Below are 57,671 nucleotides of genomic sequence, written 5' to 3'. Positions count from 1 at the left end.
ATGACGCTGCGCATGGTACCCATGCCGAGGGCCTCGCGCGGAGGTGTGTCGTCGACGCCGAGTGCCCTGCCAGGCATGTCCACGCCTCACGACGAACGCCGACATGCCCGCGCACGTGGGAGGTGCCCGATTCTCTCGGACGGTCCGGTACGCGGAGATGTCACCCGCGCAGCACTTCCCCGGAACGTATGGCTCAGCGGGTGCCTTCGCCCAGCCATTCGCAGGACGTGTCACGGCGGCACGGGTCACGGCGGCCGGTCCGGCCTCGCGCGCCGTGTGGGGACAGGTGTGTGTCAGGGGTATGCCGAGGCGCCGGAAAGGGAGGGTCGGCCTCACCGGATTGTTCCGGTGTGCCACGGAGTGCCCCGCAGTCGCCGTGCTTCACGCAGGGCTCCGGGACGGCTCAGTGCGCTGCGGGTGCGGTCTTCTTGCGTGCCCGGTAGGCGGCGGCCTTGATCTTGTTGCCGCAGGACTCCATGCCGCACCACTGGCGGCGCATGCCCCGGGAGCGGTCGATGTAGACCCGGGTGCACTCGGGATTGCCGCACTCCTTCATCAGCGGGACGTCCGGACCGCTCAGCAGCTCGACGGCCTGCCGGGCGAGGGTCGCCAGGGCCTGCGGAGCGGTCGCTTCGACGCGTCGGCCGGCCATGGTGAGCTGGGGCGTCACCGGAGTCCTCAGCGCGGCGGCGTTGACCACGTCGAGCGCCTCGCGTTCGAATTCCTCACCGAGACGCCGGTTGGTGACAAGCTGGTAGATGGCCTCGCGCAGGGTGACCGCCGCCCGGACGTCGTCCTCCCCGGCGGGAGTGACCGTGTCCACGAGCCCGGACTCCACGAACCAGGCGTCGAGCCGCTCCGGCGTCACGAACATCTCGAAACGGGTCGAGCGCCGGACGCGGAGGGTGGCCGCGAAGTCGAGGGCGGGGTGCTCGCATACGAAGACATGGTCAAGATTCACATCACCATTTTGACAGGTGACGACTGGGAGGTGCAAGGATCGGTGCTTCCGGCTGCCGTCCGGTGGCCGGTCGCGGCCGGGGCTCTCCCCAAGGGCGTCGTGGTCACGCGCCACGTCTGGGCATCGGGAGGAGCACGGCTACGCGATCGACGGCTGCCTCGACGACGCGGCAGCCCGGCCGCGGCGGAGAGGCCCGTCGGCCGTTCGTCGAACCGGATCGCGGCGACCGGATCGCGGCGACCGGATCGGCGAGCATCGACGGATGCCGTGGTCCGCGGCGCCTCTCAGGGCCTACTCCGGCCCCGCGAGGGGCACTTGGTCGCCCGCGCGGGGACAAGAAGCTCTCCGGTCCGGCGTCCCTGTCGGGGCCGACCTCTCCTGTCCGGCGGGCACCACCGAGCCCGACGCCGACGGCAACGTCGCGGGAGCGCCGTTCCCGGTGCCCGAGGCATGGGTCAAGGTCCGGCCGAAGAAGCAGCCGTCCTTCGACGTCCCGACCCTCACCCACCGCCGGTCCACCCAGCTCTTCCGGCAGTCCCAGGCTGCGTACGACAAGATCATCGGCACCGACGACCCGGACCTGTCCGCCTTCCGCGATTCCGGCGGCAAGCTCCTGACCTGGCACGGACAGGCCGAGCAGTTCATCCCCGCCGGGGGAACCGTGGACTGCCGCAAGCAGGTCGAGCAGCAGATGGGCGGCTTCCGACGGGTCGGCGGCCTCCACCGCCTCTTCCGCGCCCCCCGGCACCGCCCACTGCGGTCTCGACCAGGGCGACGGTACGACCGACGCCGTCGGTGCGCCGACGGCCCGCGTCGAGCACGGCACGTCCCCCCGGACGCTGCCCGCCACGCTGATCAACGCCTCCGGCGCGGAGGTCTGCGGCGACCGCTTCCAGCGCAGGAACGGGCGCCGGCCCTTCACCGAACGCCGGGTCCGGATCCATCCGGTCGGCGACATCAGCCGTCACCCGCGCGGTGGGACGGAGACAGGCTCCGCCGCGGGGTGGCGGGCGTACGTTCGCCGTAGGCCCGCGTCCGGAGAGTGTCGGGCGGTCGCCCCCGGCCGTCCGCTGCCGTCCCACCGGCTCGACCTCGGCGCGCCACCGCGGCGGGCATGCGGCAGTCAGCGGGCGCGACGGCGTACCGGCAGGGACAGCACGCCGCGGATGATGCCGGAGCCGATCCAGTCGAGCGATTCCACCGGGGCCGCGAGTTCCAGGCCGGGGACGCGGGAGAGCAGGACGCGCAGGGCCACGCTCGCCTCCAGCCGGGCGAGGGGGGCGCCCAGGCAGTAGTGGATGCCGTGGCCGAAGGCCAGATGGCGGGCGGCCGGCCGGGTCACGTCGAGAACGGTGGGATCGCCGCCCACCGCCTGCGGGAGGTCGTGGCCGGCAGACCCGAGCGCGACGGTGATCATGCCGCCCCGGGGGATTGAGACCCCGCCCAGCTCAAGATCCTCGGAGGCGTAGCGGCTGGTGGAGCGCTCGACGGAGGTGTCGTACCGCAGGAACTCCTCCACCGCCCCGGGGATGAGTCCAGGGCGCTCGTACAACAACCCGAGCTGTTCCGGATGCCGAAGCAGCGCCAGGACGGCGTTGCCCAGCAGGTTCACGGTGCTCTCGTGGCCCGCGACGACCAGCATCATGGCCGTGCCCACGAGTTCCTCCTCCGACAGCCGGCCGTCCTCCTCGTCGCGGACGGCGACCAGCGCGGACAGCAGGTCGTCCCCGGGGGTGCGTCGCTTCTCCGCGACCAACTCGGCCAGCAGCCCGTGCAGTCCGGCGAGCGCCGGCCGGTGCCCGGGCGAGGCCACCTGGAGGGCCAGCCCCGACCAGCGGCGGAAATCCGTGTGGTGCTCCGCCGGAATACCGAGGAGTTCGGCGATGACCGCGGCGGGCAGCGGGTTGTTGAACGCCTCCACGAGGTCGAACTCGCCCGACGGCGGCATCGCGTCGATCAGGTCGTGGGCGATCCGCTCGATGCGCGGCGCCAGTTCGGCCGTACGCCGGGGAGTGAACGCGGCCGATGCCAGCCGGCGCAGGCGGCTGTGCTCGGGCGGATCGGCCTCCATCATCTGCGCGCCGAGTCCGACCGAGGGCTGATGGAGTACGTAACCGGCGGCGGCCAGGGCATCGGCGGCCGGCGTGGCGTCCTTCAGCAGGGCCGGGTGGTTCAGCGCCTGCCGGGCCAGGTCGTGCCCGACGACGACCCAGCCCTTGAGCCCGCTGTGGAACTCGGCCGGGTGGATGGGGCCGAGGGCCCGCAGCCGGGCGTACCGGGCCGGGGCGTCCGCCTTGAACGCGGGACCGATGACCACCCGGCCGTCGTGGTACGGGCACTGCTCGCGCGAACTCATGTGTCTCTCCTGGTGATGGTGCGGAGTCGTCGTACGGGGTCCGGGCAACTCCTGGACAGTGGCGGACGGTACGGCCGGGCCGCCGTTCCGGGAACGAGCCCGCTCGCGCGCGGAGGTCCGGGCCGGCCGCACCCCGGACATGCCGGAGGGGGCATGCGTATCGTGCATGCCCCCTCCGGCGCCGGGGAACTCAGTGCCGAGGACGGAGTGGGGAGACGCGGGGGGTGCTCACAACGAACCGGCCCCCGCCGCGCGGCGAGCACGGACGTACGCCTGCCGGTGCGTCAGGGTGCCTTCCGGACCCCCCACTTCATCCACGACCGCGCCCTGCGGCCGGCACGAGTGCCTGTCGCAGCCGGAGCCGTCCGGGTTCTCCGGAGCAGAAGCGACGGTCACCCCGCGTCCGCCGGCCCGTCACCGCCGGTGCGAGCCGGTTCGGCGGCGAGCCCGGCGGCCGTCCGGTCAGATCCAGGTGTCGAGCCACATCCTGGCCCGCCAGCCGGCGTACGGGATCGTCTGCCCCGTGTAGACCGGGAAGAAGTAGACGAAGTTCCAGACGACGAGCAGGACCACCAGGCCGGCGGCCACCGTTCCCCGCAGCCGCCGCCCGTGGGCCGCTCCCGGCGGCCCCGCCAGAGCCGCCAGCATCATCGTCACGGCCAGGCACAGGTACGGCACGAAGACGACCGCGTAGAAGGAGAAGACCGTCCGGTCCTGGTACAGGAACCAGGGCAGGTACCCGGCGCCCACGGCACACAGCACGGCCCCGCAGCGCCAGTCCCGCCGCAGTGCCCACCGGTACAGCAGGTAACCGAGCGCGCAGCACGCCGACCACCACAGGAGCGGCGTCCCGAGGGCGAGGACCACCTGCGAGCAACTCCCCGCCGGGGAACAACCGGCCGTCCCGGCCTCGGGTGACACGTAGGAGAACAGCACGGGACGGCCGAGAACCAGCCAGCTCCACGGATTCGACTCGTACGCGTGGGGGGCGTGCAGCGCCACGTTGAACCGGTACACCCCGTACTCGTAGTGCCACAGGCCGCGGAGCGGGGCCGGAATCCACGACCAGGCGCCGCCGCGGCCGTCCGCCCAGTGGCGTCCGTAACCGTCGTCGGACACGAACCAGCCCGTCCAGGTCACCAGATACGTCGCGACGGCGACCGGTACGAGGGAGAGCACCGACCGGCCGAGATCCATGCGCAGCACCGCGCGCCAGGGGCGGTACGCACCTGCGACACGGCGGGCGCCGACGTCCCACAGCAGGGTGAGGGCCACGAAGAAGGCGAGGAAGTACAGGCCGTTCCACTTGGCCGACGCCGCGAGCCCCAGGAAGACGCCGGCCGCGATCCGCCAGGGCCGCACGCCCGTTCCGGCACGTTCGCCGGTCGGCCCGTCCGGGCGCGTCCGGCCCTCCGCGTCGACCGGCAGGGCTGCCGCGAGCCGCGCCCGCGCACGGTCCCGGTCGACGAGCAGGCACCCGAACGCCGCCAGCACGAAGAACATGACGACGAGGTCCAGCAGGGCGTTGCGGCTCATCACGAAGTGCAGCCCGTCCACGGCCAACAGCGCTCCGGCCAGGCAGCCCAGCCACGTCGAACGGAGCAGGCGGCGCCCGATCCGGCAGAGCATCAGCACCGACAGAGTGCCGAGGACCGCCATCATGAAGCGCCAGCCGAACGGGTTCAGCCCGAACATCCACTCGCCGAGGGCGATCACCCACTTTCCCGCCGGCGGATGCGCGACGAAGACCCCGGTGTCGGAGAGGGGGATCACCTGGGGATGGCCCAGGATCTGGAGGTCGGAGACCGTACGGTCCGGCCAGCCGCTCTCGTAGCCGTGCCGCAGCAGGGACCAGGCGTCCTTGGCGTAGTACGTCTCGTCGAACACGACCGCCCGCGGGCTGCCCAGATGCCAGAAACGTGCCAGCCCGGCGAGGAGCGCCACCAGCAGCGGCCCGCTCCAGCCGGGACGGCGCGACGCCGCCCCGGACAGTCCGAGCGCGCGCCACGGCCACGACGCCGGGTCGGGAAACGGCACGACCAGGCGGTCGCGAACGGACGGCGTCGGGCGCGCGACATACCCGAACCGCCGCAGCCGTTGCTCCCAGGAGACGGATTCCACCGCTCGCGCTCCGGCCGGGTGCCCGCCCGCGGGCCCGGCGCTCACTGCACGCCGCCGCTGCTCGGAGCCCGGAGCCCGAGGGGCGCGGCCCGGGCGGTCGAGGGAGTCGGGGGCGTCGAGGTCTCCGCGGGCGCCGTGGGAGGGAGGCGGGCCGTCGAGGGTGCCGGGACCGACTCGGCGGACACGACCGGACGGGGCGGGGGACCGGTCGGGCCACCGTCCGCGAGTGAGTTCGACAGGACCGTCAGTGCGATTCCCAGTCCGGCGACGGTCAGCGCGGACCCCGTGGCCAACCAGGCCGTACGGGTCCGCTGCCGGGCGCGCACGGCAACCCGGAGCCGGTGGCGATGACGGTCCTCGAAGGGCGCGTCCTCCCGGCCGTCACGCATCATCCGCGCCAGTTCCTGCTCGAAGTGGTCCATTGTTCCTCCTCCTTCACTCGACCGGTCCGAGTGAGCCGACCGGTCCGGATGGTCCGACCGGTCCGGATGGTCCGACCGGTCCGGATGGTCCGACCGTCTCCGCCGGTCCGCCTGCTCCGGCCGGTTCGGCCATGAGCCGCCGCAGCCGTGCGACTCCGCGTGCTGTCAGCGAACGGGCCGTTCCCACCGGACATCCCAGGGCACCGGCGACGGAACTCTCGGGCAGGTCCTGGTAGTAGCGCAGCACCACGGCGGCCCGCTGCCGCGTGGGGAGCAACGCCAACATGGCCTCCAACCGGGTCCGTTCGTCCACGGCGGCCGTCTCGTCCGCCGCCGCGGGCGGATCGGGCAGCGTGCCCACGGGCTGCTCACCCCACCAACGCCGCCGTGCCGAGCGGGCTGCGGCACGGACGAGAATCCGGCGCACGTACGCTTCGGGCGCCTCATCGGCCACCTTCGGCCACGCGAACCAGAGCTTGACCAGCGCCTCCTGGAGCAGGTCCTCCGCCCGGTGCCGGTCTCCGCCGGTGAGCAGCCGCGCCAGATGGAGCAGGGCAGGCCACCGAGCCGTGACGAACCGGTCGAACTCCTCGGCCCTCGATCGACCCATGGGTCCCGCCCCCTCACCTCCCCGCCGGCTCACCGGCTCCGCCACGACTCCCGCCGACGGCGGGCGGCACACGTCGATGACCCGTACACCACCGCACGACCGCGGACACGCCCTCCACCACTGACAAAGACACTGACGCCCGCCTCGCTATGCACCCCTGTCGTGTGGCCTGCGTCACAGGGGGCGGGTCGCTCTGCTCGCTCCTGTGCGGCGGGGTGGTCGGTGAGACCGGGCGGGCCGCGCTGGGACGAGGGGCGGGCCGGGTTTACGGACGAGTTGGGCTTCCGGATTCTCCGCGCGCACATGTTTCGCTGCGTCAGACGCTCGACCGACACACTTCAGGACACGTGTGTACGTTGTGGCCCATGCCCGCCGGAAGGTGTGAGCGCGTGCGGACCGGTCCGCCGGGCCCGACCGTATCGCGGCGGGCGGGTGGGGACCGTAGTCACGTTTTCGGGGGTTGCCGTGGTTCCGTCCGGACCAGGACGGCTGGACGGAGTGACGGGAAAGTTCATCGACACGCGGGACGGGCGGATCGGCAGATGGCTGGTGGGTGAGTACGGATCACGGGCGAGTACGCGTCACTGGCGCACTCTTCCGACTCCGTGGCGGAGATGCCGACGAAGATCGCCGAGGGAAACCAGCCGGTCCGCGAGGTCGACGACGGGCGACTCGTCCGGTCCTGACGTGGACGTGCCCCGCAGGAGTGCCCCGGTTGTTCCAGGGGTACTCCTGCGGGGCATGCGCGGCGCGGCCACCGGCGGGGTGCCGCGGGCGGGCGTGAGGCACTCGCCGCGTGCGACTTTGCCCGCGGCAGGCTGATCTTCCGCGTGTCGTCACCAGGCCCCGTCGCGTACCGCCGCTCCCTCGGTGCTCTCGCGCAGGACGAGGCGGTGGGCCACGACACGGTCCTGCGGGTGCGCCGATCCGGGGCGGCCCTCGTCGTCCGGCCCGGAACCCGGACGCGTCGCCTCGTCGATACGGCGCAGCAGCAGGTCCACGGCCACCCGGGCCACCGCCTCCTTGTCCGGGGCGACCGTGCTCAGTGACGGCACGCTGTACCGGCCGCCCTCCACGTCGTCGAAGCCGATGACGGCCACGTCCTCGGGCACCCGGGCCCCGAAGGAGTGCAGCGCCCGCAACGCGCCCAGTGCCAGCTGGTCGTTGAGGCACAGGAGCGCGTCCGGGCGGCCGCCCCCGGCCAGTACCCGGTGCACCGCGGTGGCCCCGTCGCTCATGTGGAACGCGTCCACCGGCAGCAGGGAGGCGGGGTCGTGCGCGATGCCCGCCCCGGCGAGCGCGGCGAGGAACCCCCGGGTACGTGCCTGCGCGGTGCCGACCGCCCCGTCGTCCAGGCCGCCGACCGTGAGGATGTGCCGACGCCCCTGCGCGAGCAGGTGAGCGGTGGCCTCGTGGGCCGCGCGTTCGTTGTCGATCGCCACGTGGTCGGCACCGGCGGTCAGCAACTCGCCCAGGAGGACGGTCGGCGGACTTCCGGCGCGGGCGCTCAGGTCCTCCGGAGCCAGGGCCAGCGGGCTGAGGATGACACCGTCCACGAACTCCGAACCGAAGCCGGCCAGCGCCGCCCGCTCCCGCTCCCGGTCCCCGCCGGACTGGTGGATCAGGACGGTCAGGGAGCGCGCCTCGGCCTCCCGGACCACGTGCCGGGCCAGTTCGGCGAAGTACGGGACGTCGAGCTCCGGCACGACGAGGGCGATGATCCCCGTCCGTCCGCTGCGCAGATGTCGTCCTGCGAGATTGATGCGGTACCCGAGGTGGTCGATCGCCTCCTGCACCACCCGCCGGGTCTGCTCGGACACGTGCACGTAGTCGTTGAGCACGTTGGACACCGTCTTCTCCGACACCCCCGCGTGCCGTGCGACGTCCTTGATCCTCGGCCGTGCCACCAGCCACCTCCCAGCCCTTGGTACGTCCTGAGTCTATGGGTGCCCTCCGGGCGTCCCGGGGCGGGTTCCGGAGTGCCGGGTGACGGGTGGGTCCGGAACAGAGTCGGTGACGCAACCCTTTACAGCCAATGTACATCGATGTAAAAACTAGGGCACCGCACTGGTGGACCCCGTGCGGATCACCCCGATGTGCGCGGGCGGCCGATGGCTGCCGTGCCGATGGCGCCTGCCGTCGGCCGGGCACGTCGTCCGGCCGTCGAAAGGTCAGTGATGAGCTCTGCACCCCCTGCCCGCAGGCCAGTTGGCGCCTGTGGCCCCAGCCCCGACGAGTCGTCCGGCATCGGCCGCCGCCGGCTTCTCCGATACGGGGCGGCCGGGGCGACGGCGCTCCTGGCAGCGGGCCCGCTGGCCGGCTGCGCGTCGCCGGCCGGCTCCCGAGAGTCCTCCTCGCTGAAGGTGTGGGACCTGTTCCAGGGTGGCGACGGCATGCTGATGGACGAGATGATCGCGGCGGTCTCCCGGGGCGCCGACGGGTTCCACGTGGACCGGACGATCCTGGACTGGGGCCCGTCGTACTACACGAAACTGGCCATGTCGGCGGCAGGCGGCCGGGCTTCGGACGTGGCGGTCATGCACGTGTCGCGCCTGGCCGGATACGCACCCGGCGGCCTGCTCGACCCCTTCGACCTGGACCTGCTGGCCGAGTACGGCGTGACGGAGAAGGACTTCGCTCCCGCCGTGTGGAAGCGGGTGCAGCACGCCGGCACGGTCTACGCGATCCCGCTGGACGTCCACCCGTTCATCGTCTTCTACGACAAGGACGTCGCCGGGAAGGCCGGTCTGCTCGACCCCTCCGGCAGACTGGCGCCGATGGGTTCGCCCGAGGCGCTACTGGACGCCGGGAAGCGGCTGGCGAAGGCCACGGGGCGCTCCGGCATCCTCTTCGGACACGTCACCGACACCGCCCAGAGCTGGCGGCAGTTCCTGGCGCTGTACGCCCAGACCGGCGCCTCCTTCACACTGCCCGACGGCGGGCCCCCGAAGATCGACGTCGATGCGGCGGTGAAGGTCGTGACCTTCATGAAGCAGCTCTTCGACGGCCGGACGAACCCGAACAGCCTCGACTACAACGGCGCGATGGCCGCCTTCATGGACGGCCGCGGCGGCATGATCATGGCCGGCGAGTGGGAGCTGCCCACCTTCCGGAAGTCCGGCATCAAGAACCTCGGGGCCGCCCCCTTCCCACAGATCTTCGACCGGCCGGCCGTCTACGCCGACTCGCACAGCTTCGTCCTGCCGCACCAGGACGACCCCGACCCCGCTCGCCGCCGCGAGGCCCACCGGTACGTGGCCGAGATCATCAAGCAGAGCCTGACCTGGGCGAGCGCCGGACACATCCCCGCCTACCTGCCGGTCCAGGCCCGCCCCGAGTACGCGAAGCTCGACCCCCAGTCCTCCTACGCGGCCGCGGCCGAGATCGCCGTACTCGACCCGCCGAACTGGTTCGCCGGAGCGGGCGGCAACTTCCAGAACCGCATGTGCCAGCCGCTCCAGTCGGCGCTGCTGGGCAACACCTCCGCCGAGAAGGCGGTACGGCAGATGGTCCGGGAAGCGGACACCCTGCTGCGCCGGCCCAACCCGGTCGCCTGACGACAGCCGAAGGAGCCGCATCGTGACCACCACCGCACCCGCCGGATCCACGGCGCCACCGTCCGCCCCCGAAGCCCCGCCCGCGCCCGGGCGCCGACGCTCCCTCACCGGCGGCGGAGGCCTGTTCGTCCTCCCGTTCCTGGTGTTCTTCGGGCTCTTCCTGGTCTGGCCCGTCGTCCAGGGCCTCTGGATGAGCCTCACCGACGCCTCCCTCACCCTGCACGGACCCGAGTTCGTCGGACTCGCCAACTACGCCGAGGCGCTCGGTGACCCGGACGTCTGGAGCAGCCTCGGCAACACCGTCTTCTTCACCCTCATATCCTGCGTGCCGCTCGTCCTGATGGCCCTGGTCATGGCCCTGCTCGTGCACAGCGGGCTCGTCGGCCAGTGGGTGTGGCGCCTCGCCTACTTCGCCCCGTACCTGCTGCCGGTCACGGTGGTCACGCTCATCTGGACGTGGCTCTACCAGCCCGACATCGGTCTCGGGAACCAGCTGCTGACGTCCCTCGGCCTGGATCCCGTCGGGTGGCTCTCCGACGAGTCGGTGGCGATGTGGTCCGTGGCGGCCCTCACCGTCTGGTGGACGGTGGGCTTCAACTTCCTGCTCTACCTCTCGGCCCTGCAGTCCCTGCCCGTCACCTTCGACGAGGCCGCCGCACTCGACGGGGCCGGCGCCTGGCGGCGCCTGTGGTCCGTCACCCTGCCCCAGCTGCGGCACACCACCGTCCTGGTCGCCATGCTCCAGGTGCTCGCCTCGCTCAAGGTGTTCGACCAGATCTACATCCTGACCAAGGGCGGCCCCAACGGCTCGACCCGCCCGATCCTGGAGTACGTCTACGACGTCGGGTTCACCGGATACCGGCTGGGCTACGCCTCTGCGGTCAGTTACGTCTTCTTCGCGCTCGTCGTCGTCGTCTCCGTCGTGCAGCTCCGCTTCTTCCGTCAGGAGGGCTGACCGTGTCCGCCGTCTCCACCCCCGTCCGCCGTCCGCGCCGACCGCGCCGCCAGGAGTCCGGGTCCCCCCTGCTGCTCGGCCACGGACGGCTGCCCCGCGTCCTCGCCGGGACCGCGCTGACCGTACTCGCCGTCGTCTGGCTGCTGCCGTTCCTCTGGGCGGTCGCCACCTCGCTGCAGAGCGAGCAGGACGTGATGAAGTCGGGCCTGTCGCCGTTCAAGGGAGCCTTCACGCTCTCCGCCTACCGGCGGATCATCGACCGCGGAAACGTTTTGACCTGGGCTTTCAACAGCGTGCTGATCGCGGTCCTGGTCACCGTGCTCACCGTGGCCGTCTCCACCCTCGCCGCGTACGGGTTCTCCCGCGGCACCTTCCGCGGCAAGCGCACGCTCCTCGCCGTCACCGTCGCCGCGATCATGGTCCCGCCGCAACTGCTCATCGTCCCGCTCTTCGAGCAGATGACGACGTTCCACCTGGTGGATACCTACGCGGCGGTAATCCTGCCGCAGGTCGTGGCCCCCATGATGGTCTTCATCCTCAAGCGCTTCTTCGACGGCATCCCCCGCGAACTGGAGGACGCCGCCCGCATCGACGGCGCGTCCGAACTCCGGGTGTTCCGGTCGATCGTCCTTCCGCTGTCCCGCCCGATCGTCGCCGCCGTATCGATCTTCGTCTTCATCGGCGCGTGGAACAACTTCATGTGGCCCTTCGTCGTCACCAACGACCCCGACCTCATGACGCTCCCCGTCGGTCTCGCCACCGTCAAGGACGCCTACGGCATCCAGTACGCCGGGTCCATGGCGTCCGCCCTGCTGTCGGCGGCCCCGCTGATCGTGATGTTCCTCCTCTTCCAGCGGCGCATCGTCAACTCCGTGGCCACCACCGGCCTCGGCGGCGGCTGACCCCTCGGCGGCGGCTGACCCCCGCACCATCCGTATCCGCAGGACACCTGGGCGGTGTCCGGCCCCGACCACCATCCGACTGGAGTTTCTGTGCACACCCCCTCCGTCCCCCGTCCGGAGTATCCGCGACCGCAGTTCGTCCGCCGCGACTGGCTCAACCTCAACGGGACCTGGCAGTTCGAGACCGACCAGGGGGACAGCGGCCTCGAACGAGGACTCCTCGACCGCGACCTCGCCGGCGAGATCCTCGTACCCTTCGCGCCCGAGTCCGAGCTCTCGGGCGTCGGCGACACCGACTTCCTGGAAGCCGTCTGGTACCGGCGCCGGTTCACCCCGCCCGCCGCATGGGCGGGCCGCCGTGTGCTGCTGCACTTCGGTGCCGTCGACCACGACACCACCGTCTGGGTGGACGGGACCGAAGTGGTGCGCCACCGGGGCGGCTTCACCCCCTTCACCGCGGACCTCGGCGAACTCGTCACGCCCGGACGGGAGGTGGAGATCACCGTCCGCGCCCGCGACCCGAAGTCCGGCCCGCAGGCCCGCGGCAAGCAGGCGATCCAGTACGCCAACCACGACTGCAACTACACCCGGACCACCGGCATATGGCAGACCGTCTGGGCCGAACCGGTCCCCGAGACCCACCTGCGCCGCCCCCGCATCACCCCCGACCTGGCCGGTGCCGCCTTCGCCGTCGAACTGCCCCTGTCGGCCGTCCGGCCCGGCCACCGCGTACGCGCCGTCGTCAGCGACGCGACGGGCGAGGTCTGCCGCGCCGAGGTGCGCGCCGACCTCGACCTCGCACCCCGGATCCACCTCGCGCTCCCGGAGGGCCGGCGCCGCGAGTGGAGCCCGGAAGACCCGTTCCTCTACGATCTGCGGCTCGAACTCCTGGGCCACCAGGGCGAGGTGGTCGACAAGGTCGACAGCTACGCCGGGCTGCGCGCCGTCGCCGTCCGGGGCAAGGCGGTGCTCCTCAACGGGCGCCCCCGCTTCCAGCGCCTCGTCCTCGACCAGGGCTGGTACCCGGACGGCCTGATGACCGCCCCCTCCGACGAGGCGCTCGTCCGCGACATCGAGCTCGCGATGAAGGCAGGCTTCAACGGCGCCCGGCTGCACCAGAAGGTCTTCGAGGAGCGCTTCCTCTACCACGCCGACCGGCTCGGATACCTCGTCTGGGGCGAGTTCGGCGACTGGGGCTGCGAGGTCGGCGGGTCCTCCGGCGACAACCAGCGCCCCGACGCCTCCTTCGTCGCCCAGTGGCTCGAAGCCGTCGAACGCGACTACTCCCACCCCTCGATCGTCGGCTGGTGCCCGCTGAACGAGACCTACCAGAAGCTCCACGACCGCATCACCCAGCTCGACGACGTGACCCGCGCGATGTTCCTCGCCACCAAGGCCATGGACACCTCCCGCCCCGTCGTCGACGCCTCCGGCTACTCCCACCGGGTCCTGGAGACCGACATCTACGACTCCCACACCTACGAGCAAAACCCCGCCGCCTTCCGGCAGCTCGTCTCCGGACTCGCCCAGGGGGAACCCTTCGTCAACGCGTACGAGAACGGCGCCGCCTACTCCCAGCCGTACCGGGGCCAGCCCTACTTCGTCAGCGAGTTCGGCGGGATCTGGTGGGACCCCGAGGCCGCCGCCGAGCAGTCCGGCAGCGACCGCACGCTCTCCTGGGGCTACGGCGACCGGGTGCGTACCGAGGACGAGTTCCACGAACGCTTCGCCGGCCTCACCGGAGTACTGCTGGAGGACCCGGACATGTTCGGCTACTGCTACACCCAGTTGACCGACGTGTTCCAGGAGCAGAACGGCGTCTACCGGTTCGACCGCGGCACCAAGCTCGACATCGCCCGCATCCGGGAGGCCCAGCTGCGGCCCGCCGCCGTCGAAGGAGCCGACGCGGGCTGACGGGTGCGGACGGGTGCCCGGTCCCGGAGGGCCGGGCACCCGCTGGACACGGCCCGGACTCAGACCCGCTGGAACTGCCAGAGCTGCGGCTGCCGGCCGTTGCACGTCCACTGCTGGACGTTCGCCCCCGCCGTACGCGAGCCCTGGGCGACGTCCAGGCACTGCCCGGCGGACCTCACCACGAGGCGGTAGGAGCCGCGTCCGGCGTTCTCCAGCCGCCAGTCCTGCGCCGCCAGCGCGTTGCAGTACCACTGGCGGACGTTCGCGCCGGGGGTGGCGGAGCCGTTCTCCACGTCGAGGCAGTAGCCGCTGTTGCGAGCGGTGAGCGTGAACCAGCCTCCGCCACGCGCCCGCAGGGTCCACTCCTGCGGACCCAGGCCGTTGCAGGTCCACTGCTGGACATTCCCGCCCGCGACACGGGAGTCACCGGCCACGTCCAGACAGTGTCCGCTGTTGGCGTTCACCAGCCGGTACACAGCCCCGTCCACGATTCCGGCCGCGTCGCCGCTGCCGGTGAGCGGACCGGTCGCCACGTACGGGCGGCAGACCGAACCGTCCCAGTCCGTCGCGATCTGCAGCACCGTGCGTCCGTCGGCCGAAGGCAGCAGCGGGGAGCTGTAGTTCGGGCAGTAGGTCGCCGTCGGGGACGCGACCCGCACCGGGGCCTCGATCTCGTACCACGGGCCCGTTCCGTTCTCCGTGTTGGCCAGGACGGTGCGCCCGCTGTCCGCCGCGGGCGTGCCGTCACGGTTGAGCAGCTGCTGACCGATGAGCAGGATCCGGCCGTTCGGCCCGCCGCCGGGCGCGGGGGCCCAGGCGATGGTGGGCGCGGCACGGAAGTACTTGCCGTCCACCGTCTCCGGGCGGTAACCAAGGAAGGTGGGCGAGCCCCAGTCCCAGCCGTCCGGGGAGGTGCGGTAGTGCACCACGCACTGGTACTGCCCACCCGGATTGCAGATCTCGTAGCTCATCAGGTACGTGCCGTTCGGCAGCCCGCGCACCACGGGCATACCGGGCCGGTCCGGTTCCCAGGCGCTTGCCACCGTGTCGCGGCGGTCCTGCCAGTGGATCCCGTCGTAGCTGCGCGCGGCGGAGAGCTTCTGGTCGTGGGCCGGATCGGTCTCGTCGGCGTAGTGGCAGACGAGCGCGCCGTCGGCGGCCACGGAGAACTCCGGCTCCCACAGCCCCCCGGTCCCGGGCGCGGTGGCGCAGGAGGAGAGGTACGACCAGGTGCGACCCACGTCACCGCTGCGCCAGACGCGGAGAGCCATCCGCCGGTCCGGCTCGTCCTGCCCGACCGACGCGGCCCACAGCAGCGTGCCCGCGGGCAGGGATCCGACCTGCCGCGGAAGTTCGAAGAGGGTGGAGCAGCAGAGGCCTTGCCCGTTCGCCGACTCGGGGTCGGCGATCCTGCCCACCTGCCGGAAGGTGGCTCCCGCATCGGTGCTTTCGTGGATGGCACCGATGCCGTTGCCGCCGTCGAAGGTCACGACGCTCGCGAGGACCCGGCCGTTGGCGGCGCCGCTGTGCTCCAGCCGGACGGCACGGGGGTAGAGGCCGGTACCGCCGCCCAGGGGCGTGCCGGTGGCCGCGAGTGAGTCGGCCCGGGTCACGGATGCGGGGGATGCGGAGGTGACGGGCCGTAGGGGAGGGGGTAGGGCCGACGCACCCGCCGCCGTGAGGGCCACGGTCAGCACGGCGACCACCACCGCCACGACGGCGCGTACCGGCCGTCCGGCACGGTGGCCGGCCGGGGGGACCGGGCGGGAAGACCGGGCGGAGAGGGAGGAGGGGGCGGAGCCGGGCGGTCGACGTAAGGAGAAGAGCACGGGGGTCCTTCCTGAAGGCGCGGTGGCGCGACAGGGCGGCCTGCGGGTGCGGGTCGCGGCTGTCGTCTCTTCGGGTTCGCGCACGGGGAATGTCGATGCGGGCAGCGGTGCGCGAGCGGGGGTGCGCACCTGCTGACAGCGCCACGGTAGGACGACGTATACATCGATGTACATAGTGCGTGCGCACTGGCGGCCGCTTCCCTTTCGTACGAGGCGGTCCCCGGGCCGTGACCGTGTGAATCCCGCCGGACGAACAGGGGTGCGCACAAGCGAGTTTCCGGTGGGGCCCCAGGGGCAGGCGTTCGGCATGGACAGAATCGAAGAAGTCGTGGAGACACAGGGCGACCTGCACCGTGTGGTGCTGGCGGCGGACACGAACGGTGACGGCAAGCCCGATGTGTGGATGACGGACACCACGGGGGACGGGGCCGCGGATCTGTATCAGTTCGACACCACGGGGGACGGCGAGGTCGACGTCACCATGGTGGAGCGCACGGAGACGGTCGGCCAGGACCGTGTCGTGGTCGAGGGCGACGGCGGTCACCCGGTGGAGGGCTGAGTACCCCTTCGCTGCCGCGCTCGGGGCCGAACCGGTGCGGCCCGCACGCGCTTCCTGCGGCTTCCCGGGTCGGACGGACGACCGGTGGCCGCACGCTCGCCGCCGCGTCCGGGTGTGTCGCCGCGTCCGGGTCGCCGGACGCGGCGAAGCTCAGTACAGCGTCCGCCAGGCGCCGCGCGGCCAGGCGAGTACCGCGAAGATCTGTACCGCGGCGGCCTGTTCGATGGCCTGGGTGGTCCCGCTGTCGTCGAAGCGCATCAAGCCGGTGGAGCTGTCCCGCCGTTCGGACCAGATGTGATCCGCGTAGTCGGCCATCGCCCGCCGGTAGACGGATCCACCCGTCACCGACTCCAGCAGCAGCAGGTTCTTGAAGAAGATCGAGTTGAAGAAGACGGGCTGGGTCGAGAGCCTGCCCCCGGTCACGAAGTGCTCGTACGCGGCCTCGGCCGTACGCGTGGCCCGGTCCAGGTACGTGCGGTCGCGGGTCGCCTCGTACAGCAGGACACCGACGCCGACGGGGACGCCCTGATTGTAGGACCAGACGGTCCGGTCGACCGAGCCGGTGAGGTCCAGGTTGTCCCAGTAGAGGCCTTCCGGGGTCCGCAGGTGGGTGTTCGTCCAGTCGTAGAAGCGCCTGGACGACGCGAGATAGCGGGACGTGCCGGTGATCTGGTGCAGGCGCAGGCCGAGTTGGGCGCCGGGCATGTTCGAGACCGTGTTGCGGCAGTGGTTCCAGTCGGCCTGGGTCCAGAACACCCCGCCGGGGGCGGGGTGTTCGGCGTCGGAGTCCCAGCCCGACTCGACGAGCGCGAAGATCTCCTCCGCGCGGCGGAGCGCGGCGCGGTCCCCGGTCTGCAGATGCAGCTGGGACTTGGCCAGTCCCACCCACTCGTTGTCGTCGTAGAACATGTCCCCGCCGTCGCCGTGCGGCGCGACCGGGTAGGAGTCGTAGCCGGCGAGGCCGGTGGTGCCGCCCGCCGCATTCCAGTACAGCTCCTGCGCCCTGGCGCGGGTGGCCAGAGCCGGGGCGTGGCGAGGGTCCACCAAAGCCAGGTCCAGGGCGGCGACATGGACCTGGGACAGAGGCCATTCGTAGGAGTACGGGCGGTCGTCGACGGCGACCGGGTACTGCTCGCGCACGAGCCCGGTGCCGTCCGCCGTGTCGAAGTACTTCTCCAGAGCGCCGTAGGTGACGCGCGCACGGGAGAGGAAGGCGGAGCGGGAGGGGAATCGGACAGCGGCCGGGACCGGTGTCGCGGACGCGGCGGCAGCGGTCGCCGGTACGGCGGTCAGGGCGGCCAGAGAGGCGCCGAGGACCTGACGGCGTGAGGGGGACCAGCGCATACGGAACTCTCCTGTTCGGGGGGGCGACGCAGGGTGCGGGGTGTCCGACAGTGCTCGACAACGTTGTCACCGGGGTCCGGGGACGTCAACGGCCAGGACGGAAACAGGCGGACGGAGATCGGTTCCGTCCCACGCCTCCCGTCGTCCCCCGGACTCCCGTGCCGGGATCGCGCCTCGGGGCCGCTCCGGTCACCCCCGCCGACCTGCCCCGAGCCGCCGTCCGGCTATCCTGGCCGCCGAAACCGGACACGGGGTGCCCCGCGCGGGGCTGAGAACACACCCGTCGAACCTGAACCAGCTAGTACTGGCGGAGGGATGTCTTCCATGGCGTTGCCGTATGCGCAGAACGACCGTGCGAACCCGGAGCGGGAAGCTCCGTACTCGCGGACCGCCTTCGGCGGCCGCATGCCCACCGCCCCCGGTGATCTGCGGATCGAGACTCACGGGATAGCCCCCGTGCCCGAAGAGCGCCGGTACGGCGGACCGGGCCGGCTGTTCACCGTCTGGTTCGCCCCCAACCTGACCGTGACCGGTGTCTTCACCGGCACCGTCGGCGTCGCGCTGGGCCTGGACTTCACCACGGCGCTTGTCGCGGTCGTCCTCGGCACGTTCGTCGGGGCGGCGCCCACCGCCTACCTCGGCACCTGGGGAAGCCGGACCGGAATCGGTCAACTTCCTCTTGCGCGACTGGCGTTCGGCCGTGCAGTCGTACTGCCCGGGGCCTTGCAGTGGCTCTCCTCGATCGCCTGGGACGCTCTGATCGGCCTGTTCGGCGGGGACGCGCTGGCCCAGCTGTGCGGCTGGCCGTTCTGGCTGGGCGTCCTGGTCATGATGGCCGCCCAGGGCGGGCTCGGCGTGCTGGGGTACGAGGCGATCCACCGGCTCCAGACCGTCATGACGTTCCTCCTGGCCGCCGCCTTCGCCGTGCTGGCCGTCAAACTGCTGGACGGTGTCCACCCCGCAGCCTCCGGTTCCGCGCACGGCGGCGACCGGGCGGGGGCCTTCGTCCTGACGTTCACGATCGCGCTGAGCCTGTCCCTGTCGTGGGCCCCGTACGCGAGCGACTTCAGCCGCTATCTGCCGACCGGTACCTCCCGGCCCCGCATGTTCTGGTTCACCCTGCTGGGCGTCAGCTTCTCCTTCGTGGCGGTCCAGACGCTCGGCCTGTGGGGCGCGTCCGTCTTCACCGATCAGACGGCACGGGGGATCGACACCCTTCTGGGCGGGGGCGCGCTCGGGGCGTTCGGGCTCCTCGCGGTGGCACTCGCCGCACTGTGCAGCAACGCCATGAACGACTACAGCGGTTCCCTGGCGCTGCAGACGATCGGGGTGCGCCTGCCACGCCCCGTCGCCGCTGCGCTCGCCGCGGCGCTCGGATTCCCGCTCGTGCTGTGGATGCACGCGGCCGACACCACCGCACGCTTCCAGAACGTGCTGCTCCTGGTCGGCTACTGGATCCCCGGCTTCGTCGCGATCGTGGCCGTCGACTGGGTGGTGAGGAAGAAGGACCGCGGCGGCGCCCCGTTCGACCTCGCGGCCGAGAGCGCCCGCGACCGGCCGTGGTGGCCGGCACTCGCCGCCTTCGCGGTCGCCTTCGCCGCGGCCGTGCCGTTCATGAGCACCGGCCTGTACGTGGGCCCGGTGGCGGAGGCCCTGCACGGAGCGGACCTCGCCTACGGTGTGGCGTTCCTCGCGGCCCTGGCGCTCTACGCCCCGCTGCGGCTGCGGCACCGCTCCTGACGCACCTCTGCCGGGACGGCATTCTCGGCATCGACGCGTGCACGGGCGCGCCCACATGCGCCCGCGTCGGCGCGCGGGCCCGCGCCCGCGTACACCCCGTCCCCCGACCTGCTGCCCTTGTGGCCCCGGACTCCCGCCGTCGCCGCGCTCCGCGAGCGGACCGAGGACTTCGAGACGCAGCGCGACCCGGCGGCCTCCACGGACCTCCCGCCGGGGGAGTGACGCGGGAGCGTGCCTCCGCGACGTCCCCCTCTTCAACGAAGTGGGTGCCCCTCGCCGGATGCGGTGGAGACGGCCACTCCATCGACGCGGGGGAGGAGAGGGGCAGAGCCACCTCGGTGAGCGAAGATCGCGCGACGCCCACACTATTGACATGTGCATGTAATGGCGATGTGATGTGGTCGATTCCGTCTGTCCTTGTTGGGTTGTGCGTCAATTACCCCCTCAGGAGCCGCACATGTCCGGTGAACAGCACAGTTTCAGACACCGTTTAGCCGCCTCGGTCGCCTCCTTCACGCTCGCCCTCGGAGGACTGACCGGGGCCGCCGCGGTGACCACGGGAGTCACGGCCGGCGCGCAACTCACCGCCGTGGCCGCCGCTCCGGAAGCCGCCGCGCTGGAGAACGGCCTGGCCCGGACTCCGCAGATGGGCTTCAACAACTGGAACACCACGGGCTGCGGTGCGCAGTTCGACGAGGCGATGGTCAAGGGCGTCGCCGACGCCTTCGTCTCCACCGGCCTCAAGGCGGCCGGCTACACCTACGTCAACCTCGACGACTGCTGGGCGCTGCCCTCGCGGGACGCGTCCGGCAACCTGGTCGCCGACCCGGTGCGTTTCCCGAACGGCATCAAGGCCGTCGCGGACTACGTGCACTCCAAGGGGCTGAAATTCGGCCTCTATTCGAGCGCGGGCACCAAGACCTGTGCGAGCAACGGATTCCCCGGCGGCCTCGGCCATGAGCAGCAGGACGCCGACCTGTGGGCCTCCTGGGGTGTGGACTACCTCAAGTACGACAACTGCAACAACACCGGCGTCGACGCCCGGACCCGGTACAAGACGATGGGTGACGCGCTGAAGGCCACCGGCCGTCCGATCCTCTACAGCATCTGCGAATGGGGCTCCAACCAGCCCTGGAACTGGGCGCCGTCCCTCGGCAACTCCTGGCGCACCACCGGCGACATCAACGACTCGTGGTCCTCCATGATCGGCATCGCCCACGGGAACCAGCCACTGGCGCAGTACGCCAAGCCCGGCGCCTGGAACGACCCGGACATGCTGGAGGTCGGCAACGGCGGTATGACCGACACCGAGTACCGCACCCACTTCAGTCTCTGGGCGCAGATGGCCGCACCCCTGCTCATCGGCACCGACGTCCGCACCGCGAACCCGGCGTCGCTGACCATCCTGAAGAACACCGACGTCATCGCCGTCGACCAGGATTCCCTGGGCAAGCAGGGCACCGTCCTCTCCTCCTCCGGCGGACTCGTCGTGATGTCCAAGCAGTTGGCCAACGGCGACCGTGCGGTCACCCTCACCAACGAGAACGGTTCCGCCGCCACCGTCAGCACCACCGCGGCCGCCGCGGGGATGCCTGCCGGGTCCTCCTACCGGCTCGCCAACCTGTGGTCCAAGGCGGTCTCCTCGACGAGCGGCACGATCAGCGCGACGGTGCCCGCCCACGGCACGGTGATGTACCGGGTCTCCGTCGGCTCCGGCGGCAGCGCCGGTACGACTCATCCGCTGATCAGCGCCTCCTCCCAGCGCTGCCTCGACGTGGAAGCCGGGGGGACGGAGCCCGGAACCAGGGTCGAGATCTGGGACTGCCACGGGGGAGGCAACCAGGCCGTGACGCTCACCGCGGCCGGTGAGTTGCGCCTCTACGGCGGAACGGCGTGCCTCGACGCCGACGACAACCAGACCGCACCCGGCACCGCGGTGCAGCTCTGGAACTGCAACGGCGGAGCCAACCAGCAATGGAAGCTCAACCCCGACGGGACCGTCACCGGTACCCAGTCGGGCCTCTGCCTCGACGTCACGGGCGGTGACAAGCCGGCGGGGAACGTCAACGGGACCGCGCTGGAGCTGTGGAACTGCAACGCTGGCGCCAACCAGAAATGGAGCCTGGGCTGACACCATCCCGGGCCCGGAGCCGGTGACGGGCCCGGCGTGGGCGCTTCAGGCGCGCACGCCGGGCCGGCCGAGCTTGCCGGTGAGTCGGTGAACCTGCCCCCGGCGCACCGCATTCGAAACGTTTTCCGAGGGCGCCGCCTACACCGCCTACGCCTACAGCGTTCCGGTCCTGCGGGCGGTGCGGGTGCCCGACGGCACGGACCTGTGGATGCTCTTCCTGTACGGACTGGGCGCCGTCCTCGGCAACCTGGCGTCCGGGTACGCCACCGACCGCTGGGGTGCCGTCCGGGTCCTGACCACTGGATACCTCGGCATGGTACTCGCCCTCGGCCTGCTCACCTGGGTCGCCGCCACGCACGTCCGGCTGGTCCTCCTGGTCGGAGTACTCGTCCTGCTCTGGGGGGCGAGCAGTTGGTGCCAGACGCCCGCCCAGCAGCACCGGCTCATCGAAGTCGCCCCGCAGGAAGCGCCGTTGGTGGTCTCCCTCAACTCCTCGGGGATCTACCTCGGCATCGGCCTCGGCACCGTACTCGGCGGAATCACGCTCCCGCACGGGGCGACGCTCGTGTACGGCCTGGGGACGGTGCAGGCGATCGCCGCCCTGTTGTTCCTGCGGGTCACCGCACGCACGGCGACCCGCATCGGCTGAACCACCAGGGTTGCCACCGGGGGCCTGGCCGCCGCCGCGCGGTGCCGACCGGGCCCTCGTACCGCTGCGTCGTGTGGTGAACCTGGCGCCGTCCGTCCGGAGGGCGCCGGACGGGCGGGACTTTCACCACCCGACCTGGGTGCGCCGCCCCACGTCAGTGCCGGGAGACACGCTCCGCCCGCTTCATCGGCCCGCCCGGTTCATCAGGTCGAAGAAGGTGTCGCCACGCACCACTTCGAACGGCGAGCCGAGCAGCCCGACGAGTTCGGCGGCATCGCTCGGCGTCCAGCTCCAGGCGTTTATCGCACCCGCGACGAACAGGGGAGCCGCACCGTCCCAGCCCTCGACGTGCTCCAGCAGCGCGTCCCGGTACTCCGCGGCCTTCCCCTGCGGGAAGAAGTTGCCGATCACCGGTATGCCGGCCTGCCTGGTCTGCAGGTCCCCGGTCTCCCAGGACTGGACGACGCCGCGCAGCGGGGTGTTCCGTCGGTAGGAGTCGACGACCCGCTCGTCGAACGGCATCCAGCCATCGCCCGTCGTGCTGCGCTGGTTGTACGCGTACACCAGGTCCATGCCGGTCCGGCGCAGGAACCGCCCGGTGAGTCGGGTGTAGGCGTCCAGGGCGTCGGCGGGCCAGGAACCCGGGTAGGTGTAGCCGGCGCCGGAGGGACCGGAGATGAGCAGGTCGTTGGCGGTGGCGGTGTTCTGGTAGTACGCCAGCAGGGCGGGGCCGATGTCCGCGAGCAGCGGGCTGACCGTCCAGTTGAGCGGCACGCTGCCCCGTCCGGGGTCCTCCCAGATCGTGCGCATGTGGCGCTGGCAGTACTGGACGTTGTCGCCCTCGCCGAAGGTGAGGGTGAGGTAGACGCGGTTGGCGAGCTTGGCCTTCGGCCTCGTACGGACCTTGTCCGAGATCTTCGCGGACACTCCGGCGTGCACGGTGCCGTTCATGAAGAAGTCCGCGGGCACCACCTCGATGCCGTGCTGGGAAGCCCGGTCGACTCCGCCCCACTCGCCCGCCACGTCGTTGGAGAACCAGCCGGCGTACGGGGTGGTGGGCTGGACCCGGCTGAAGACCTCGTCGAGGAGCGCGCCCGTCTCGCCCGACGGAGGCAGCCAGACGACCATGGCCCGGCTCGCGACGGCGTAGTCCCGGAAGTACGGGAACGGTTCGACCCGGGTGGGCGAGGTGGCGGTCGCGGACACCAGGTACTGGTTCCACAGATCGGCCTCGACCAGGAGCTGCCGCGTGCCTGGCGGCGGGGCGAAGTGGTAGATGAAGTAACCGCCGCCGTCGGAGAACCGGTTGGCGTCCCCGCCGATGGAGGAGTTGGAGCCGTCGAAGAGAAACGGCGCCTCGGCCTCCGTACCCGGCGCGAAGGAGGCGATCACCTGGCCGTCCGCCTTCACCGTGACCGAACCGACCGAAGCGCCCCATCCGTCGTCGCCGAACGAGTCCTGGAAGCGCAGGTAGACGCCGTTCCCGCCGGTCAGTTCCGCACTCACGTCGAAGGTGCGGACCTGCCGGTTCGACGAATCACGGACCCGCTCGCGCTCCCGCGCGATCTCGCGCCAGCTCACCTGGGCGGTCTGCACCGTCCGGGTCGGCGGCAGCCCGGTCAGCAGCGTGTGGGTGCAGCGCGGGAAGAGATGGTCCAACTGCCACCGGTAGGTGGCGAGTACGTCGTCCGCGTCGAAGCGCCCGCGCAGATCGGCCACGGTTTTCAGGCCGTACGCACGGGCCTGTTCCGCGGTGGCGGCGACGGCGTTCTCCAGGCCGGCCAGGGTGGTCGCCACATTCACGGAGTCCGGCACGCCCGGGTCGTGCAGGACCGCGCCGCGTATCTCACCCCGGTAGTGGGCGACCAGGTCCAGCGCGCGGTCGTGGCGGGTGACCCGGGCGCCGGTGCCCGGGAGCCAGCCGGAGTCGACTCCACTGCTGTCGAAGTTGAAATAGAGGCGCGGACTACGGCGGTTGATCACTCCCTGAAGGGTCGTCAGGAGCAGCTGGTCGTTTCCGTCGAGGGAGCCGACGTCGGCGACGTCGAGCCGGGCGGGGCGGCCGAACGACGGCAACAGGCGCGCCGCGGCGCGGTTTTCCGCCGCGCCGGCCCCGGGGGAGAAGAAGATCCCGGGACCGCCGGCCGCGAGAGCCGCTCCGCCCGCCTGCAGAAGAGTTCTTCGGGACACCATCGGCGATCACTGCTCCTTGGGGAGGGGACGACGGGGAGATGACATCGTTGTCACATCTCGTGACATCGTTGTCACGCCGTCGGTGAAGGTAGTGCCGGGCCGGAGTGTTGTCCATGGTGCGCGCAAGGAACCACCTTCGGCGCACCCTCTTTTGAGCCGGTTCACGGCAAAGCTGACCACGGGGACGGGGCGAGCTCGGCCGAACGGCGGCAGGCGCGCGCTACGGTGTCCGGCGGGAGACTTCGCCCGTCCGGCCGCGGTGGGCCAGCAGACGCTGTGCGGCGGACAGTGCGGCACCACCCGCGCGCCCCGACCGGAGCGCGGCGCGGGCTGCGTTGGCCCCGGGTGCTCCGTGCACCCCGCCACCCGGATGGGCGGACGCGGAGGCCAGGTACAGCCGCTTCACAGGCGTCTCGGGGCGGCCTGTTCCCGGCACCGGCCGGAACACCAACTGCTGGTGCATCGAGGCCGTTCCACCGTTGATGGCGCCGTTGCGGAGATTGCCGTCCGCCGCTTCGAGCGCACCCGGCGAGAGAATCCGCCGGGCGCGGACGCGGTCGCGGAACCCGGGGGCGTACCGCTCCACCTGCTGCTCCACCCGGTCCGCCATCCGCTCCGCCTCCCCGGCGTCCCACGTGTCCGTGAGCCCGTCCGCCCCGGCGTCCGCCTTCACCCGGTGCGGCACATGCGTGTAGGCCCAGGCCGATTCGGTGCCCAGCGGCGAACGCGTGGCGTCCGCGGTGGTCATCTGCCCGCAGAGGAGGAAGGGGCGGTCGGGAATCAGGCCCCGGGCGATCTGTGCCGCCCACCGGGTCAGCTCGTCAACACCCTCCGACAGGTGCACCGTGCCGGCCGTGGCGGCGGCCGGTGCACTCCACGGGATCGGACCGTCCAGCGCCCAGTCCACCTTGAACGTGGCGAAGTCCCACTCGAACCGGCGCATGTCGTCGAAGATCCGCGGCGGCAGGTGTTCCGCCCGGACCAGGGACGTGTACAGGCTGGGCGCCGACACGTCCGCGAGCACCGCCCGCCGGGCGGGAACGCCCTCCCCGGAGGCCGTACGGACGCCCACGGCGCGGCCCTGCCGCACCACCACCTCGGTGACCCGCTGCCCGCACCGCACGGCGCCGCCGCGCGATCGCAGCCGTCGCACCAGCGCCTCGGTCAGGGCCCCGGCGCCTCCGACCGGTACGGGAAAGCCGTAGGCCTGCCCGAGCATCGCCATCAGCCAGCCGAAACCGCCACTGCCGGCCGCCTCGGGCGCCAGATCCGCGTGCAACGCGCTGCCGGCCAGCAGCAGTTTGCCCCCCTCGCCGAGGAACTCCTCGTCACCCAGCCTCCGTACCGGCAGAACGAGACTGCGGGCGAGCCGGAGCCCGCCCGCCGCCCGGAGCCTCGCCGCCAGCACGCTTCCGGCGAGGACGGGCGGGAAGGGGGAGAAGAGGGCCTTGACGATGTCGTCCCCGAGCCGGTCCCAGATGTGGCAGAGGCGGAGCCAGCTCTCGCCGTCTCCCGGCGCGAAGCCGTCCAGGGCATCCGCCGTCACCGTCCGGTCGCGGTCCAGAACCGCGCAGCGGCCGTCGAGCAGCGGATGGGCGAGCACGTGCGGCGCGTGGCTCCAACGCAGACCCTCCCGGCCCAGGTCAAGGGCGGACAGCACGGGGGAGGCCGCCGCGAGAGGGTAGAACGAGCTGAACACGTCACTGACGTAGTCGGGATGGACCTGCCGGTCGCTGCGGACGGCGCCACCCGGTTCGGGCTGCTCCTCCAGGACCTCGACGCTCCACCCCGCGTCGGCCAGGACGTTGGCCGCGACCAGGCCGTTGGGCCCGCTTCCGATCACTACCGCGTCGACCATGGTGCCACCCTTCGGCGCGATGCCGCTGTGCTGTGCCGGGTTGTGGAGTGCCGTGCCGTGAAGCGGTGCCCGGTCCGTGCGGTGCCGTTTGTCCCGCGCCGGGCCGTCGGAGCCGTCAGGCCTGTGGGCGGGACCTCTCCTCGACCAGCCGGGCGAGCCGCGTCAGCATGCTGCGGTGGCGGATCTGGAGCACCGTGTCCAGCAGCGCGTTGTGCAGGGCGGCTCCCAGCCCCCTCAGAGGGTGCTCGTCGACGATGACGAGGGTCTTGTCGCCCCAGGGGCGGATGTCGAAGGCGATGCGCGCCGACCCCAGTGGGCCGCCACTCGCCTCCAGCTCCAGCGCGCCTGGCCGCTCCACGCGTCGGACCACCGTGCGTCCGGTGACCTCCTTCGGACCCACGCGCAGGACGTACGTGATCGAGGACCCCACTTCCGGCCAGACCCCCGACTCCGGCCGGGACCGCTCGGTCCCGACCACCCACTCGCCGTAGAGGGTCGGGTCTTCCAGCACGCCCCACACCGCGGCCGGCGGCCGGTCGATGAGGTGGTGACGGACAGCCATGATTCTCCTCGGGGTGTCGTGGGGAAACCGGAAGGCGCCGCCCTCGGACTCCGAGCCGTCGGCACCTCGCACCTCGTCCGGCGGCTGAACCCCGCCGCTCACCGGGCGGGACCGCCTCCCCACCCCGATTGAACCGCGTTCGCGGCGATCGCGCAGGTCGGCCACGTCCGCGTCACCGGGCCGCGGACACCGGTGACACCGGGCGCCGGGGAGGACCGTCGGAGAACGGCGTTCTCATGTCGCGCCCCCTCATGCGCAGAACGGCATCGGCGACCTCGGCACGGCTGTCCGCCAGGCGCCCCCGGGCACAGTGACCCGCAGTGGACGGACACGGGAGTCCGACGCCGAGTACACGACGCACTGTTCGGTCACTTGCCCGCAGAGCACGACGTGGTCCACTCCGAGTCGCGTGCCCGGCCCGCGGCACCGCCTAGCGGCCCCGGCGGTCCTCGTCGTCGTCGACCACGTGCACGGCGGCCTCCTCGGCCGAGGCCGCACCGCCGTCGATGCCGACGTCCTCGGCGATGACGTCCGTATGCCGGCCGGTCGGGTCGTCGGCCGCGCTGAGGCGCCCGGCCCTCGGCCCGCCCTCGATCCGGTCCTCCGGCTCGCCCTCGCCGTCCCGGAGGTCGCCGATGCCGTCACCGTCGGGGGGTTCGACCTCGGCAACCTCTTGGGCGAGCCGCTGGTCCAGGGACTCGCCACGGCGTTCCTCGGCCCCCGTGGTGCCGTACTTGTCCACCGCCAGCGGACGCTCCGGAGGCGAGTAGCCCTCCTCCATCTGGTCGTCCAGGGTGCGTTCCCCGAGCGCGTCCTCCATGTCGAGCTCGTCGTTGGGCGGGTCCTGGCCGTCGTCCTGCGGCTGGTAGACGTCGTCTCCGCGCGCTTGCTCCGGCATCACTTGCTCCTTCACGTCCGGGTGGGGTGGCCATTCGTGCGTCCGCGCGCCCTTCGCGCGTGGGAAGGGCCACGGGTGCACGGCGTGTCACGCTCGTGCGCGACGGGGGCGGTCGCGTCAGCGGCCCAGCGCCTTCCGCAACTGCTCCTTGTTCATGGAGGAGCGACCGTCGATGTTCTTCTTCCTGGCTTCCGCGTAGAGCTGGTCCTTCGTCGGCCCCTGCGCGCCCTCGTGCGAATGCTCGCCGCCGCGCTGGTAGGCCGACTTCTTGTCCTGGGTGGACGTCTTGCTGGCCGTCCTGGACTCGCCGGACCTGGCCCGCTCCTTGTTCACGGTCCTGGCGGCGATCTCCTCGGCCCGTGACTCGGAAGTACCCCGCTCTTGCTGGCTCTCCTTGATGTGTTCGTACTGACGTTCGCGTTTCGCGTTGGATCCAGCAGGCATGGCTCTATCCTTTCCGATTCGTCCCTCCCGCGGGTCGTGCTCCGCGTCGGGCCCGGCCGACGTCGCACGCGTTCCGGCGCGGGGTGTCCCACGGGGTTCCTCACCCGCCACCGTCTCCTCGGGGGACACGGGGGACACGGGGGACATCACCCCGCGTTTCCTGGAACAGCTACCACTAAACAACGATGACCCCGAAAGGGCTCTCGCTCCAGTTCCACGGGTGGCGCGCGGGGGAGTGAGGAGAGCCCGGGGGTGGCACTTCGCGCGCTGCCTGACCCAATCGTGCGCTGCTCTGCCACCGGTCGCTTCGCTCCGCGATCCATGAGAGGCATGGAGTAATCGGGCCGGGGGATGCTGCTGAGGACGCCGGTGCGTGGAGGACGGCTCGCGCGCCCCACTCCACGCACCGGCGGGGTCCTCGCACCGCACCAGCGTCCCCGCACCGCACCAGCGTCCCCGCGCCGGGCACGCGCATCGCGCCGAGGCTGCGTCCTTTCCGCTCCGCCGGGCACGCTGGAACCATGACCGACATCTACGAAGGCCCTGCCACGCTCGTCATCGGCGACGAGGAAACCCCTGTGACGGCCGCGCTGCGATCCGGCAGCGGCACCACGCCCGGCCCCTGGTCCGGCACGGTCCGGGCCGACGGCCTGGACCTCTCGTTCTGGCCCGCCGTGCAGAGCGGCGGAGTCGTGATCCTGATGCCGGACGGCCGAAGGGGGACGGCCCAGATCGACATGGACGCGGAAAGCGGAAGCGCCACGCTCAGTGGCCGGGGCTCTGCACCCTTCTGATCCCACCGGAGCGGCAGGGGGCGGAAGCCACGTGTACGCGCCACCCTCCCGGGTAACCGGGAGGCGTCCGCGCCCGGGTCGCCGCCCCGGCCGCTCCGGGTCAATCTGGGGGAGGAGCCGATGCCCGGCTCCCGGCCCGGCGGCGCGGCCCCGGCCCAGAGTCCCCGCCGGAGGTTTCCCACATGGGCCTGCGCACCTGGATCACCGAATGGCCCGTCTACCGGCAGCTCACCGGCGACGACCCACTCGGGCGTGGCCACGCCGCCCGCTCCCCCCACACCGACGCGCTGCGGCCCCGCACGGACACCGCCGACCGGGTCGTACGCTCGGTGTGCCCGTACTGCGCGGTGGGCTGCGGCCAGCAGATCTACGTCAAGGACGATCGGGTCGTCCAGATCGAGGGCGATCCCGACTCGCCCGTCAGCCGCGGCCGACTCTGTCCCAAGGGCTCCGCGACGCTCCAGCTCACCACCGGCTCCGGCCGGCGCCACCAGGTGCTCCACCGCCGCCCGTACAGCACGGAGTGGGAGACGCTCGACCTGGAGACCGCCATGGACATGGTGGCCGAGCGCGTGGTGAAGACGCGCGCGGACAGCTGGGAGTGGGAGCGCGACGGCGTACGCACCGCCCGCACGATGGGGATCGCCAGCCTCGGCGGAGCGACGCTGGACAACGAGGAGAACTACCTCATCAAGAAGCTGCTGACGGGCCTGGGAGTCGTCCAGGTCGAGAACCAGGCGCGGGTCTGCCACAGTTCCACCGTCGCGGGGCTCGGCACCTCGTTCGGACGCGGTGGCGCCACCACCTTCATGCAGGACCTCCAGCACTCCGACTGCATCGTGATCCAGGGCTCCAACTACGCCGAGGCCCACCCCGTCGGATTCCAGTGGGTGATGGAGGCCAAGACCCGCGGCGCGAAGATCATCCATGTCGACCCCCGGTTCACCCGCACCAGCGCCCTCGCCGACCTGCACGTTCCCATCCGGGCCGGCAGTGACATCGTCTTCCTCGGCGCGATCATCAACCACGTGCTGACGGAGGGCAAGGACTTCCGCGAGTACGTGCTGCGCTACACCAACGCCGCCACCCTGGTCTCCGAGGACTTCCGGGACACCGAGGACCTCGACGGCGTCTTCTCCGGGTTCGATCCGGAGACCGGTACCTACGACCCGGCGAGCTGGCAGTACGAGGGCTCCGACGTGCAGGCTCCCGCCGGCGACCCCGACCAGCGCTACGAGGAGCGGGTCGAGGAGGCCGGAGGATCCGAGACCCACGGCTCCGGCGGCGCCCAGACCGAGAGCGTGCCGCCCCGGGACGAGACCCTGACCCACCCGCGCTGCGTCTACCAGGTCCTCAGGCGCCATTACGCCCGCTACACCCCCGAACTCGTCCAGGAGACCTGCGGGGTGGACCGGGCGACCTTCCTGGAGGTGTGCGAGGCGCTCACCTCCAACTCGGGCCGCGAACGTACCAGCGCGTTCTGCTATGCCGTCGGCTGGACGCAGCACACCGTCGGATCCCAGTACATCCGGGCCGCCTGCGTCCTCCAGCTCCTCCTCGGCAACATCGGCCGCCCCGGAGGCGGCATCCAGGCGCTGCGCGGGCACGCCTCCATCCAGGGCTCCAGCGACATCCCCACCCTCTTCAACCTGCTGCCCGGCTACCTCCCGATGCCCCACGCCCACATCCACGAGGACCTGGAGTCCTTCATCGCGGCGAGCCGCACCGACAAGGGGTTCTGGGGCGACATGCGGGCCTACTTCGTCAGCCTCCTCAAGGCCTACTACGGAGAAGCGGCCACCCCCGAGAACGACTTCTGCTTCGACCACCTGCCCCGCCTCACCGGATCGCACAGCACGTACGAAACCGTCATGGCCCAGCTGGACGGGGAGTGCAAGGGCTACTTCCTCATGGGGGAGAACCCCGCCGTCGGCTCCGCCAACACCAGACTCCAGCGCCTCGGCATGGCCCGACTCGACTGGCTCGTGGTCCGCGACTTCTCCCTCATCGAATCGGCCACCTGGTGGCAGGACGGCCCGGAGATCGCCACCGGTGAGATGCGCACCGAGGACATCGCCACCGAGGTGTTCTTCTTCCCCGCCGCCGCCCACACCGAGAAGTCCGGCTCGTTCACCAACACCAACCGGTGGGTCCAGTGGCACCGGGCAGCCGTCGAACCGGCCGGTGACGCCCGCAGCGACCTGTGGTTCATGTACCACCTCGGCCGCCGGATCAAGGAACGCCTCAAGGACTCCACCGACCCCATGGACCGGCCCGTCCAGGACCTGGCCTGGGACTACCCCGTGGACGGCCCCCTGCGAGAACCCTCCGCGGCAGCCGTCCTGGCCGAGATCAACGGACACGGCCCGGGCGGCGCGCCGCTCTCCGCGTACACCGAGCTGAAGGACGACGGTTCCACCGCGTGCGGCTGCTGGATCTACTGCGGGGTGTACGCGGACGGCGTCAACCAGGCGAACCGGCGCAAGCCGCACACCGAGCAGAGCTGGACCGCCCTCGAATGGGCCTGGGCCTGGCCCGCCAACCGGCGCATCCTCTACAACCGCGCCTCCGCCGACCCCGAGGGCCGTCCCTGGAGCGAGCGCAAGGCGTACGTCTGGTGGGACGCCGACGCCGGCCACTGGACCGGCCACGACGTCCCCGACTTCATCCCCGATCTCGACCCCGCGCACGTACCGGCCGAGGACGCCACCGGGCCCGAGGCCCTGCGCGGCGACGACCCGTTCATCATGCAGGCCGACGGCAAGGGCTGGCTCTACGTCCCCGCCGGTCTGGAGGACGGTCCGCTGCCCACGCACTACGAACCGCAGGACTCACCCTTCACCAACCTGCTGTACCCCGGAGTCTCCCGCTCCCCGGCGCGTACGGTCCTGGCCCGCGAGGGCAACCGCTACCACCCGAGCGGCGACGAGCCGGGCGCCGACGTCTACCCGTACATCGTGACGACCCACCGGCTCACCGAGCACTTCACCGCCGGCGGAATGAGCCGCTGGTCGCCCTACCTGAGCGAACTGCAACCGGAGTTCTTCTGCGAACTCTCCCCGCAGCTCGCTGCCGAACGCGGGCTGGAGCACGGCGGCTGGGCCACCGTCATCACCGCCCGCAACGCCGTCGAGGCCCGGGTTCTCGTCACCACCCGGATCAGGCCCCTGAAGGTGCACGGCCGGACCGTCCACCAGATCGGCATGCCCTTCCACTGGGGCCCCAACGGCGTCGTGACCGGTGACGCGGCCAACGAACTCATGGCGATCTCGATGGATCCCAACGCCCACATCCAGGAGGACAAGGCGCTCACCGCCGACATCCGCCCCGGCCGCAGGCCGCGGGGGCCCGCCCTGCCGGAACTGGTCGCCGAGTACCGCCGCCGGGCAGGCATCACCGACAGCACCGGAAGGGACCCGCGAGCATGACCAGCGACCAGAACTCCCCGGCCCGCGAAGGGGCGCAGAGCCCCTCCCGCCTCCGGCGCCTCCTCTCCGGACCCGAGAGCGACCCGGCCACCGACGCCGGCTACAGGGACGCACCGGACCGGGTCGGATTCTTCACCGACACCTCGGTGTGCATCGGCTGCAAGGCGTGCGAGGTGGCCTGCAAGGAGTGGAACGCCGTGCCCGAGGACGGCCTCACCCTGACCGGCATGTCGTACGACAACACCCAGAGCCTCGGCGCGTCCACCTGGCGTCACGTCGCCTTCATCGAACAGCAGGTGGCCGCCCCGACCGGTCCGCCGGACCCCGAGGGGCGCGCTTTGCTGCCGCTCGCGGTCGCCCCGGCGGACGGCGCCCAGGACCCCGGGACCACCCGCTGGCTCATGTCCTCCGACGTCTGCAAGCACTGCACCCACGCGGCCTGCCTCGACGTCTGCCCCACCGGCTCGCTCTTCCGGACCGAGTTCGGCACCGTCGTCGTCCAGGAGGACATCTGCAACGGCTGCGGCTACTGCGTCCCCGCCTGCCCGTACGGGGTGATCGAGCAACGCCCGGGCGACGGGCGCGCCTTCAAGTGCACCATGTGCTACGACCGGATCGGCGCCGGACAGGAACCCGCCTGCGCGAAGGCGTGCCCCACCGAGTCCATCCAGTTCGGTCCCCTGGACGAACTGCGTGAACGCGCCGCGCTGCGCGTGGAACAGCTCCACGCGGCCGACGTCCCGCAGGCCCGCCTCTACGGCCACGAACCCGACGACGGAGTGGGCGGCGACGGGGCCTTCTTCCTGTTGCTGGACGAACCGGAGGTCTACGGGCTGCCCCCGGCGCCCGTCGTCACCACGCGCGACCTGCCCACGATGTGGAAGCACGCCGGGGCCGCCGCCCTGGCCCTGCTGGCCGCCGCGGGCACTGCGCACGCCTGGTCCGCGTTCCTGGGGCACCTGCCCACAAGCCGTCCGACCGCACGTTTCGGGAAAGGACCCCGATGACCGCCTCCGCCGACACCCAGGGACCGCGCCGCAAGGGAGGCCGGAAACGCAGGGGTGAGGAACTCATGGTGCCCCGGGCCGAGTTCCGCTCCTACTACGGCCGTCCCATCATCAAGGCACCCTCCTGGGCCGCCCGTGACATCGCCGGATACTTCTTCCTCGGCGGACTCGCCGGGGCCGGTTCCGTGCTCGCCGCCGGCGCCCAGCTGACCGGCCGGAACACCACCGCGACCGCCCTCAAGCTCTCCTCGCTCGGCGCCATCGGCCTCTCCGTCGCCGCCCTCGTCAACGACCTCGGCCGCCCCGAGCGGTTCACGAACATGCTCCGCGTCTTCAAGCCGACCTCCCCGATGAGCGTCGGCTCCTGGCTGCTCGGCCTGTACGGTCCCGCCGCCGGCCTCGCTGCCCTCACCGCGGTCGGCGGCAGGTTCCCGCGCGCCGGAGCCGCCGCGACGGCCACCGCCGCGCTCACCGGACCGGCGGTCGCCACGTACACCGCGGTCCTCGCCGCCGACACCGCCGTACCGGCCTGGCACGGCGCGCACCGCGAACTGCCGTACCTGTTCGCCGCGTCCGCCACGGCAGCCGCCTCCGGCATGGCCCTCGTCCTCGGACCGGCCCGGGAGACCGGCCCCGCCCGCGCCGCCGCCGTCCTCGCCGCCGCGGCGGACCTGGCCGCGAGCACCGCCGCCGAACGCCGCCTCGGCCTGGTGGCGGAGACCTGGCGCGAGGGCCGGGCCGGCGCCCTCCTGCGTACCGCCCGCGCGCTCACGGTCGCGGGCGCGGCGGCCGCGACCGTGTCCGCACGACCCGGGCGAGCCGCGAAGCCTCTGGCGGTCCTGGGTGGCTGCGCCCTGCTGGCCGGGTCCGCCTGCACCCGCTTCGGCGTTTTCGCGGCCGGCGTCGCCTCCGCCGAGGACCCCAGGTACACGGTGCTGCCGCAGCGCGAGCACCTCGCCCGGCGGGAGGCGGCCGGAGACGCGGAGGCGGAAGGCTGATCCACCCGTGGCCCCCTTCCACGGCGCAGGGCCGCCGGTCACGAGACGGTCATCGTCGCTCCGGCCGCCGTGCCGGTCCCGGCGCGCGGGGCGAGGAACGCGGTTCGGGGGAGCGCCCCGTCCGCGGCGCGGGGAGCGCGTGCCGAGTCGGGGTCGGTCGAGGTGAACCGCGCGGTCCCTCGGCCGTCGTCCCAGCTGTTGCCGGCGGAGCGGACGCCGGCGCCCAGCGCGACGTCCCGGCCGTTCGCCGCCGCCACGTTGGCTTCGGCGAGGGCCGCCGCGGTGGTGAGGTGGAAGCCGTCCACGCCGTTGCGGTAGGCGGTGTTGCGGGTCAGCGAGATCCGGCCGGGGTTCCCCTCGTCGGTGAATCCCAGGCCGGTGTTCTCCCAGGCCGCGTTGTTCCGTACGACGTGGGCGACGGCGGCCCGGGTGTTGCCGCCGCCGAGCGTGAAGCCGTTGCCGTTGCCGAAGGACCAGTTGCTCTCCACGGTCACCGGGCTGGTGAACCCGCCCAGGTCCACGCCCTCGTCGGCGTTGTCGTACGTACGGCAGCCCTTCACGAGGTTGCCCGCCCCGGAGCCGAACTTGATCGCGAGACCGACGCCACCGCGGCCGTCGGCGTCGCGGTTGGCGTAGAAGTCGCTGTCGAGCACGGAGTTGGACTCGGTTCCGTCGTCACGCAGGGTCAGGCCGGACTCGGCGTTGTCGTGGAGGGAGAGCGACTGGAAAACCGTGTGGGCACAGCCGCGGCAGACGTACGCGTGGCTGGGTGAGCCCTTGATCTCCAGCCCCCGTACGGTCCAGTAGTCGGCGGTCTGGGTGATGGCCCAGGCACCCCCGTGGACGCCGGACGCGTCCACCACGGGTCGTTCGCCCGGGTAGTTGGCGAGGGTGATGCGGTGCTCGGCGTCGGCGTCGGTGGTGATGTCCACCGCTTCGGTGGGGCGGTAGGTGCCGCCCCGCATGAGGACGGTCCCGCCCGGCCTCACCAGAGCCACCGCCTTTCCGAGCGTGGCGAACGGGTGCGCGAGGCTCCCGTCGCCGCCGTCCGAGCCGTCCGGGGCGACGTACAGGCTCAGCGCGGCGACGTCGTTCCCCGAGGACGGGGAGGCCACGGCACGGGTCCGGACGGGTGCCGGGGGCGCGGAGGAGGCTGGAGGCGGGGAGGCCGGTGACTGCCAGAGCAGGAGGCCCAGGGTCCCGGCGGCGATCCCCGTCGCGGCCACCACGGCGGCCGCCTTCGCCTGGGAGCCCGCCAGGGAGAACGGCCCGCCCACCCGGGCCAGCACGGTGGGGGCGGTGGTCGCGGCGGCAGTCTCCCGCAGCCACACCAGCAGAGCCGCCGGCACGGCGACGAGCCCGATGCCGGGCAGCAGGTTCTCCGGAGGGACCAGGCCGCTTCCGTGCGCCCGGCACTGCGGGCAGTCCCGCACATGACGGGTGAGGCGCTTGCGCCACAGGGCGCTGCCCGTCCCGTCCCACCCCCTCGCCTCGGAGAGGAGGCCGGGACAGCGTGGTGTGGCTGCCAGGGCGTGCACCAGGGTGCGCGCCGCTTCCAGCCGGTCCTTCATCCGCTGGACCCGCACGGCCGTGTGCCGGCGGTCGAGGCCGAGGGAGGCGGCGACTTCGGACCGGGTGAGGCGGCCCGACGCCTCCTCCCAGTAGAGGGCGAGCACCTGCCGGTCGGCGGGTTCGAGCCAACGGGTCGCGCGGGCGAGATGGCGGCGCTGGCCGGTCAACGCGAGTTCGGCGACCGTGCGCTCGGCGAAGTCCGGCAGGGGGTCGGGCACGCTTTCGACGTCACGGTGGGCGGAGTTCCCGCCCGCCGCCCGCCGCTGGTGCTGCTGGATCTCGCGGTACGCGATGGCCACCGCCCAGGAGCGGAACCGGTCGGGCTCGCGCAGCTTCGGCAGACCGCGGACGACCCGCAGCATGGTCTCCTGGACGAGGTCGTCGGCATCGGCATGCCCGTTCAGGGCCCGCCCGACGATCCCGTAGACCAGCGGCAGATGCAGGGCGACCAGACGTTCCGTCGCCCGTCGGTCGCCGTCCCGTGCGGCGTACGCGAGGGCTGTGACGTCTTCTTCGGGGTAGGTCCCGCGCTCCGTCATGGTCTCTGCCCCACCGGTCATTCATCCGATCGATCACGCCAAGAGCCCGCATCGTGGCACAGCGCCGGTGCGCTGTAAAGATCCATTACGAGACGTTGTGCGGACGGTCCGGGGACCTGGCCGGTGCATGAACAGGCTTGTGGGAAAGGTGCGTTGACCGACCATGCGTGGCCCGTACGGACAACGGCCGCCGGTCGGCACTTCGTGCCGGGAAGGCGATCCGTCCGGGCACGGTGCGAGAAGCTCCGCTCTTTCCCGAAAAATTTCCGCGAGATTTCTGTTATCCCCCTCCGCCCCACGCATCTACCAGGTCGCTGCGGCTCCTCCAGCCGCGGCCGGCACCCGGGCGACGGACCCGCTGCCGTACGAGCCGCACGAAGGAGCACGCGCATGAGGCGAGATCCCACAGCACGACCCGGCCCGGCCGACGGACACCGGCACCACCGAAACGCGTCGAGGTTCGGTGCGCTGATCGCGGCGTTCGTGCTCGCGGTGTGTGCGGTGGTGGTGGGTGGCGCGGTGTCGCCGGCCGTGGCCGCGACGTTGCCGGCGACGGGTGGGGTGTACCAGTTGGCGGTGACGAAGAGCGGTAAGTGCATCGATGTGCCGGCGGCTTCGACGGCGAACGGCGCGCTGTTGCAGCAGTGGGGGTGCACCGCTGATTCGGACTGGCAGCAGTTCAGGCTGGAGTCGGCGGGTTCGGGGACGTACCGGCTGGTGAACGTGCACAGCGGCAAGTGCGTGGACGTGCCGGACTTCTCGACGGTGTCGGGGACGCGGTTGCAGCAGTACAGCTGCGCGGGCCGGACGAACCAGGCGTGGACGCTGGTGGCGAGTGGTTCGGGGACGTTCCAGATCGTCAACGTGAACAGTGGTCTGTGCGTCAGTGACGAGGGTGCGTCGACGACGAACGGCACCGCGGTCATCCAGGAGACCTGCACCGCCAACACCAACAAGCAGTGGGCCTTCAAGCCCGTCTCCACCACCCGCAACACCGTCGCGGCCGACGGAACCGGGACGTACACCTCCGTGCAGGCGGCCATCGACGCGGTCGGGACGGGCAACGCGAGCCGGGTCGTCGTCACGATCAAGCCGGGCACCTACCGGCAGGCCGTGACCATCCCGGCGAACAAGCCCTACATCACGCTTCAGGGCACCGGCGACTCCCCCGACGACGTGGTGATCGTCGGCAACCGCAACGCGGGTGACTACGGCACCTCGGGCAGCGCCACCGTGGTCGCCCTCGGCCACGATTTCACCGCGACCAACCTGACGATGTCGAACGACTTCGACGAGAACAGCTCCGACACCGGTGACCAGGCGTTGGCGCTGTATCTCGACGCCGACCGGGCCCTGCTGGACAACGTGCGTCTCCTCGGTGACCAGGACACCTTCCTGGTCAACAACAACGCCCGGGTGTATGTGTGGAATTCGTACGTCGAAGGCACGGTGGACTTCATCTACGGCGGTGGCGTCGCCGTCTTCGACACCAGCCGGATCCACGAGAAGCGGACCACCGGCGGACCCATCACCGCGGCCAGCACCCCCGCCGAGCGCGCCTACGGGTTCCTCTTCTACCGGTCCACCGTCACGAGCACGGTGAACAACACCACCCAACTCGGCCGCCCATGGCGCCAGGACGCCCAGGTCCTCTACCGCGAGTGCACGCTCTCGGCGGCCGTCGCCACCGCTCAGCCGTGGACGAACATGTCCACGAGCACCTGGCAGAACGCCCGGTTCCGTGAGTACCGCAACACCGGTGCCGGAGCCACGGTGAACGCCAACCGGCCGCAGCTCACCGACGCCCAGGCGGCCACCTACACCCCGCAGAAGTACCTCGCGGGCACCGACGGATGGAACCCCGTCCGCTGATCCGGTCCACAACTTCCTTTCCCGATACGAGAGAAGAGGGAACCCATGTTCAACAGGAACGGCACCAGGTTCGGTGCGCTGATCGCGGCGTTCGTGCTCGCGGTGTGTGCGGTGGTGGTGGGTGGCGCGGTGTCGCCGGCCGTGGCCGCGACGTTGCCGGCGACGGGTGGGGTGTACCAGTTGGCGGTGACGAAGAGCGGTAAGTGCATCGATGTGCCGGCGGCTTCGACGGCGAACGGCGCGCTGTTGCAGCAGTGGGGGTGCACCGCTGATTCGGACTGGCAGCAGTTCAGGCTGGAGTCGGCGGGTTCGGGGACGTACCGGCTGGTGAACGTGCACAGCGGCAAGTGCGTGGACGTGCCGGACTTCTCGACGGTGTCGGGGACGCGGTTGCAGCAGTACAGCTGCGCGGGCCGGACGAACCAGGCGTGGACGCTGGTGGCGAGTGGTTCGGGGACGTTCCAGATCGTCAACGTGAACAGTGGTCTGTGCGTCAGTGACGAGGGTGCGTCGACGACGAACGGCACCGCGATCATCCAGGAGACCTGCACCGCCAACACCAACAAACAGTGGGCCTTCAGGCCGGTCACGACCGGACGGTCCTGGTCGGACAAGGCGGACGGCTTCGCCTCCACCGGCGGCGGCACCACGGGCGGCGCGGCAGGCAGCACGGTGACCGTGACCACCTACGCCGACCTGGTCAAGTACGCCACCTCCACCAGCCCGTACGTCATCAAGGTCGCCGCCGCGATCACCGTGGACCCGTACGGCCGCGAGATCCCGGTGACCTCCGACAAGACGATCATCGGCGTCGGCACCAAGGGCGAGATCGTGCACGGCGGGTTCTTCCTGGGCACCGGCGTCCACAACGTCATCATCCGCAACCTCACCATCCGCGACACCCAGATGACCGACGACGATCCGGACGACAAGGTCTACGACTACGACGGCATCCAGATGGACACGGCCGACCACATCTGGATCGACCACAACCGCATCGAGCGGATGAACGACGGCCTCATCGACAGCCGCAAGGACACCACCTACCTCACCATCTCCTGGAACGTCATGGGCACCGAGAACAAGGCCCTCGGCATCGGCTGGACCGACAACGTCACCGCCCGGATGACCATCCACCACAACTGGATCCACGACACCAACCAGCGCAACCCCAGCATCGACAACGTGGCTCTCGCCCACCTCTACAACAACTACCTGCAGAACGTCACGTCCTACGGCAACCTGTCCCGGGGCGCCTCGAAGACGGTCATCGAGAACGGCTACTTCGAGAACGTCGCCAACCCCTTCAACATCGACACCACGGCGGCGTCCCTGACCCAGTCGGGCAGCGTCATGGTCGACTGCACCGGAAAGCAGGTGACGAACGGGACGACCTTCACCCCGGGCAGCTACTACGCCTACACCCTGGACGCGGCGAAGGACGTGCCCGCCCTGCTGAAGGAGTACGCAGGCCCGCAGAGCAACATCGGCGGCTGACCCCGTCCCCGTCTCCGGGACGCCCCCGTCGGCACCGTTCACCGGGGCCGGCGGGGGAGGGGGCCGGGTGCGGGCCGGCCGACGGTCTGGGGCACCATGCGGGAGCGACACCCGCACGTCCCCACCCACCCCCACGACCTGGCAGGACGCGCACGACGGCCCGACCCGAGGATGGACATGGCGTACTTCGACAACCCCGTGATACCCGGCTTCAGCCCGGACCCGAGCATCTGCCGCGCGGGCGAGGACTACTACCTGGCGACATCCAGCTTCGAGTACGTGCCAGGGGTGCCGCTCTGGCACAGCCGTGACCTCACGCACTGGCGGCTGATCGGCCACGCCCTCGACCGCCCCGCGCAGTTGGACCTCTCCGACACCGTCGCCTCCTCGTCCGGGGTGTACGCGCCCACCCTGCGCCACCACGACGGGCGCTTCTGGATGATCACGACCGTGGTCGGCGGCGTCGGCACCGTGCTGGTGACCGCCGCCGACCCGGCCGGCCCCTGGTCGGACCCCGTACCCGTCAGGATTCCCGGCATCGACCCGGACCTGGCCTGGGACGAGGACGGCACCTGCTGGTGCCTCTTCTCGCACGACGGGATCAAGGGCGTGCGTATCGACCCGAAGTCGGGCGCACTGCTGGGCGAGCCGGTGGACATGTGGTCGGGGACCGGACTGCAGTACCCCGAAGGACCGCACCTCTACTGCGTCGGCGACTGGTGGTACCTGCTGCTCTCCGAGGGCGGTACGGAACGCGGGCACGCCCTCTCGGTGGCCCGCGCCCGTACGCTGCCCGGCCCCTTCGAGCCGCACCCGGACAACCCCGTGCTCTCCCACCGCAGTACGGACCACCCGGTGCAGAACACCGGCCACGGCGACCTCGTGCGGGCCCACGACGGCAGTTGGTGGATGGTGCTGCTCGGCACCCGCCCCCGGGGCGACACCCCTGGTTTCCACGGCATGGGACGGGAGACCTTCCTCGCTCCGGTGCGCTGGGAGGACGGGTGGCCCGTGCCGGGACCCGTGGAACTCCGTTCCCGGGCTCCCGAGTTGCTTCCGCATCCGTGGCCGGAGGAGCCGCACCGCGACGACTTCGACGCCCCCGCGCTCGCTCCTCGCTGGGTGACCCTGCGTCGCCGCGACCCGGAGGCCGTCGACCTCGGCGCGAAGCCCGGCCACCTCGTACTGAACGCCCGCGCCGAGGCGCTGGACCGGCCCGGCGCCGTGTTCGTGGGACGGCGCCAGCGCGATCCGGAGTGCGTCGCCCGTACCCGGACCGACGTCGCCGAGGGTGGGCGGGGCGGCCTCGCCGTACGGCTCGACGAGGCGCACCACTACCAGGTGGAGCGGGAGGGCGACACGGTGCGTGCGATCGCCCGGATCGGTCCGGTCCGCCAAGCGGTCGCCGAACGCGTCGTACCCGCAGGTCCGTTGACCCTGCGCGTCGACGTGACCACCACCGACGCGCTGCCGCCCACCATCACCGTCCGAGGCGCCGGCCCGCAGGCAGGAGCCGGTCTCCGTGTCGGAGCACCCGACACCCTGCGGCTCGGCTACGAGACGGAGGACGGGGAGTTCGAGGTCCTGGCCGAGCTGGACGGCCGCTATCTCACCACCGAGGTCGCCGGCGGATTCACCGGCCGGGTCGTCGGGATGTACGCGACCAGGGGCAGCGCCGCCTTCGACTGGTTCGAGCTGAGCTCCGCCTGACGCCGTACCCACCCGCGGGAACGACGTCCTGCCTGGTGCGGTGCCGGTTTCCCCTCCGCTCCGAGGGCACATGAGAACGAGCGTCGGGAAGCACGGGCGGGTGCCCGGAAGGGAGTGTGCGGGTTGGATGAGAAGATGCGGTGGTCGGCCGCGGTGCGGTGGCTGGAGCGGGAGTGGGAAACGGTACGCCGATCGGTGCACTGTGCCTTCGAGCAGGCCGGTCCCGAGCGGGACACGCTTGTCCAGTCGCTCAAGGCCGCGATGGCGGCCATCGCCGCGTGGGCGCTGACAGGATGGTGGCTCCAGGCGCCGATGGCGCTGCTGGCCCCCTGGACGGCCGTCGCCCTGGTCGGCGGCACCGTGTACCAGTCCCTGCGCATGGGCCTCCAGCAGTGCGCGGTCATCGCCGTAGGCACGGTGTGGGCCTCTGCGGCCATGGCGGTCACCCGGGACCAGACCATGGCCGCGATGCTGCTCACCGTGCCGTTCATGACCCTGCTCGGGAACTACCGCAGGTTCGGGAACCAGGGCCTCGTGGGAGCCACCACGGCACTCTTCGTGATCACCGCCGGCTCGTCGAGTGCCTTCACGGTGGGGCACCGGCTACTGGAGACTCTGATCGGAGCGGCCGTGGGCATCACGGTCAACGCGCTGGTCCTGCCCCCGGTCCACCTGCGCAGTGTCCGCGACCGGCTGGGCCGTTTCGCCCGGGGCACCTCGGACCTGCTCGGCGCGATGGCGCGTGGTCTGCGCGAGGAGGACGGGCTCGACGGGGCGAGGAGCTGGGACGCGGAGGCCACGCGTCTCGCGCTGTCTCTTCAAGGAGTGGCCGACGCCCGCGCCTGGGCGTTGGAAGGAGCCCGGCTGAATCCGGCCATGCGCCTGCGGCGTACGGGCCCGCCGCCTCCGCCCGTCTCGGAGGACATGCGGTGGGGGCGGGTGTCCTCGCGCGTTCTCGCCGTCACGCGGACGTTGAGCGGGATCGGCGGCGGTGACGCGGACCTTCCGGGGCCATCCCCCCGTTTCCTGGCCGATCTGGCGGACGTGCTCGACCAGGCGGCGCGTGTGTGTGCGCGGAAGGGCATGCCGCCGCCCTTCGACGGTTCGGCCCCCGAGCGTGAGGACCCCGTGGTCGAGGAGGCGTGGGCCTCGCTGCGCGCACTGTCCGACGCCTTCAGTCTCCAGGAGGGAGCGGCGGCGGCCGTGGGCGGAGAACTCCTGGTCGAGGCGCGACAGTTGCTTCACGAGCTGGCCCGGCCGTCCTGAAAGCACGCTGTGTACACCCGTTGTCGTACGGCGCCGGGGGGCGGGTAGGCGCGGGGCATGATCGAAGTGGTGGAAGCAGGTGGCTGGGGTCTCCTGGCAGGTTCGGCGCTGCTCCTCGGGGCCGGGGCCGGGTACGCGTGGCGGTTGCCGCACTGGCTGGTCGCGTCGGTGATGGCCTTCGGGGCCGGCGTGCTCCTGTCGGCCGTCTCGTTCGAGCTGGTGGGCGAGGCGTACGAGCAGTCGGGACTGACTCCCGCCGTGCTCGGGACAGCTGCCGGAGCCGCGCTCTACACGGCGGGGAACATCGCGCTCGCCCGGCAGGGCGCCCGCCACCGCAAGAGGTCGGGACCGCGCCGGCAGCCCAGCGAGTCCCAGCAGGCAGGCTCCGGCATGGCGCTTGCGCTGGGAGCGCTGTTGGACGGCGTACCGGAGTCCGCGGTCATCGGCGTCGGACTCGACGGGGGAGGATCGGTGAGCCTGGTGACCGTGGCCGCCGTCTTCATCAGCAACATTCCCGAAGGCCTGTCGAGTTCGGCGGGCATGCGTGAGGCCGGGCGTGGCAGGGGCTATGTCTTCGGGGTCTGGAGCGCGATCGCCGGGGCCTGCACCGTGTCGGCGGTCCTGGGCTACGCGGTGGTCGGCGACATGTCTCCCCTGGTCACCGCGTACGTCACAGCCGTGGCCGCCGGAGCCATCCTGGCGATGATCGCGGACACGATGATCCCGGAGGCGTTCGAGGACACGCATCTGGCGAGCGGGCTGGTCACCACCAGCGGCTTCCTCCTGTCATTCGCCCTCTCCCACCGGTGAGACACGAGTGGACGGGACCGGTGGAGCGGGGCCGCCGGTGTGCCGCCGTCACGCGGCACACGCGGCGTCTGGCCCGCTCGCCGGTCCAGTTTGATCCGGACGGAAGACCTGGTGGTGCCCGGCCATGATCCGCCGGGCACGACCTAACGCGAGCGAGCCGCCTCCAGCCACTCCAGGACCTCCGGGGTGACCGGGTCGGTGATGTCGGCGAACTCCGTGTGCTTCGTGAGGAACTTGGCCACATAGGGGCAGACCGGCACGATCCGCTTGCCCGAGGCTCGTACGTCGCTGAGGGCCTGCGCCACGAGGACGGACGCCAGGCCCTGGCCGGCGAACGCGTCGTCGATCTCGGTGTGGAAGAAGACGCGCTGTTCGTCGCGGTCGCGGTAGGCGGTCAGTCCCGCGCGGACCCCGTCGACGTGGATCTCGTAGCGATGCCTGGCGTCGACGCGCTGGACGCTCGGGGTGGGGGCGGGCTGGTTCATGGTGTTCCTTTCGGTGCGGGTCGGGTTGCCTCGGGGCGAGAGGGCGGCGTTCGGGAGCGAGGGGGCGGGGATGCGGTCGCCGGGGTAGCCGTCCACGTGACCGAAGCGGCTCGACGCCGCTTCCCACGCTTCACGCGCCTCGACGATGTCCTCGTGGCTGCGGCCCACGAAGTTCCACCACATGACGATCTTCTCGTCGAACGGCGTGCCGCCCACGAGCACGGCCCGGGCGGGCGCGTCGGATGCGTTGGTCAGGGTCAGTGTGGTGTTCCCCGGGCCGACATAGCCCAACTCCGCCGGGCTGAGCAGGGTTTCGCCCATGCGGATGCTCCCCTGGTCCACGAGCAGGCCGTGCTCGAACGCGGCGTCCGTGTCCAGTGTGACGGTCGCGCGGGGTTCGACGACCAGTTCGGCTCCGAGCAGCGGGGTGAACGTCGGTACGGGAGAGGTGTCCCCGGCGAGCGAACCGAGGAACACCCTGATGGCGGCGCCGGGTACGTGCACCGCCCCGGGGGCGTGGTGGCGGAAGTCACGGCCGGTGAGCCGGTGCTCCTCCGGAAGCGCCACCCACAGTTGGACGCCGTGCAGGACCGTGGTGCCGGGAGTCGAGACCTCGGTGTGGCTGATCCCCAGGCCGCCGGTCATGAGGTTGAGTTCACCCGGGCGCACGTAGGCGTGGCTGCCCAGGCTGTCCCGGTGCTCGATCTCCCCGCTGAACAGCCAGCTGACCGTCTGCAGGCCGGTGTGCGGATGGGGCGCCACGTCCATCCCGCCCGTCTCGGCGACGTCGTCGGGGCCGTAGTGGTCGATGAAGCACCAGGCGCCGATGAGCGTGCGGGCCCGCTGCGGCAGGGTGCGCCGTACCGTCATCGCCCGGGGGCCGCCCAGAGGCACGTCCCGGGCGGTGAGCACCTCCACCCGGGCCGCGTCCGCCGGGTCTCCGTGCGCTCCGGTCTCCGGGGGTCGCGCGATCCGGTCCGGACCGGTGCCTCCGGTCCCCGGCGTCCCGCTCCCGTCAAAGGTGCTTTCATGTTCAACGATCATGCTCGATGGTAAGCCGCCGCCCGTCCGGGCGCGCGGGGTGGTGGAGGGGCGAGGCGCCCCGGTGAGGAGACACGGGTGAACGGCACCGAGGCGGCACGCGGCGCACGGCGGATCTACGTCGACAAGCAGAGCCCGAAGCCGTACCACGCACTGGTGGCGACCTCCGACGCCGTGCGTACCGCCGCGGAGGAGGCGGGGCTGAGCCGCACCCTGGTGGAGCTGGTCAACCTGCGGGTCTCCCAGATCAACGGATGCGCCTACTGCCTGGACGTGCACACCCGTGCCGCGCTCCGCGCGGGCGACACGAGCCGGCGGCTGGGAGTGCTGGCGGCCTGGCGCGACACCGAGGTGTTCACCGCACAGGAACGAGCCGCCCTCGCTCTGGCGGAGGCGACGACGCACCCCGCCGACGCCGCGCTCCAGGAGGCCTCCTACGCGCTTGCGCGGGAGACCCTTTCCGACGACGAGATCGCGGCCGTGATCTGGGTGGCCGTCACGATCAACGCCTTCAACCGGGTCTCGATCATGAGCAAACACCCGGTGCGTGCCCTGCCGGGGCAGTGAGGCGTACGCGGGTCGGCCTCCCGGGTCGGCGAGGCCGGCGCGGGACCGTCTCCCGGGCGGTTTCGCGCGGTCATCTTGTCAGGTGACCACCTGTTCGGTTTTTCCTCGAACTCCAATCAAAGCGCCCCTCTGCGTGTTATTTAGGGCATATCGCGACATGTGCACCTTAGGTTGTGGAACGACTCCACTCGGGTGGCGCGGTGCGCCGCCCCGGTTTACGCGTTCCGAGGGCGCCGTGCGGGGCCGTCCCGTCCGGCGCGGGACGCCGCGGGGCCAGGAACGAGGAAAGGCAGAGCAGGTGAACGTGGTCGGCGTCATCATCTCCGGGGCTGTCGCGCTGGTGATCACCGTGGCACTCACCGCGGTCGTCCGCGGACTTGCCCCGGTCATCGCGGCCAGGGGCGGGCGCCGGGGGCCTCGGCGAACCGTCGGGACGGGCGTCGCGGTGGTCCTGGCGACCACCGGCGTCATGCTCGCCGCACCCCGACTGGGCCTCCCGGAACCCGGTTTCGGGGTGCGACTCCTCCTCACCGCGTCCTCGGCGGTCGCGGTGCTCGGACTGGTGAAGGAGTTGCGCCCGGTCGGCGCCCGGACGGAACTCGTCCTCCATGCCGCCCTGGCGGCACTCGTCGCGGCGTTCTCGGGACTCTCCCCGGTGGCAGCGGTGTTCGGGGCCCTGCTCGTGGTGGTCCTCACCCACGCGCTCCAGCTGCTGGACGGATCCGACGGCACGGCGGCCGGAGTGACAGTCGTCCTCGCCGCCGGACTGCTCACCTGCGCGGCGGTCGACCACCACCCCGGCACGGTGCTGCTGCTCGCCGTGGTGGCCGCCTCCGTCTCCGGCGTACTCCCCTACAACTGGCCGCCCGCGCGCGTCTTCTACGGCTCCTGCGGATCGCGCTACACGGGCTTCCTGCTGGCGGGCTCCGTCCTGCTGCTGCTCGCCGGAGCGCCGTCGGGGAGCGCGGCCTGGGTCTCCGTACCCTCGCTGATGGCGGTGGCCCTCGCCGACCTGGCCCTCGTCCTGCTGTCCCGGCGGAAGGCGGGCCGGTCCCTCCTGGCGCCGGGACAGGACCACGCCGTGCACCGGCTGCGCCGACTCCGTCTGACGCCACGGGGAGCCGCCGTCACTTTGATCCTGGCGACGGCGGCCTCCACCGCCACCGCCACGCTGATCCACACCGGCGTGTTCCACCCGGCGGCCGGCCTCGCGCTGCCCGCGGCCGTGGCCGTGGCGGTCGTGGCCCTGCTGCGCGTACCGGTCTACACCCCGCCCGCGCCACGTACCGACATCCGCCGCAAACCCACCGGTGCCGGCCTCTCCCAGCAGGCCCCGGCGCCCTCCTCGACGCGACACAGGCCCACCGTGCCCGGCCCCACGCAGCAGGGCGCCCCCGAGCCGAAGCCGGGGACGCCCGCCCGCACCACCGCACCGCACATCGCCGCCACCAGGAAGTCGGCCGAAGGGCGTCCCGCGGACCTGGCGGGCGACCGGCGCTGACGTACCTGCGCCGCCCCGTCGGCACCGACGTGACCGGCGCTCGCGGGGCGGGTCAGACCTGTTCCGCCACCGGCTGCGGGGCGGCCTCCGCGGCACCGGCCTCCGGACCGGAGAGGGCCGCCACCACCGCGTCGGCCTCCGCGTTCGGCTCCGGCAGGAGGAGGCCGAGCGCGGCGTAGACGACGAGCGAGGTGACCAGCGGGGTGACGATCACCGTCGTCTGGGAAGCCCCGGCCAACCCGTACTTGACGACGAAGTAGCCGGCGAGACCGAGCGCCCAGGACGCCAGAGCCGCCCGCGAGCCGCAACGGCGGAACGCCGGCAGCAGCCCCAGCAGCATCGGGATGGAGATCGGTCCCATCACGGCCGCGACCATGCCGACGACGATCCCGAGGACTCCGCCGAAGTGGTCGGCCTCGATGGCCACGATCATGGAGACCGCGATGAAGACGACCGTGACCACCCGCGCCGTCAGCAGTTTCCGCTCGTCCACCGCGTTCCGGAAACCGGGCACGAGGGCGGGCAGGATGTCGCGGGTGACCACGGACGAGATGGCGTTGGCGTCGGAAGAGGCCATGGCCATCGTGTGGGAGAACATCCCGGCGAGCGTCAGACCGACCAGCCCCGCCGGCAGATAGGACTGCGCCATCAGCGCGTAGGTCTGCTGGGGATCGCCGATGTGGGGCATGAGCACCGGCGCGGCGACGGCGGGCAGCAGCAGCACCGCGGGCCAGACGAGGTACAGGACGGCCGAAAGTCCGGCCGAACGCCGGGCCGACTCGGGCGAGTCGGTGGCCATGTACCGCTGCGCCAGGTTCCACATGCCGCCGTTGTACTCGAAGAGCTTCACCACGACGTACGCGGTGAGGAAGCCGGCGGTGTACGGCCCGACCAGCGGGTCCGTGTGGCCCTCCGGGAGCCGGTGCCACAGGGTGCCCAGACCCGAGATGCCGCCCAGGTGGTCGAGCACCACCCACATCATCGACAGCGCGGCCACCCCCTGGATGACGAACTGTCCGAACTCCGTCAGGGCGTCCGCCCACAGACCGCCGACCGTGCAGTACAGAAGGGTGATGACGCCGGTCAGCAGGATGCCCTGGGTCATCGACATCCCGGTGAAGACCTCCAGGAGAATCGCCACCGACGCCCACTTGGCGGCCACGTCGAAGACCTTCAGCAGCGTGCCGCTCCAGGCCAGCGCCTGCTGGGTGGGGACGTTGTAGCGGCGCGCGAGGTACTCCAGCGGGGAGGCCACCTTGTAGCGCCGCCGCAGCCGGTTCCACCGGGGGGCGAAGAGCCAGGCGCCCATGCCGGTGCCCACGGCCAGCGGCAGGAACGCCCAGACGTACACGGTGATGCCGTAGTCGTAGGCGACCGCCGCGTAGGCGACGAACACGGCCGCGCTGTAGCCGGACATGTGGTGCGAGATGCCGGTCAGCCACCAGGGCATCTTGCCGCCGCCGGTGAAGTAGTCGGAGACGTCGCTGACGCGCCGGTGCGACCACACGCCGATGAGCAGCATCACCAGGAAGTAGCCGCCGACGGCGACCCAGTCGAGCCAATGCATGGGCTTACCTTCTTGTTGCTGGTACGGGCCCGTCACGGGCGGCGCCGTCACCAGGACGGGCTCGTCACATGGACGGGCTTGTCACGGGAGGAGGGTGGGGGAGCCGGAGGCTGTCGCCCCGGGCGTGCGGGCACCGCGCCGGCGCCCGCACGCGCCCCTGGTCACCAGCGCGGTGACTTGTTCTCGTACGACGGGTCCAGCCGGCGCATGTAGCCGGTGTCGTCCCGGTTGCGCAGACCGCAGCGCAGGTACTGCTCGTGCAGCCTGGCCAGCGCGTCCCGGTCCAGCTCCACCCCCAGGCCCGGGGTACGGGGCACGGCGACGGAACCGGCGCGGAAACCGATGGCCCCGGGGACGATGACGTCCTCCGCCGGGTCCTTCCACGGCCAGTGGGTGTCGCAGGCGTAGGAGAGGTTCTCCGTGGCGGAAGCCAAGTGGGTCATCGCGGCCAGGCTGATGCCGAGATGGGAGTTGGAGTGCATGGACAGGCCCATGCCGAAGGTGTCGCAGATCCCGGCCAACAGCTTCGAACGTTCCAGGCCGCCCCAGTAGTGGTGGTCGGAGAGCACCACCTGCACCGCGTCCTGGCGCACCGAGGAGTGCAGCTCGTCGAAGGCGACCACGCACATGTTGGTGGCCAGCGGCATCGAGGCCTCGCGGGCGACCCGGGCCATGCCCTCCTGTCCCGGAGTGGGGTCCTCCAGGTACTCCAGCACGCCTTCCAGGGCGCGCGCCACCTTCAGCGAAGTCTCTACGGTCCAGGCCGCGTTGGGGTCCAGCCGCAGCGGAGTGGTGGGGAACGCCTCGCGCAGCGCCAGGACCGCCTCGACCTCCTGCTCCGGCGGCATGACCCCACCCTTGAGCTTGATGGCGGTGAACCCGTACTCGTCCACCATGCGCCGGGCCTGAGCCACGATCCCTTCGGGGTCCAGGGCAGCGCCCCAGCAGTCGGGCTCGTGCCCCGGATGCGCGTCCCACTTGTAGAACAGGTAAGCGCTGAAAGGCACGTGGTCGCGTACCGCACCGCCGAGCAGATCGCTCACCGGGCGGCCGACGGCCTGGCCCCGGATGTCCAAACAGGCCACCTCGAAGGGGGAGAAGACCCGGTCCACCGTGCTGCTCGTGGTGATCATGCCCGTCAGGCCGTGGCCGTCGCTGCCGGAGTCGCTGCCGATCACCTCGGCGATCCGCCGGCGCATCGGACCGGTGGCGTGGACGTCCATGCCGGTGATCGCGTCGGCAGCCGCACGCAACCGGCGCAGATGCCCCTCGTCGGCGTAGGTCTCGCCGAGCCCGGAAACACCCTGATCGGTGTGGACTTCGACGACGGCGCGGAGCGCGTACGGCTCGTGGACGCCGACCGCGTTGAGGAGAGCCGGGTCCTTGAACGCCACGGGGGTGATCCCGATGCGGGTGATCCGCAGGCTGCCGCTCATCACAGCACCTCCCCGGCGACCCCACCGGCGCCGCTGACGGCCCCGGCCGTCACCAGAGCGCGGCCCAGGGCGACGTCCGGAGCGAACGGAGTCACGGGAAAGAACAGAACGCCCTCTAGCATGAAGCACCCTTCAGGTTCATATATATGAACGTTGGTCAATATGGCGAATCGCTGCACGGAAAGTAGGCGCCGTGGCGCGCCGAGGTCAAGGGCCATGCATGGGCCGCTTTCAGTCAGGCGGGCGCGAAACCATGGAGGTGTGACGGCTGCGGGTGCGGCTTCCGGCCAAGAGTTGGAGGGCGTCGGGATGTCGACCGCGAGAGGGCGGGTTGGCTGTGTGCATGCCTCTTTGGCTGGGAAGATGTCGGGCGGCTGTCCGGTGCCGGCCGCCCGGGAGGGGCGGATGGAGGCCTTGGGGCATCGCCGATCGGGCGCGGATTTCTTGGGCGAGTTTCAGCCATGGCGGGGCAGGGGTGAGGTATGCCGGGCGCCGGGTGAGCGTGCGGAGGCGCCGCAACTGTTCCGCCAGGTGCACAACTGTGCGTGACCATGCACGATGGGGCGCGACACGTGGGGGTGCGACAGGGGCATGGGGGTGCGGCACGGGCCGCGAGGGTGTACGACCGGGGGCGGTCGGGTGGGTGCGGCTGTGTCAGGTGGGGCCCGGGTACTCAGGCCGACCGTGACCGGTCTGCCCGCCCATCCGTCCGGACCGGACGGATGGGCGGGGCCGGAACTGCGGTGCCCGGCGAGAGATGCCGACGGCGGGGGAGCCGAGCCGGCCGACGGCATCGCCGGTGAACCGGCGTCGTGCGGTGCGGGGTTCGACGCCGGCGAGGCGAATATCACCCGCAGGGGCATCGCGTCATTTTGTCGCCTTCCTCAACGGCCTTTTCCGGCCTGCACGTTGACGGGGCGGCGATACAACGCCCCATGGCGGCGCTCGAACACAGGCGCTATGGTCTCACCAGCATGACGACGGTGTAACGGAAGTCCGGTGAGAATCCGGCACGGTCGCGCCACTGTGAACCCGTACCTGCGGGAAGTCAGACCCAGCACCGTCGTCTCAGGCACCACGATCGGGACGCGTGTTCCCTCAGGAGGTTCTGCCATGGCACACGTTGCCGCACCCTCGACCGGCGTACCCGCCGTCACCCCCATATCGCTGAAGGCGATCGCCCCGTGGGCGGTCTTCTTCGGCATCCTCATGCTCGTCCTGCTGTACTTCGTCGGCGCGGAGCAGGGCGCCACCTCGGTCTTCTCCGGCGAGGCCGTTCACGAGTGGGTCCACGACGGCCGTCACCTTCTCGGCTTCCCCTGCCACTAGACCTCAGGGGAACCGAACTCTCATGAACTCCGTATCCGTTCGAGCGCTCCTGGTCCGCGGCATGCTCGCGGGCCTGCTCGCGGGCGTCGCGGCACTCCTCGTCGCCTACTTCCTCGGTGAGTCCCGGGTGGACGCGTCCATCGCCCTGGAAGAAGCCCACAACCACGACCACCACGGCGGCGAGGAACTGGTCAGCCGGACGATGCAGGCCACCGGCGGCCTCGCCACCGGTGTCCTCGTCTTCGGCGTCGCCGTCGGCGGCATCGCGGCACTCGTCTTCTGCTACGCCCTCGGCCGCATCGGGAGCTTCGGCCCCCGCGCCACCGCGGCCCTGGTCGCGGGGGCGGCGCTGCTGACCGTGTACCTCGTACCGTTCCTGAAGTACCCCGCCAACCCGCCGGCCGTCGGCAATCCGGACACCATCGGTCAACGTACGGGGCTGTTCTTCCTCATGGTGGCGCTGAGTGTCCTGCTCGCCGTCGCCGCCGTCATCGCCGGGAGGAGGCTCGCGCCGCGTCTCGGCAACTGGAACGCGACCATCGCCGCGTCAGCCGGATACGTCCTGCTGATCGGACTCGCGTACGTGTTCCTGCCGTCGTTCGACGAGGTGGGCGCGGACTTCCCGGCGACTCTGCTCTGGGAGTTCCGGCTCTCCACCCTCGCGGTCCAGGCGACCCTCTGGGTGAGCTTCGGGCTGATCTTCGGGGCCCTCACCGAGCGCTTGCTGCTTTCCTCGCGGGGGCGGGACGCGACCTCCCGGGACGGGGTTCCCCGGACCGCCGGGGCGGTGGGCTGAACCCACGCGCGGCTGAGTCACCCCCCCCCGTGTGCGGCCGGAGAGCTCACCGGCCGCACACGCGGGGGGCCGCACAGGCGGGGGGCCGCACAGGCGGAGGTCGTGCCCCGGTACCCGACGCCGCTCAGGGCTCCGCGACGGCTGACGGCGCCACGGTCACTCGGTGCCGAAGTCGCCGTTCAGGGCGGCGGCCATCCGAAGATGCGGCCCGGCTTCCTCGTGCCGGCCCTGGCGCTCCAGGGTGCGGCCCAGCAGCAGGCGCGCGTAGTCCTCGACCGGGTCACGCTCCAGGACGATCCGCAGCTCCGCCTCCGCCTTCCCGAGCCGAGCCGAGTGGTAGTAGGCACGGGCGAGCAGCAGACGCGGGGCTACCTGCTCGGGGACCTCGTCCACGAGCCCGCCGAGAATGCGCGCCGCGGTGAGGTACTCCTTCGCCTCGAAGAAGAACTGTGCGCGGTTCCAGCGGTCGGCGGCCGTGCCGAACTCGTAGTAGGTGTCGTCCATGTGCTTCCTCCTCTGCCGCCGGCGGGGCGGCTGTTCGAGCCTCCCGCCCGTGTGATCGCGACAACATACCCCGGTGGTTGAATATTCCACTAAATCGGGGAGGTGGCGATCGCGCCACGGGCCCGGCCGGAGCGCAGGATGTGTGTGGACGTTCCGACAACGCGGCGAGGTGCCGTAGCTGTCGTCGCGCACCCGCCAGGAATTGCGGGACAGCCCTTAGGCGGAGATGGCGTCGTGGGCGGTGGGGCACTCTGTCTCACCGGTTTCGGCTGCCTCGGTGGCGGTTTCGTGGTCGCGGGCGGCGTGGCCCTTATCGGCACCGGTGCCGTTGGCGTGGGCGATGGCATCGGACGCATCAGCGATGGACTGGGCAAGGCACTCAGAGAAGGCAAGGCACTCACAGAAGCCGATTCCGAAGCCCAAGTGTCGGGTGGATCGCCTGGCCGAGATCTCATGAACCCGCATTCCATGACTGGTGCGTCGCCGGAAGAGGTCAGAGAGATGGCAGCGGCGATGGGTTCTAAAATGGAAGACGCTCCCCACGTAACGGGGGGAGGATTTTTTATCACGAAGGGAAATCCGACCATATTGTACGAGAATGGGCTTCCGGGAATGCGGAGACTGGATCATCAGGGCCCGTACATCAAGTACCAAGTCGGTAAGAAGGTAACCAGAATTCCTTTGCAGGGCAACCCTGCCCTTCCCTAGCTGTCGTGTCGATGCGCCGCAGGTTGCTGCGGCGCATCGATGTCGGATTATTGATTGGTGTCATTGTGGAACGCCTCGGTGAAATCGAAGAGTGCATCCTAATTAATGCACGAGAGATGTCCTCGCTATGGTCCGTGCTGGCGGACTGGACTGGGTCAGAAGATGAAGAAGTATGGGTTGAGTTTGAGTCGATTTTTGCCTCGGTGATGGAATCCTGGGTCAAAAAAGGATATCTTGAGATTTATGAAGGTGAAGATTGGCCCGCCCATGAAGCGGGGCGCCTAGTGCCAGTGAGCGAGGTCCATGAAATGCTCACGAGCCATGAATCTTGGACGTATTCGGAATCCCCGACTCGTGTAATTAGTTTGCTTCCAGGGGTAAATTTTGGTGATTTGCTGCTGAGGTTGGGGGGTAAGTAGCGAGGCGAGTCTCGTACGGGAGTCTTGATCGGGTGGTTGCCGTCGGCTGCGAGCATGAAGGCAAGGCGTCTTGGTGGCTCAGGGTTGCGAAGTCAACCGAGATCCAGGAGATTCTGTTGCCGCAGTTTTACGTGCTCGCCCCGGTGAATTTCAACTCTCCTGCTCCGTCGTGTGATTGCGTCGCTCACAGGTTCGGGAATGCGGCCGATCACACCGAACGTGTTCGGCGGTATCCCTCGGACATGACGGACGCGGAGTGGGCAGTGAGCCATTTCAGCGTTGCCTCTCCAGGGTGAGGACGGCTTTTGCGATGACAGTCATGCGGTTGGGGCTGATGCGGGATCTGCGGAAGATCCGCCAGGACTTCAGCCGTGCCATGCCTCGTTCGACGGGCGCCCGGGCCGCGGAGAGGGCCCGGTTCCTGGTCCGCTCAGTGAGGGTGAGTTCGCCGCCCGGCGGGCGGCGCTTGGCGGTGGTGACCCAGTCGCCCGCGCCGATGTAGGCCATGTCGGCGAGGATCGGAACGCCCTGGCGTTCACAGATCCGGAGGATCTTGTGGGTGCGGGCGGCGGTCAGGTCGTGGGTCCGGCCCGGCAGGGCCGGCGACAGCCACAGAATCTCGCCGGCCAGGTCGGTGACCACCTGCAGGTTCACCCCGTGCCGCTTGTGCTTCGCCGAGTAATCGGGCCTGCCGTCGCCGACGCGGTCGCACTCTGCGAGCGTGCCGTCCAGAAGGACGAAGTCCGGGTCGTGCGCGCGCAGCGCCTTGAGTAGACCGGGCGCCTGGTCGGTGAGCAAGCCGGTGACGGTGGTGACGTAGGAGTGGGCGGTGCCGACGGATATGCCGAAGCCGGCGGCGATGCGGGCGAGGGTGTCGTGGTGGCGCAGGTACACGAGTGCGACCAGCGCACGGCGGTGCGGCGGGAGTTTGCACCGCCGGTCACCCTCGCGGGTGACGATGAGCATCGTGACCCCTTCGACCAGGGCGTGCGGGAGGTCGAGTGCGGCAGGATACGGAACCAACAGGGCTCCTATGCTGCTGAGTTGAGACTTCGAACACCTCCCTCGATGGCACGGGAGCCCTGCCCGTTGCGCACCCCGCCCCCTCACCCGCCTCATCACTCGATCAGTGGCCACGCTGAAAAGGCTCAATCAAAACGATGGGAGGGCTATTTCGAACCCAGCGCAGGTCGTCCCCGCGAAGATGGCGCCTCGGCCTGGCGCAACGTCACGCACGGTGACAGCCCGCCCGGCGCGCAGCAGGGCAAGTTCGAGAGCGGAGCGTCAGCGTTCGTCCGCCATGGGGGAGACGCGGAACAGGCGCTTAGGCTTCGGGGCGGAGCGACGGTGAAGGAGGGTTCACTGTCGGACGACACGCGCCACCAGACTCCCGCGGTCGAGCGGCCAGTCGGCGGGCGAGGACCGGCTGATCGCCAGTGTCCTCTGCAGCAGGGCGGCTCGGACAGCTACGGTTGAAGCACTTCTCGGAGTACTTACTGTACCTGTGGTTCATGGGCGACTGAGGTCGGTCGATAATTGATCTTGTGGCGGGTCGAGGCGAGCTGACGGATGCGGCATGGGAGCGGATAGAACCGCTGTTGCCGCAGGTGGACGGGCGTGGCCGTCCGTGGCGTGACCACCGCCAGGTGGTCAACGGGGTGCTGTGGCGGCTGCGAACCGGGGCCCCGTGGCGTGACCTCCCCGACCGGTACGGGCCGTGGCAGACCGTGTACGAGCGGTTCGCCCGCTGGGAGGCCGATGGGACCTGGGTGAAGCTACTGGAACATGCCCAGGTCCGCGACGACGCGGTGGGCCGAGTGGAATGGACCGTCTCGATCGACTCCACCATCAACCGGGCTCACCAGCACGCCGTCGGCGCCCGCAAAAAGGGGATACACACCGGGACGAACTGGAAGATCCGGGCCGCTCGCAGACGCGCCAGGCCCTCGGCCGCTCCCGAGGTGGACTGACCACCAAAGTCCACCTCGCCGTCGACGGCCGGGGCCTTCCCTTGTCGATCGTGCTCACGCCCGGCAACGTCAACGATGCCACCGTCTTCGGCCAGGTCCTCGCCGGGATCCGCGTCCCGCGCGCCACAGGAGGCCGCCCGCGCACAACGCCCGAACGCGTGCTGGGCGACAAGGCGTACTCCAGCAGGGCGATCCGCCACCTGCTGCGGCGCCGAGGCATCGTCGCCACGATCCCCGAGCGCCGCGACCAGGCGGCCAACCGCCGACGACGCGGGACCCTCGGCGGTCGGCCACCCGCATTCGACAAGCCCATCTACCGCGACCGCAAGGTTGTCGAACGATGCTTCGCCCGCCTCAAGCAGTTCCGCGCGATCGCGACCAGGTTCGATAAACTCGCCGACCGCTACCGAGCCGGAGTCGTCCTGGCAGCCCTGATGCTCTGGCTCCGCGAGCCGCTCGGTGATCATTTGTCAGACAGGCTCTAGAAGACTGATGAAGATCTTAGGCTTCTGGCCCTGCCGCGTGAGCGGCAGGGCCAGACTCGTTGTGTGGCGATGGGTGAGCGGGTCGGGGAGAGCGTCGGGCCGGACGTGTGGGAGACGTGCCGGGATCTGATTCCGGCCGGGGGTGTGTTCGCGTTCCTGGCCGAGCATCGGGGTGAGCTGTTCCCGGTCGAGTTGTTCGTGGACATGTATCCGTCGGCGAACGGGCGGCCCAGCATGCCGCCGCAGATCCTGGCGGCGGCGATCACGTTGCAGGCCCTGCACGGGCTGTCGGACTTCGAGACGGTGCAGGAACTGCGGTGCGACCTGCGGTGGAAGGCCGCGTGCGGGCTGGGGCTGCACGACATGGCGTTCGATCCGTCGCTGCTGGCCTACTTCCGCCGCAGACTGGCCCGCTCCGCCCGGCCGAACCGCGTGTTCGAGGCCGTGCGCGAGGTGGTGAAAGCGACGGGTGTCCTGAAAGGCAGGCACCGCAGGGCACTGGACTCCACCGTGCTGGACGACGCGGTCGCCACCCAGGACACCGTGACCCAGCTCGTCGCCGCCGTCAGGGCGGTGATCCGCGAGGTCCCCGGCGCCGGCACGGTCGCCGCGATCCATTGCACCGCCCACGACTACACCGACCCCGGCAAACCGAAGATCGCCTGGAACGACGGGCAGGCCCGCGCCGATCTCGTCGACGCGCTGGTCGGTGACGCGCTGCGGCTGCTGGGCCACCTGCCCGACCAACAACTCGGCGAGAAAGCAGCGAACGCGGTCGGCATCCTCGCCTTGGTCGCCGGCCAGGACGTCGAGCCGGCCGATGAATCGGACGGCCGTGACGGCCGCTGGCGCATCACCCGAGGCACCGCCCCGGGCCGGATGGTCTCCACTGTCGATCCGGAATCCCGGCACGTCCACAAGACCCGCACCCACCAGCAGGACGGCTTCAAAGCCCACCTGGCCGTCGAGCCCGAGACCGGCTTATACACCGCCGTCGCCCTGCGGCCCGGCGCCGGACCCGAGCACCACGAGGCCGCCGTCGCCCTGGACCTCCTCGCCGACGAAACCACGGTGCTGGACGCCTTCGGCGACACCGCCTATTCCACCGGCCCGACCCGTCAGGCCCTGCACCAGGCGGGACACCGGCTGTTCCTCAAACCCGCACCACTACGGCCCGCTGTCCCGGGCGGCTTCACCCTCGACGACTTCACCATCGACACCACCACCGGCACGGTGACCTGCCCCGCCGGACACACCGTTCCCCTGTCCAGGCCCGGGGGACAACGACAGCAGCGCACAGCCAAGTTCACGAATCTGTGCATCGGATGCCCCTTGCGCGGACGGTGCACCACAGCCAGGGCCGGA

The 57,671-nt window shown here is 71.0% G+C and carries 44 protein-coding genes, 2 pseudogenes and 2 riboswitches; of the genes and pseudogenes, 26 read left to right on the top strand and 20 right to left on the bottom strand.

All coding sequences use genetic code 11. The features are described 5' to 3' along the window. Positions 1-403: 403 nt before the first annotated feature. On the bottom strand, positions 404-961 hold the full coding sequence (locus tag ACFZAX_RS32265) for an ABATE domain-containing protein (protein WP_390966024.1): 558 nt from the start codon (positions 959-961) through the stop codon (positions 404-406). Between the two features lie 262 nt (positions 962-1,223). Between ACFZAX_RS32265 and ACFZAX_RS32260 the strand changes: the two genes are divergently transcribed. Then, entirely contained in the window at positions 1,224-1,988 is a 765-nt protein-coding gene (locus tag ACFZAX_RS32260) for a tannase/feruloyl esterase family alpha/beta hydrolase (RefSeq protein ID WP_390966022.1), read from the top strand. Positions 1,989-2,084: 96 nt separating this feature from the next. On the opposite strand, the gene ACFZAX_RS32255 is transcribed toward ACFZAX_RS32260, so the two are convergent. The 5 genes from ACFZAX_RS32255 to ACFZAX_RS32235 all read right to left on the bottom strand — a co-directional run bounded on the left by ACFZAX_RS32255 (position 2,085) and on the right by ACFZAX_RS32235 (position 8,377). Then, positions 2,085-3,317, bottom strand: a complete 1,233-nt coding sequence (locus ACFZAX_RS32255) for a cytochrome P450 (protein WP_390966020.1) — start codon at positions 3,315-3,317, stop codon at positions 2,085-2,087. A gap of 462 nt (positions 3,318-3,779) precedes the next feature. Beyond that, on the bottom strand, positions 3,780-5,438 hold the full coding sequence (locus ACFZAX_RS32250; protein ID WP_390966019.1) for a phospholipid carrier-dependent glycosyltransferase: 1,659 nt from the start codon (positions 5,436-5,438) through the stop codon (positions 3,780-3,782). Positions 5,439-5,479: 41 nt separating this feature from the next. Next, positions 5,480-5,860 carry a hypothetical protein gene (locus ACFZAX_RS32245; RefSeq protein WP_390966017.1) on the bottom strand — a complete coding sequence of 127 codons (381 nt, stop codon included), beginning with the start codon at positions 5,858-5,860 and terminating at the stop codon, positions 5,480-5,482. 13 nt (positions 5,861-5,873) lie between these two features. Further along, complete coding sequence (locus ACFZAX_RS32240) at positions 5,874-6,470, bottom strand: SigE family RNA polymerase sigma factor (protein WP_390966015.1); 597 nt, start codon at positions 6,468-6,470, stop codon at positions 5,874-5,876. An 836-nt stretch (positions 6,471-7,306) separates the two neighbouring features. Beyond that, the gene (locus tag ACFZAX_RS32235) at positions 7,307-8,377 is read right to left on the bottom strand and encodes a substrate-binding domain-containing protein (protein WP_390966013.1); all 1,071 of its coding nucleotides are present in this window, start codon (positions 8,375-8,377) and stop codon (positions 7,307-7,309) included. A gap of 270 nt (positions 8,378-8,647) precedes the next feature. On the opposite strand from ACFZAX_RS32235, the gene ACFZAX_RS32230 reads away from it, so the two are divergent. From ACFZAX_RS32230 to ACFZAX_RS32215, 4 genes are all read left to right on the top strand, one after another. Then, positions 8,648-10,027 (top strand): extracellular solute-binding protein, encoded by a 1,380-nt coding sequence (locus tag ACFZAX_RS32230; RefSeq protein ID WP_390966012.1) that lies wholly within the window; start codon positions 8,648-8,650, stop codon positions 10,025-10,027. A 22-nt stretch (positions 10,028-10,049) separates the two neighbouring features. Further along, a complete protein-coding gene (locus ACFZAX_RS32225; RefSeq protein ID WP_390966010.1) occupies positions 10,050-10,982 on the top strand; it encodes an ABC transporter permease subunit in 933 nt (310 codons plus the stop codon). A 2-nt stretch (positions 10,983-10,984) separates the two neighbouring features. Next, the gene (locus tag ACFZAX_RS32220) at positions 10,985-11,884 is read left to right on the top strand and encodes an ABC transporter permease subunit (RefSeq protein WP_390966008.1); all 900 of its coding nucleotides are present in this window, start codon (positions 10,985-10,987) and stop codon (positions 11,882-11,884) included. 90 nt (positions 11,885-11,974) lie between these two features. Beyond that, positions 11,975-13,798, top strand: a complete 1,824-nt coding sequence (locus ACFZAX_RS32215; protein ID WP_390966007.1) for a sugar-binding domain-containing protein — start codon at positions 11,975-11,977, stop codon at positions 13,796-13,798. Between the two features lie 59 nt (positions 13,799-13,857). Here the strand turns inward: ACFZAX_RS32215 and ACFZAX_RS32210 are convergent, their stop codons facing one another. Beyond that, on the bottom strand, positions 13,858-15,627 hold the full coding sequence (locus ACFZAX_RS32210) for an RICIN domain-containing protein (RefSeq protein WP_390966005.1): 1,770 nt from the start codon (positions 15,625-15,627) through the stop codon (positions 13,858-13,860). A gap of 307 nt (positions 15,628-15,934) precedes the next feature. Here ACFZAX_RS32210 and ACFZAX_RS32205 point away from each other — a divergent pair, with 307 nt between their 5' ends. Next, positions 15,935-16,186, top strand: a complete 252-nt coding sequence (locus ACFZAX_RS32205; RefSeq protein ID WP_390966003.1) for a hypothetical protein — start codon at positions 15,935-15,937, stop codon at positions 16,184-16,186. Between the two features lie 150 nt (positions 16,187-16,336). Here the strand turns inward: ACFZAX_RS32205 and ACFZAX_RS32200 are convergent, their stop codons facing one another. Beyond that, on the bottom strand, positions 16,337-17,530 hold the full coding sequence (locus ACFZAX_RS32200) for a glycoside hydrolase family 76 protein (RefSeq protein WP_390966001.1): 1,194 nt from the start codon (positions 17,528-17,530) through the stop codon (positions 16,337-16,339). Positions 17,531-17,769: 239 nt separating this feature from the next. After that, positions 17,770-17,863: riboswitch (TPP riboswitch) on the top strand. Here ACFZAX_RS32200 and ACFZAX_RS32195 point away from each other — a divergent pair. The 3 genes and pseudogenes from ACFZAX_RS32195 to ACFZAX_RS32185 form a co-directional block, all read left to right on the top strand. Beyond that, positions 17,855-19,270 carry a cytosine permease gene (locus ACFZAX_RS32195; protein WP_390965999.1) on the top strand — a complete coding sequence of 472 codons (1,416 nt, stop codon included), beginning with the start codon at positions 17,855-17,857 and terminating at the stop codon, positions 19,268-19,270. (Overlaps the previous riboswitch by 9 nt.) A 457-nt stretch (positions 19,271-19,727) precedes the next feature. Beyond that, positions 19,728-21,401, top strand: a complete 1,674-nt coding sequence (locus ACFZAX_RS32190) for a ricin-type beta-trefoil lectin domain protein (RefSeq protein ID WP_390965998.1) — start codon at positions 19,728-19,730, stop codon at positions 21,399-21,401. A gap of 133 nt (positions 21,402-21,534) precedes the next feature. Beyond that, a pseudogene (locus ACFZAX_RS32185) lies at positions 21,535-22,050 on the top strand (MFS transporter); the annotation flags it as partial. 183 nt (positions 22,051-22,233) lie between these two features. Here the strand turns inward: ACFZAX_RS32185 and ACFZAX_RS32180 are convergent. The 5 genes from ACFZAX_RS32180 to ACFZAX_RS32160 all read right to left on the bottom strand — a co-directional run bounded on the left by ACFZAX_RS32180 (position 22,234) and on the right by ACFZAX_RS32160 (position 28,005). Then, positions 22,234-24,243: a GxGYxYP domain-containing protein gene (locus tag ACFZAX_RS32180; protein ID WP_390965997.1), complete on the bottom strand. Its 2,010-nt coding sequence runs from the start codon at positions 24,241-24,243 to the stop codon at positions 22,234-22,236. Between the two features lie 220 nt (positions 24,244-24,463). Then, a complete protein-coding gene (locus tag ACFZAX_RS32175) occupies positions 24,464-26,101 on the bottom strand; it encodes an FAD-dependent oxidoreductase (protein WP_390965995.1) in 1,638 nt (545 codons plus the stop codon). Positions 26,102-26,216: 115 nt separating this feature from the next. Continuing rightward, positions 26,217-26,663 carry an SRPBCC family protein gene (locus tag ACFZAX_RS32170; RefSeq protein WP_390965993.1) on the bottom strand — a complete coding sequence of 149 codons (447 nt, stop codon included), beginning with the start codon at positions 26,661-26,663 and terminating at the stop codon, positions 26,217-26,219. Positions 26,664-27,093: 430 nt separating this feature from the next. Continuing rightward, positions 27,094-27,561: a DUF5709 domain-containing protein gene (locus ACFZAX_RS32165; RefSeq protein ID WP_390965991.1), complete on the bottom strand. Its 468-nt coding sequence runs from the start codon at positions 27,559-27,561 to the stop codon at positions 27,094-27,096. Positions 27,562-27,678: 117 nt separating this feature from the next. Continuing rightward, positions 27,679-28,005, bottom strand: coding sequence for a plasmid stabilization protein (locus tag ACFZAX_RS32160; protein WP_390965989.1), 327 nt, complete (start codon positions 28,003-28,005; stop codon positions 27,679-27,681). 521 nt (positions 28,006-28,526) lie between these two features. On the opposite strand from ACFZAX_RS32160, the gene ACFZAX_RS32155 reads away from it, so the two are divergent. The 4 genes from ACFZAX_RS32155 to nrfD all read left to right on the top strand — a co-directional run bounded on the left by ACFZAX_RS32155 (position 28,527) and on the right by nrfD (position 34,232). Next, positions 28,527-28,799: a DUF4873 domain-containing protein gene (locus tag ACFZAX_RS32155; protein WP_390965987.1), complete on the top strand. Its 273-nt coding sequence runs from the start codon at positions 28,527-28,529 to the stop codon at positions 28,797-28,799. A 182-nt stretch (positions 28,800-28,981) separates the two neighbouring features. Then, on the top strand, positions 28,982-32,227 hold the full coding sequence (gene fdh / locus ACFZAX_RS32150; protein ID WP_390965985.1) for a formate dehydrogenase: 3,246 nt from the start codon (positions 28,982-28,984) through the stop codon (positions 32,225-32,227). Beyond that, a complete protein-coding gene (locus ACFZAX_RS32145) occupies positions 32,224-33,234 on the top strand; it encodes a 4Fe-4S dicluster domain-containing protein (RefSeq protein ID WP_390965984.1) in 1,011 nt (336 codons plus the stop codon). The genes fdh and ACFZAX_RS32145 overlap by 4 nt, the downstream gene beginning before the upstream one ends. Next, positions 33,231-34,232 carry an NrfD/PsrC family molybdoenzyme membrane anchor subunit gene (gene nrfD, locus ACFZAX_RS32140; protein ID WP_390965982.1) on the top strand — a complete coding sequence of 334 codons (1,002 nt, stop codon included), beginning with the start codon at positions 33,231-33,233 and terminating at the stop codon, positions 34,230-34,232. Before ACFZAX_RS32145 ends, nrfD begins: the two co-directional genes overlap by 4 nt. 38 nt (positions 34,233-34,270) lie before the next feature. On the opposite strand, the gene ACFZAX_RS32135 is transcribed toward nrfD, so the two are convergent. Beyond that, positions 34,271-36,343: a sigma-70 family RNA polymerase sigma factor gene (locus ACFZAX_RS32135; RefSeq protein ID WP_390965980.1), complete on the bottom strand. Its 2,073-nt coding sequence runs from the start codon at positions 36,341-36,343 to the stop codon at positions 34,271-34,273. 390 nt (positions 36,344-36,733) lie between these two features. On the opposite strand from ACFZAX_RS32135, the gene ACFZAX_RS32130 reads away from it, so the two are divergent. The 5 genes from ACFZAX_RS32130 to ACFZAX_RS32110 all read left to right on the top strand — a co-directional run bounded on the left by ACFZAX_RS32130 (position 36,734) and on the right by ACFZAX_RS32110 (position 43,498). Further along, positions 36,734-38,215 carry a pectinesterase family protein gene (locus tag ACFZAX_RS32130; protein ID WP_390965978.1) on the top strand — a complete coding sequence of 494 codons (1,482 nt, stop codon included), beginning with the start codon at positions 36,734-36,736 and terminating at the stop codon, positions 38,213-38,215. Positions 38,216-38,260: 45 nt separating this feature from the next. After that, positions 38,261-39,712, top strand: a complete 1,452-nt coding sequence (locus ACFZAX_RS32125) for an RICIN domain-containing protein (protein WP_390965976.1) — start codon at positions 38,261-38,263, stop codon at positions 39,710-39,712. Positions 39,713-39,889: 177 nt separating this feature from the next. Beyond that, positions 39,890-41,422 (top strand): family 43 glycosylhydrolase, encoded by a 1,533-nt coding sequence (locus ACFZAX_RS32120; protein WP_390965974.1) that lies wholly within the window; start codon positions 39,890-39,892, stop codon positions 41,420-41,422. 123 nt (positions 41,423-41,545) lie between these two features. Further along, entirely contained in the window at positions 41,546-42,688 is a 1,143-nt protein-coding gene (locus ACFZAX_RS32115) for a hypothetical protein (protein ID WP_390965972.1), read from the top strand. Positions 42,689-42,745: 57 nt separating this feature from the next. After that, a complete protein-coding gene (locus tag ACFZAX_RS32110; protein ID WP_390965970.1) occupies positions 42,746-43,498 on the top strand; it encodes a ZIP family metal transporter in 753 nt (250 codons plus the stop codon). A gap of 143 nt (positions 43,499-43,641) precedes the next feature. Here ACFZAX_RS32110 and ACFZAX_RS32105 read toward each other — a convergent pair whose 3' ends face one another. After that, positions 43,642-43,983: an N-acetyltransferase gene (locus ACFZAX_RS32105; protein ID WP_390966040.1), complete on the bottom strand. Its 342-nt coding sequence runs from the start codon at positions 43,981-43,983 to the stop codon at positions 43,642-43,644. Positions 43,984-43,998: 15 nt separating this feature from the next. Next, positions 43,999-45,027, bottom strand: a pseudogene (locus ACFZAX_RS32100) (pirin family protein); the annotation flags it as partial. Between the two features lie 75 nt (positions 45,028-45,102). Between ACFZAX_RS32100 and ACFZAX_RS32095 the strand changes: the two are divergent. Further along, the gene (locus tag ACFZAX_RS32095) at positions 45,103-45,591 is read left to right on the top strand and encodes a carboxymuconolactone decarboxylase family protein (protein ID WP_390965968.1); all 489 of its coding nucleotides are present in this window, start codon (positions 45,103-45,105) and stop codon (positions 45,589-45,591) included. A gap of 298 nt (positions 45,592-45,889) precedes the next feature. Then, the gene (locus ACFZAX_RS32090; RefSeq protein ID WP_390965967.1) at positions 45,890-47,092 is read left to right on the top strand and encodes an undecaprenyl/decaprenyl-phosphate alpha-N-acetylglucosaminyl 1-phosphate transferase; all 1,203 of its coding nucleotides are present in this window, start codon (positions 45,890-45,892) and stop codon (positions 47,090-47,092) included. A 52-nt stretch (positions 47,093-47,144) separates the two neighbouring features. Here the strand turns inward: ACFZAX_RS32090 and ACFZAX_RS32085 are convergent, their stop codons facing one another. Together ACFZAX_RS32085 and ACFZAX_RS32080 are read right to left on the bottom strand one after the other, a co-directional pair. After that, the gene (locus tag ACFZAX_RS32085) at positions 47,145-48,659 is read right to left on the bottom strand and encodes a sodium:solute symporter family protein (protein WP_390965965.1); all 1,515 of its coding nucleotides are present in this window, start codon (positions 48,657-48,659) and stop codon (positions 47,145-47,147) included. Positions 48,660-48,820: 161 nt separating this feature from the next. Continuing rightward, on the bottom strand, positions 48,821-50,095 hold the full coding sequence (locus tag ACFZAX_RS32080) for an enolase C-terminal domain-like protein (protein ID WP_390965963.1): 1,275 nt from the start codon (positions 50,093-50,095) through the stop codon (positions 48,821-48,823). Positions 50,096-51,058: 963 nt separating this feature from the next. Further along, positions 51,059-51,205, top strand: a riboswitch (adenosylcobalamin (AdoCbl) riboswitch). Between the two features lie 3 nt (positions 51,206-51,208). On the opposite strand from ACFZAX_RS32080, the gene ACFZAX_RS32075 reads away from it, so the two are divergent. Together ACFZAX_RS32075 and ACFZAX_RS32070 are read left to right on the top strand one after the other, a co-directional pair. After that, entirely contained in the window at positions 51,209-51,424 is a 216-nt protein-coding gene (locus ACFZAX_RS32075) for a CbtB-domain containing protein (protein ID WP_390965961.1), read from the top strand. A 22-nt stretch (positions 51,425-51,446) separates the two neighbouring features. Next, positions 51,447-52,220 carry a CbtA family protein gene (locus ACFZAX_RS32070; protein WP_390965959.1) on the top strand — a complete coding sequence of 258 codons (774 nt, stop codon included), beginning with the start codon at positions 51,447-51,449 and terminating at the stop codon, positions 52,218-52,220. Positions 52,221-52,376: 156 nt separating this feature from the next. Here ACFZAX_RS32070 and ACFZAX_RS32065 read toward each other — a convergent pair whose 3' ends face one another. Beyond that, positions 52,377-52,724 carry a tetratricopeptide repeat protein gene (locus ACFZAX_RS32065; RefSeq protein WP_390965957.1) on the bottom strand — a complete coding sequence of 116 codons (348 nt, stop codon included), beginning with the start codon at positions 52,722-52,724 and terminating at the stop codon, positions 52,377-52,379. A 234-nt stretch (positions 52,725-52,958) separates the two neighbouring features. On the opposite strand from ACFZAX_RS32065, the gene ACFZAX_RS32060 reads away from it, so the two are divergent. Together ACFZAX_RS32060 and ACFZAX_RS32055 are read left to right on the top strand one after the other, a co-directional pair. Further along, positions 52,959-53,432 carry a hypothetical protein gene (locus ACFZAX_RS32060; RefSeq protein ID WP_390965955.1) on the top strand — a complete coding sequence of 158 codons (474 nt, stop codon included), beginning with the start codon at positions 52,959-52,961 and terminating at the stop codon, positions 53,430-53,432. 5 nt (positions 53,433-53,437) lie between these two features. Then, on the top strand, positions 53,438-53,851 hold the full coding sequence (locus ACFZAX_RS32055; RefSeq protein WP_390965954.1) for a hypothetical protein: 414 nt from the start codon (positions 53,438-53,440) through the stop codon (positions 53,849-53,851). A 273-nt stretch (positions 53,852-54,124) separates the two neighbouring features. Here the strand turns inward: ACFZAX_RS32055 and ACFZAX_RS32050 are convergent, their stop codons facing one another. Then, positions 54,125-54,874, bottom strand: coding sequence for a transposase family protein (locus tag ACFZAX_RS32050; RefSeq protein WP_390965952.1), 750 nt, complete (start codon positions 54,872-54,874; stop codon positions 54,125-54,127). A gap of 521 nt (positions 54,875-55,395) precedes the next feature. Here ACFZAX_RS32050 and ACFZAX_RS32045 point away from each other — a divergent pair. After that, a protein-coding gene (locus ACFZAX_RS32045) for an IS5 family transposase (protein ID WP_390965950.1) occupies positions 55,396-56,306 on the top strand; the annotation gives its coding sequence in 2 pieces (ribosomal slippage) (positions 55,396-55,744 and positions 55,744-56,306; 912 coding nt in all). Between the two features lie 69 nt (positions 56,307-56,375). Beyond that, on the top strand, positions 56,376-57,671 hold a 1,296-nt coding region (locus tag ACFZAX_RS32040), incomplete at its 3' end, for a transposase (protein ID WP_390966038.1).

Source organism: Streptomyces sp. NPDC008125 (assembly GCF_042957125.1).
GTDB lineage: Bacteria > Actinomycetota > Actinomycetes > Streptomycetales > Streptomycetaceae > Streptomyces.
Note: the sequence above shows the minus strand (reverse complement) of the source record. Positions and strands in the feature narration are given on the sequence as shown.

Excerpts from the sequence above, each read along its gene's own strand:
- ACFZAX_RS32065 (WP_390965957.1), bottom strand. The coding sequence starts at position 52,724 with ATGGACGACACCTACTACGAGTTCGGCACGGCCGCCGACCGCTGGAAC.
- ACFZAX_RS32245 (WP_390966017.1), bottom strand. The coding sequence starts at position 5,860 with ATGGACCACTTCGAGCAGGAACTGGCGCGGATGATGCGTGACGGCCGG.
- ACFZAX_RS32190 (WP_390965998.1), top strand. The coding sequence starts at position 19,728 with ATGTCCGGTGAACAGCACAGTTTCAGACACCGTTTAGCCGCCTCGGTC.
- ACFZAX_RS32180 (WP_390965997.1), bottom strand. The coding sequence starts at position 24,243 with ATGGTGTCCCGAAGAACTCTTCTGCAGGCGGGCGGAGCGGCTCTCGCG.
- ACFZAX_RS32255 (WP_390966020.1), bottom strand. The coding sequence starts at position 3,317 with ATGAGTTCGCGCGAGCAGTGCCCGTACCACGACGGCCGGGTGGTCATC.
- ACFZAX_RS32120 (WP_390965974.1), top strand. The coding sequence starts at position 39,890 with ATGGCGTACTTCGACAACCCCGTGATACCCGGCTTCAGCCCGGACCCG.
- nrfD (WP_390965982.1), top strand. The coding sequence starts at position 33,231 with ATGACCGCCTCCGCCGACACCCAGGGACCGCGCCGCAAGGGAGGCCGG.
- ACFZAX_RS32230 (WP_390966012.1), top strand. The coding sequence starts at position 8,648 with ATGAGCTCTGCACCCCCTGCCCGCAGGCCAGTTGGCGCCTGTGGCCCC.
- ACFZAX_RS32145 (WP_390965984.1), top strand. The coding sequence starts at position 32,224 with ATGACCAGCGACCAGAACTCCCCGGCCCGCGAAGGGGCGCAGAGCCCC.
- ACFZAX_RS32105 (WP_390966040.1), bottom strand. The coding sequence starts at position 43,983 with ATGAACCAGCCCGCCCCCACCCCGAGCGTCCAGCGCGTCGACGCCAGG.
- ACFZAX_RS32175 (WP_390965995.1), bottom strand. The coding sequence starts at position 26,101 with ATGGTCGACGCGGTAGTGATCGGAAGCGGGCCCAACGGCCTGGTCGCG.
- ACFZAX_RS32130 (WP_390965978.1), top strand. The coding sequence starts at position 36,734 with ATGAGGCGAGATCCCACAGCACGACCCGGCCCGGCCGACGGACACCGG.
- ACFZAX_RS32205 (WP_390966003.1), top strand. The coding sequence starts at position 15,935 with ATGGACAGAATCGAAGAAGTCGTGGAGACACAGGGCGACCTGCACCGT.
- ACFZAX_RS32170 (WP_390965993.1), bottom strand. The coding sequence starts at position 26,663 with ATGGCTGTCCGTCACCACCTCATCGACCGGCCGCCGGCCGCGGTGTGG.
- ACFZAX_RS32070 (WP_390965959.1), top strand. The coding sequence starts at position 51,447 with ATGAACTCCGTATCCGTTCGAGCGCTCCTGGTCCGCGGCATGCTCGCG.
- ACFZAX_RS32110 (WP_390965970.1), top strand. The coding sequence starts at position 42,746 with ATGATCGAAGTGGTGGAAGCAGGTGGCTGGGGTCTCCTGGCAGGTTCG.
- ACFZAX_RS32135 (WP_390965980.1), bottom strand. The coding sequence starts at position 36,343 with ATGACGGAGCGCGGGACCTACCCCGAAGAAGACGTCACAGCCCTCGCG.
- ACFZAX_RS32195 (WP_390965999.1), top strand. The coding sequence starts at position 17,855 with ATGGCGTTGCCGTATGCGCAGAACGACCGTGCGAACCCGGAGCGGGAA.
- ACFZAX_RS32080 (WP_390965963.1), bottom strand. The coding sequence starts at position 50,095 with ATGAGCGGCAGCCTGCGGATCACCCGCATCGGGATCACCCCCGTGGCG.
- ACFZAX_RS32240 (WP_390966015.1), bottom strand. The coding sequence starts at position 6,470 with ATGGGTCGATCGAGGGCCGAGGAGTTCGACCGGTTCGTCACGGCTCGG.
- ACFZAX_RS32200 (WP_390966001.1), bottom strand. The coding sequence starts at position 17,530 with ATGCGCTGGTCCCCCTCACGCCGTCAGGTCCTCGGCGCCTCTCTGGCC.
- ACFZAX_RS32155 (WP_390965987.1), top strand. The coding sequence starts at position 28,527 with ATGACCGACATCTACGAAGGCCCTGCCACGCTCGTCATCGGCGACGAG.
- ACFZAX_RS32165 (WP_390965991.1), bottom strand. The coding sequence starts at position 27,561 with ATGCCGGAGCAAGCGCGCGGAGACGACGTCTACCAGCCGCAGGACGAC.
- fdh (WP_390965985.1), top strand. The coding sequence starts at position 28,982 with ATGGGCCTGCGCACCTGGATCACCGAATGGCCCGTCTACCGGCAGCTC.
- ACFZAX_RS32125 (WP_390965976.1), top strand. The coding sequence starts at position 38,261 with ATGTTCAACAGGAACGGCACCAGGTTCGGTGCGCTGATCGCGGCGTTC.
- ACFZAX_RS32085 (WP_390965965.1), bottom strand. The coding sequence starts at position 48,659 with ATGCATTGGCTCGACTGGGTCGCCGTCGGCGGCTACTTCCTGGTGATG.
- ACFZAX_RS32160 (WP_390965989.1), bottom strand. The coding sequence starts at position 28,005 with ATGCCTGCTGGATCCAACGCGAAACGCGAACGTCAGTACGAACACATC.
- ACFZAX_RS32075 (WP_390965961.1), top strand. The coding sequence starts at position 51,209 with ATGGCACACGTTGCCGCACCCTCGACCGGCGTACCCGCCGTCACCCCC.
- ACFZAX_RS32260 (WP_390966022.1), top strand. The coding sequence starts at position 1,224 with ATGCCGTGGTCCGCGGCGCCTCTCAGGGCCTACTCCGGCCCCGCGAGG.